This window comes from Bifidobacterium apri, from assembly GCF_009299485.1.
GTDB classification, from domain to species: Bacteria; Actinomycetota; Actinomycetes; order Actinomycetales; family Bifidobacteriaceae; genus Bifidobacterium; species Bifidobacterium apri.
Genome location: NZ_WBSO01000001.1, coordinates 115,343 through 173,013, shown reverse-complemented (window position 1 = coordinate 173,013; position 57,671 = coordinate 115,343). Strand labels below are relative to the sequence as shown.

Sequence of the window (57,671 nt, the reverse complement as noted above, 5' to 3'; positions counted from 1 at the left end):
CACCCCGCCAATCAAGATGAGCCTCGAGGAATCGCTTGATTTCGCGAACGAGGACGAATGCGTCGAGGTGACGCCGGAAGCCATCCGTGTGCGCAAGATCATCCTCAGCCGTGACGAATGGTACAAGTGGCGCGCCAAGCAGCGTCGCCAGAACAATGCGGCAGCCAAGTGAGGCATGATGCCGTCGCTGCGCCGATGATTTGCACAGGCGTGTGACGGTTCAACGCCGTCTGTACCCAGCTGGTGTGGGTGCAGGCGGCGTTGTCATATGTGGCGAGGAGCCGAATCCCCACCCTTCTGCCGACGTTGAGTTTCCCGTGAGTGTCGGTGGAAGTTGGTGCCGACGCTGAGTGGCTGGTGAGTGTCGGTAGAAGCAGGTTCGTAGCCTTCTGTCGACACTGAGCGGCTGGTGAGTGTCGGTAGAAGCAGGGACGCACCCTTCTGTCGACGCTGGGAGTCCCGTAAGTGTCGGTAGAAGCAGGGGCAGAGGGGAATGAACGTGGACGATGTGAAGCGTTTTTCTCGATGGGAAGGCATACTGGAAGCATGACTTCTTCACCAGCTTCAGGACGTGACCTGCCGTGGTCGCATCGCCAGTCGTATCCGACGCGCATGACCATTTCGTTGCTCGCCGGTGCGGCGGTCGGCATGGTCGGTACGCTTGCGCATCGTCTCGGGGCATCGTCGAATATTCCGTATGGACTGGTTCTTGCCTTGCTCATCATCATGCTGTCGGCATGGTGTGCGCGCTCCCGGGCGGGCGCGTTGGGCATGGGGGTCCATGTGGCGGCGTCCTCGATTGTCGCGTGGGGTCTCGCGGTGGCTCCCCGCGGTTCAGGGGCCTTGGCGCCGGTAGGGTTCGGGGATCCTTCTGCAGTGCCGTTCTGGAGTGAGCATGTCGGCATGATTTGGTTGTACGGCATGATTGCGGTACAGGTCATCCTGCTGGTCATGCCCAGACGTTGGTTCCAAATCACCGTGGATGATGACGTTCAGCCGGCGGTGCATCGGGCGGCTGATTATCCTGAAACCGCTGATCATGCTGATGCCGGCAATCATCCTGAAACCGCCGATATCGTGCAAAACGAGGATGCCGCATGAATCACAACATCACTGCCGGGAATATGCCGAACGGCAATCCTGCGTCGTCTCAGGCGGCGCCCAAGTCTGGCTCGCTGCCGTTGTACTATCTTGGCCCGCAAGGCTCATTCACCCATCAGGCGGCGGTGTCCGCAAGCCGTGCGCTCGCGCCGTTGTCGGATCGTATCATTCCGATGCCGGAGGACACCATCCCGAAGGTCATGGCGCATGTGCGCGACGGCGAGGGATGGGGCGTCATCGCGTGGGAAAACAATGTCGAAGGCTATGTTGTGCCGAATCTCGACATGATGATTGATGCGGATGACGTTGTCGGTTTCGCCCATGTCGGCGTCGATGTCGCCTTCGATGCGTTCGTACCTCATGCCAGCCGGGAACGCGGCGCGGCGCTCCGTGAAGCGACCGCGCACCCGCACGGACTGGCGCAATGCCAACGGTTCATCGCCCGGCATCATCTCACGCTTAGGCCTGCCACATCGAATGCGGCGGCATGCCGTGACGTGCGTGACGGACAGGTGGCGCTCGGCCCATCGATATGCGGCGAACTGTACCATTTGGACACGCTGGAACGCAATGTGCAGGATTATCATGGCGCGCGCACCGAGTTTCTGGTTCTTGCGCGCCGGGATGACGCGCCTGAGCTGATGGCACATGCGAAGTCAGACGGAAACACTGAGTTTGAGACGATTATCGCGTTCATTCCGTTGAGTACGGGACCTGGGGTACTTGCCGATCTGTTGGATGTCTTGCGTGACGCTGGACTGAATATGACGAGCTTTATTTCGCGGCCGATCAAGGGCCATGCGGGAACCTACAGTTTCGTCGCCACAGTGGACGCGGCGCCCTGGCAGCCGCATTTCCGCAGCGTGTTGTCTGAAGTCGTGGAACATGGCGATTGGGTGAAAACCTTGGCGGTCTACCCCCGTCGGGAACGTCCGAACCCACCGGTCAACGAGTGGATGCTGCCCCAGGGCGGTGTGTGCTTCGACCCGCATGCCATTCCTGAGGCGTGGGATCGTGGAGCCGCTGCGGCAAGGGAGTTGCTGTGGTAGGGGATAGAGATTCCGTGCGGTGCATCATCGCCGATTTTCCGCAGTCTGCAAGCCGCGCAGATACAGCGGTGGGGGCGAGGAGTGCTACGGGCATCACGGGTGCGACGGACATAGCAGACGAAACAGACGAAATAGACACGACAGGACAAGGGCGGGGAACAGATACGATGACGGGCATGACGGTCGGTATTGTCGGATTGGGGCTGATCGGCGGCTCCCTGGCACGGCATCTGGTGGCTAACGGATACCGAGTGATGGCGTGGAACCATCGTCCACACCCGTATGAGCAAGCCCGGCGGGATGGCATCGTGTGCGTGGATACGCTTGAGGATCTTGCGGGGCATCCCGGCGCGCGCCCGGATCTCATTGTGCTGTGCAACCCGCTCAAAGCCATGCCGGACATGCTCTCCCGGCTCGCCCCGGTGATCGACCGCACGGCGACCACGTTGACGGATGTCGGCAGTGTGAAGGCTCTAGTGCGGCAGCAGGTTGTCGCCGCAGGTCTCGGCGAATGCTATGTGGGCGCCCATCCGATGACCGGCACCGAACGCTCCGGCTTCGAGGCTTCTGATCCCAGCTTGTTCGACTATGCCTTGTGGGCGATTACCGTGGATGAGTCAACGGATTACCGGCGTTTTCTCGTGGTTGCGCGCATGATCGCCGAGGGGTGTGCGAACCGGTGTATTGTCATTGACGATGGGACGCATGATCGTGCGGCGGCGCTCATTTCCCACATGCCGCATGTGGTGGCCACGGCGTTGATCAATGAGCTGACTGACAATCCCGACCGCAATATCGCCGCCGCCCTTGCCGCAGGGTCGTGGCGTGATATGACGCGTGTGGCGTTGACTGACCCCCAGCGCACGCGGGCGATGGTTGATGAGGATGCTCAGAATGTGGAGGCGTTGTTGCGCCATATGGCAGGTCGTCTGGTTGCGGTCGCTGATGCGTTGCATGACGGTGATGACCGAATCATCGGCGAGTTTTTTGCGCACGGCAACCCGTTCCGCGACTACAAGGCGGCATGCGCACATAATCAGGGGGAAACACCCTCGACTGCGCAGATACCGCTGGATATTGCGCACTGGCGAGAGCAGCTGCTTGAATCCGCACGCCGCGGTGAACAGGTGGTGGCGTGGCCCTCAGACCTTGTGGCGGTCGTGGAGCGCCGTCCCGCGGTCGCTTCCGCTGCCCGGTAGCGTGGGGTATACGAATCGGCGGCGGTGTGCCTGAATATCGGTGTGTCTGGATTGTGGGTGATTGGGCATCAGGAACCGGGATTCGCAACGGGACATGGGCGCCCGGGGCATCCGGCAGCGTTCCGGTCGCCCATCATCGGGCGAAGTGCCGCCGAGTGCCGGTGATCATCGGCGGCACGCAAGAATCGTCGCTAGTAGACCATCGGATGTGCCGTAAGGCGTGTCGTCAAGGGTATCATCAAGCGAACCGATCCATTCTCGGCACGGCGATAGGCATACCGTCAGGCATGCAGGCGAGAATTTCAGTGTGCAGGCATCCTTTCATGCATGATGCGCGTCGGATTCCCCATGGCGAGCAGCCGCGCGGGGACGCTCAGGAACGGGCTTGAGCCTCACGATGCTCTCAGCCTCGATGCTGACCTGTTCCTGCGGACGGGACCCGTTGGCTGCTGCATCGCGGATCATGGTGAGGGTGGATCCGTCCCAATGTTCGACATGCCCGACATAATCCCGATATGTCATTCTTCCGGTGCGCGAGTCTGTGCCCGCTGTTGTGCGGACGACGATACGGGCGCCGCGCGGTATTACGCGTGGAAGCGCCGGTATTCCGGCAACCGCCCCTGATGCATCCTGCGGCGTTGGCGCTGTCGGGGAACCGTTGATGTGCCGTGTGTCTTTCTGGGGTTCGGGTTGCGGAACGATGAACATGATCTCCTCGCTTGCTGTATGCCTGCGTGTTCCATGTCGATGGCGTGCCGCCGCAGACATGGCGTCATCCCAATCTTATGGCTGATGATGCGGCTGTGCTTGGAGCATTGCCGCGTACCATGACAGTTACCATGGATTTCAGGAGGTGGGCGGATGGAACGGCGTGACCACGGAGCCCGTCGAGCCGACAGCGGGCCGGACGGTGTGAAGGAATCCTCATCGCAGATGGAGCATCTTGTGGGCGGCCAGATCACTGCGATTATCGACGAGTTCCTTCACGACCTGCGCGTCAACCGCGCCGCCAGCGACAATACGCTCAAAGCGTATCGCATCGATGTACTCGACTGCCTCGCCACCATGCATATCGACAGCATCGAAGCGTTCGATATGGTCAGCGTCGATGATCTACGGGCATGGATGTCCATCGACAACACCCGCGGATATGCACGCTCCAGCATGGCACGCAGAACCGTTGCCGTTCGGGGATTCTTCCGGTGGGCGCAGGATAAGGGGCTGATCGACACTGATCCCGCCGGGATGCTTATGACACCGAAGATTCCCTCGGTGCTTCCTGCGGTGTTGACCGAAACCCAAGCGAAAGCGCTGATGGATGACGCCGATGCGCACGCCGAGCAGGGGAGTGCGGCCGCGACAGAGCAGGGGCACCCGGGACAGGGGCGACCGCAAGGGCAGACGGCTGTGTCGTCATCTGCTGATCGGGCGCTCGCCATACGCGATGCTGCGATGATGGAGCTGCTGTATGCCACGGGCATCCGCGTCGGGGAACTTGTCGGCATCAATATCGTCGATATCGATTTCGCTCAGCGGACCGTCCGGGTCACCGGTAAAGGGGATAAGCAGCGGGTTGTTCCGTTCGGTGCTCCGGCAGCGCGTGCTGTGGACCAGTGGCTGCGTGTCGGCCGTCCTGTGTTGGTGACGGAACAATCCGGTGAAGCGTTGTTCTTGGGACGCCGTGGCGGACGAATCGATCAACGGATCGTCCGGCGGGTTGTGCATGGGCAGGCTCGGGATGCGGGGGTGCCGGATATCAGCCCGCATGCCTTGCGGCACAGCGCCGCGACCCATATGCTCGACGGCGGCGCCGATCTGCGAGAAGTGCAGGAGATGCTTGGCCACGCTTCGTTGCGTACCACTCAGCGCTACACCCATGTTTCGATGGAGCAGCTTAAACAACGGTATCGGCAGGCGTTTCCGCGCGCTTGACGCGTTACTCGGAGAGGCTCGTCCGCCCGTTGGCAACCGCTGGCGTGCTCACCGGGACAGTCCGCCCATGGTGGGTGCCATCAGCACGCACCACGTCCCGCGCACGCGTTCATCCAAACTTCTCCGTCGTGGCCACCCCGGGAACCCATACGTGCTCCCAAATCCGGTCACACCGCGATTCCGTCAGTTCCCGGCTGTGTATGCTCGTGCCAAACAATGTGCTGAGCGAGAAGAAAATTAACCATCTCGTAACAATGGTTGCGAAAACATCGGCGGTTCATGTCCAGCAAGAAATGTCCAGCATATGTTGGCCGCCCGGGGAATTCTTGTCCTGCAAGGGATTCAAGCGAATCCGGACTCGGCACTCCATCAGCGTGGCGTCGCGCATGGTTGCGAAAACATGGATGTTGCACGTTGTCCCACAGAGGGGTAAGAATTGACGGTGTTCAGCAACGAGGTTGGGGCGAAGCCCAGCCTCGTTGTTTTTGGGGATTAGTCCCAAATCAAACACACACAGGAGAAAAACATATGAAGAAGAAAGCAATTGCGCTGATCGCGGCGGCGTGCTCGCTCGCGATGGCGCTCGGCGGCTGCGGCTCGTCGTCATCCTCGACGTCCGGCTCTTCGAACGGCGGCAAGGTCATCATCACCGCGTTCGGTTCCGAACCTGAAAACCCGCTTGTCCCGGGCAACACCAACGAAACCGGTGGCGGCCGTCCGGTCGAACTGCTGTTCGCCCGCCTGGTGAGCTTCGACAACAAGGGCAACGCGAAGAATGAAGTCGCTCAGTCCATCAAGCCGAATTCGGACGCCACCCAGTACACCATCACCTTGAAGAAGGGGTGGAAGTTCACCGATGGCACTCCGGTGACCGCAGAATCCTTCACCAAGGCTTGGAGCTACACCGCCAATGCGAAGAACGCCCAGAAGTGCGCGTCCTTCTTCTCGACCATCAAGGGCTACGACGATTTGCAGAAGGACGGCCTGAAGGGCGACGAACAGCTCTCCGGCCTCAAGGTCGAGGACGATTACACCTTCACCGTCACGATGAACCAGCCTGACGCCACCTTCCCGATCAAGGTCGGCTATGAAGGATTCTCCCCGCTGCCTGAGTCCTTCTACAAGGATCCGAAGGCCTTCGGCGAAAAGCCGGTCGGCAACGGTCCGTACAAGTTCTCCAGCTGGGACCACAACAAGCAGATCGTGCTTGTGAAGAACCCTGATTACAAGGGCAACGTCAAGGTCAACAACGACGGCGTGACCTTCAAGATCTACACCTCCACCGACTCCGCCTATGCCGACGTGCAGTCCGGCAACCTCGACGTGATGGATTCCGTCCCGGCGACCGCGACCAAGACCTTCCAGTCCGACCCCAACGTCGTGGCATACAACAAGGCCGGTTCTGTGAGCCAGACCTTCACCATCCCGTCCAACCTCGAGCACTTCCAGACCAATACTGAGGAAGGCGTCCTGCGTCGCCAGGCCATCTCCATGGCCATCAACCGCAAGACCATCGTCGACAAGGTGCTCGGCGGCGTCGGCACCCCGGCCAAGGAATTCACCTCCCCGATGACCCCGGGCTATTCTGACTCCCTCAAGGGCGAAAGCAACCTGGAGTACAACCCGAAGAAGGCCAAGGAACTGTGGGCCAAGGCCGATGCCATCTCCAAGTATGACGGCACCTTCACTTTCTCCTACAACGCCGATGGCGGCGCCAAGCCGATCTACGACGCTATAGTCAACCAGCTGAAGAACAACTTGGGCATCAAGGCCGCCACCAACCCGGTCCCGACCTTCCAGGAGTTCCGCACCGACGTGTCCAACCGCTCGATCAAGGGCGCGTTCCGCACCGGTTGGCAGCCTGACTACCCGTCCCCGGAGAACTACCTGTACCAGCTGTATGATTCGGCTGCCGCCGACAACCAGGGCTCCAACGACGGTGACTACAAGAACGCCGCCTTCGACAAGCTCATGGATCAGGCATACGCTGCGACCAGCACGGCTGCGGCGAACAAGATCTACCAGCAGGCTCAGGAAATCCTGCTCAACGATCTGCCGGCCATCCCGCTGTACTACGGCAACGCGTACGGCGTGGCTGCGAAGGGCGTGAAGAACTTCACGATGAACTGGCAGAACCAGCCGGTCTATTCGGAGCTGTCCAAGTGACGGCACGCCGATAGACGCTGATCCGTCTGAACGAGGGCGCATGGCATGGATTCATGTCATGCGCCCTTTCATATGTGACGATGAAACCTTCTATTATCCGGGAAATCAATGTTTCCTTGCGGTTAACGTCCGACATGCGGAAGTCATCGGCATATGCCCGCAAACCCTTGATGCCAGAGGGATTGCACGTCTCTTGCCCCCTTGCAGATGACGCTGGGGCAGACGTGGGGTAGACTAACGTAAGTATTTTATGGCCGCAGTGCCGCCGTACCTGACAGGTTCCGGCGCGAACGGCCGAAGAGCAATAAGGAGCAACCCAATGGGCAAATATCTTCTGCGACGCATTCTGCAGATGATTCCCGTGGTTCTTGGCACGACCCTCCTGGTTTATGCTCTTGTCTTCGCGCTGCCGGGCGACCCGGTCAAAGCCATGTTCGGGGACAAGCCGGTCAACCAGGCGGTCGCGGCCCAGATCCGCGCCGAATACAACCTCGACAAGCCGTTCATCATCCAGTACCTGCTGTTCCTCAAGAACGCGCTGACCCTTGACTTCGGCAACACCTTCTCCGGGCAACCGGTCATCGATGAAATCGGTCGCGCATTCCCCGTGACCATTCGCCTGGCGCTTATGGCATTCGTGTTCGAAGCCGTGTTCGGCGTCCTTTTCGGTATCATCTCGGGAATCAACAAGGGACGTTGGGGTGACACCGTCATCCTGGTCATCTCCCTGCTGCTGATCTCCGTACCGACCTTCGTCACCGGTTTCATCATGCAGTATCTCATCGGCGTCAAATGGAGACTGCTACCCGTTACCGCCGGCAACGATCCCGGCTTCCTTGATTTGCTCATGCCGGCCATCGTGCTCGGCTCAGTATCCATGGCCTACATCATCAGACTCACCCGCGGTGAAATCTCCTCGAATATGAACGAGGACTACGTGCGCACCGCCCGCGCCAAGGGCATGGGCCGCCGTCAGGTCTTCGTCCGCCACGTTCTGCGCAATTCGTTGATCCCCGTGGTCACCTATCTCGGTCAGGATCTCGGTGCGCTCATGGGCGGCGCGATGATCTCCGAAACCATCTTCAACGTGCACGGCATCGGATATCTCACCTACCAAAGCATCCTCAAAGGCGAAAGCAACATGGTGGTTTCCATCGTCACCCTGCTGACCCTGATCTTCGTCGTGACCAACCTGATCGTCGATCTGCTCTATGCGGCGCTCGATCCGCGCATCCGGTACGCGTGAGAGGAAGGAAGGGATAATCATGGCAGAACCAACACGAAACGAATCCACCGCCGCCACCGCCACTTTGCCCGGACAGGAACGCTATGTGGCACCGATCGACGAAACCCCGCTGCAAGCTGTCGACTCCATCGACGAATCCGCTCCTGCGGCCAGCATGTGGGCAGACGCGTGGCGCACGTTGCGGCGCAACCCGATGTTCATCATCTCCGCGATCCTCATTGTGCTCGTCGTATTCGTCGCCCTGTTCCCAGGCGTGTTCACCAAGCAGAACCCGAACTACTGCAACCTGGACAATTCGCTGGAGCCGGCGAAGGCAGGGCACCCCTTCGGCTTTGATCTGCAAGGCTGCGACGTGTACACCCGTACCATCTATGGAACCCGCACCTCCCTGAGCGTCGGTCTGCTGTCCACGATTCTTGTCGTGGTCATCGGCGCGTTCATCGGTGCGCTCGCCGGCTTCTTCGGCGGATGGGTCGATGCGGTGCTCAGCCGTCTGACCGATATCTTCCTTGCGTTGCCGATTCTGCTTGGCGCCATCGTCGTCCTGCAGATGTTCAAGACCAGCACCTCCATTTGGAAGCTGGTGCTCGTCATCACGCTCTTCGGCTGGGTATCGACCGCACGAATCGCCCGTGGCGCGGTCATGGAAGCGAAAAACCTGGAGTTCAACACCGCGTCCACGGCTTTGGGTTCAACGCCGTGGCGCAATCTCATCAGGCATATCATCCCCAACTCGTTGGCTCCGATCATCGTTATCGGCACCACGTCCCTCGGCTCGTACATCGTGCTTGAGGCGACGCTGAGCTTCCTTGGTGTCGGTCTGCCGACCACCACGGTCAGCTGGGGCGGGGATATTTCGAGCGCGCAATCCGTGCTGCGAACCAACCCCTCCGTCCTGTTCTATCCGTCGGCCGCGCTGGCGATCACCGTGCTGGCCTTCATCATGATGGGCGACGCCGTCAAGGACGCGCTCGATCCGAAGAGCCGTACGGCCTGACAAGGAGCATGTGATGACTGAGAACACCAATACCAATGCAAAAGCCGAGGCTGCACAACGTCTCGAGGCAATGCAGCGCGAACAAGGCCCGCTGCTGGAAGTCCAGCATTTGAAGGTCGATTTCACTGACGACAACGGGCATGATGTCCACGCGGTGCGTGACGCATCTTTCAACGTGTACCCCGGCCAGTGGGTGGCGATTGTGGGCGAATCCGGCTCCGGAAAGTCCACCTCCGCCATGGCTGTGCTGGGATTGCTGCCCGGCACCGGCCATGTGGTCGGCGGGTCCATCAAGCTTGAAGGCCAGGAGATCTCCGAGCTCAAAGGCAAGGACTATGACCAGCTGCGCGGCAGCAAGATGGGCTTGGTCCCGCAAGATCCGATGAGCAACCTCAACCCGGTGTGGCGTATCGGCACGCAGGTCAAGGAAGCGCTTGTCGCCAACCATATGGATATTTCGCATGAGAAGCGGTCCAAGCTGGCGAAAGCGCTGGCCGGCGACGAAGTCAACGTGAAAAGCGAAGACGATGAGACCTTCATCGGTTCCGAGGAACGGCCTGCTCTGCTCGCTGCTGCAAAGGAGGCGCTGACCGGCATCGGCATGAGCGGCAAGAAGCTCGACAACGCGATGGAGTTCTTCTCTCAGGAGTGGACCCCGGGCTCCGAGACCAGGTGGCGTGTCGCCGATGACCTCATCAAGGCGGGTGTGAACGATGACAAGGCTTGGCAGATCGCCAAGGAGCATGTCACTGGCTCGAATATGAACGACCGTATCGCCGGTCTGCTTGATGAGGCAGGTCTGCCGGACGCCGCCACGCGTGCGCGTCAGTATCCGCACGAATTCTCTGGCGGTATGCGTCAGCGTGCGCTGATCGCCATCGGCTTGGCTTGCCGTCCTGATCTGCTGATCGCCGACGAGCCGACGTCAGCGCTTGATGTGACTGTCCAGAAGCGTATTCTCGACCATCTGCAGACACTCACCGATTCGCTGGGCACTGCGGTGCTGTTCATCACGCATGATTTGGGCTTGGCGGCGGAACGTGCACAGCATATCGTCGTGATGTACAAGGGGCAGGTCGTTGAATCCGGTCCGTCGCTCGACGTGTTGCAGCATCCGATGCACCCGTACACGAAGCGTCTGGTCGCTGCGGCGCCTTCGCTTGCATCGCAGCGCATCATCTCCGCGAAAGAACACGGCGAGGATGCGGACGCTCTGCTTGAACATCAGGTCAAGGGCGAGCAGACGCTGGAGAAAAGCGAACACATCATTACGGTCGAACATCTGACGAAGGAGTTCAAGCTCCCGCGTAAGAAGGAGATGTTCAAGGCTGTCGATGACGTGTCCTTCTCCGTCAAACGTGGCACTACACTGGCGATTGTGGGCGAGTCCGGATCCGGTAAGTCCACCGTGGCGAATATGGTGCTTCGCCTGCTCGAGCCGACCGCAGGCAAGGTGTTCTATGAGGGCAAGAACATCGCCGATTTCGGTAAAGCCGAGCTGCTCGACTTCCGTCGGCATGTCCAGCCGGTCTTTCAGAACCCTTATGGTTCGCTCGATCCGATGTATTCCATCTTCCGTTCCATTGAAGAGCCGCTGCGCATCCACCATATCGGCGACAAGAAGAGCCGCGCGAAGCGCGTGCGCGAGCTGCTCGACATGGTCGAACTGCCTGAATCCGTCATGACCCGGTATCCGAACGAACTGTCAGGCGGTCAGCGGCAGCGTATCGCGATTGCGCGTGCTATGGCGCTCGACCCGGATGTCATTATCTGTGACGAGGCTGTGTCCGCGCTCGACGTGCTGGTTCAGGATCAGGTGCTTCATCTGCTCAACGATTTGCAGGCGGAACGCGGGCTGAGCTACCTGTTCATCACGCATGATCTCGCGGTTGTCCGCCAGATTGCCGATGAAGTGGTCGTGATGCAGCATGGCAGGCTGGTCGAGCACGCCACAACCGATGAGGTGTTTGACCATCCGAAGCAGCAGTACACGCGTGACCTGCTTGACGCGATTCCTGGAGGCAAGCTCAAGCTCGGTCTCGACTGATTCGCAGCTGCTTCCAAGACGCCGCCACCTTCTGCCGACGCTGAGCACCTCCTCAGTGTCGGCAGAAGGTGGCGTTTCTGTTTCTGCCGACGTTGCGGGGCGTCATAGCGTCGGTAGAAGGTTGTGTGGGGCTGCCGCCTTGGAGTCTACCTCTTTTGCGGGTGGTCTTTCTCGCAAACTGGTTGCGTTGGGGTGGTTGTAAGCGTAGCTGGTTTGTGCGGGTGGTTTTTCTCGCAAACTGGTTGCGCTGGGATGGTTGTAAGCGTAGCCGGTTTGTGCGGGTGGTTTTTCTCGCAAACTGGTTGCGCTGGGACGGTCGTAAGCGTAGCCGGTTTGTGTAGGTGGGTGGTACGGATGAGCGATACAGATGGGCGTACGGATGAACGCATCGCCGGCGCGGATGAACGCATACCGGTACAGGAACGATGGAAACGGACGTTGAAGTGCACATGACCGCTCGTAGGGGAGCGCTGCTAGGCTCGAAACTATGAGCATTGTGATCACGACATCGAATGTCAACGGCTTGCGCGCGGCGAACCGCAAGGGCATTATGCATTGGGCGGGCGAGCATACGCCGGATGTGTGGTGCATGCAGGAGGTTCGCGCCCCGCAGTCGGAAATCGACCCGATTTTCAACAACATCGCCGATACCTACGTGGATTCCGGCAAAGTCGCCGACCCAACCGGGCTGCACACCATGAATGAAATCTGCCGTATCAAAGGCCGTGCCGGTGTCGGCTTGCTGTCCACGCTGCCGGTGGTCGCCAAGCGGTACGGTTTGCCGGGACTTGAAGAGGATGTGGATTCGGGTCGCTGGATTGAAGCCGATGTGCGCACCCCGCAAGGGTATGAGATCACGGTCGTATGCGTGTACGTGCATTCTGGCGATGTGGATGACCCGAACAAGATGCACCAGAAGTTCCGTTTCCTCGATACCATGCTCACCCGCATGGGTCAGCTGCGCGATGAGGCTGCGCACGGTGGGCGGCAAGCGGTGTTGTGCGGCGATTTCAATATTGCGCACACGCCGCTTGACATCAAGAACGCGAAGTCGAATGTGACGCATTCCGGCTTCCTGCCTGAGGAGCGTGCGTATATCGACAAGTGGCTTGACGAGTATGAGTTCGTCGATGTGATGCGTGAGCTCGCCGGCGACATCCAGGGGCCGTACACCTGGTGGAGCCAGCGCGGGCGGGCGTTCGACAACAACACCGGCTGGCGTCTGGACTATCAGTTCGCCACTCCGGAGCTCGCGCAGACGGCTCGCGGCTTCACGATTGACAAGGCGCCCACCTATGATGCCCGTTGGTCTGACCATGCGCCGTTGAGCATCACGTACGACGTGTGATGCGACGAAATCTGTGGTCCTGAATGCCGCTATGACGGCTGTGCTGATACGCGACATCACGCTTTCAGCTGGCTCTCATTTGCGGTGTTATTCTTGGGACTGTCATATCCGTGGAAATGAGGAGCTATGGGATTGTTCGGATTCGGCAAGAAGAAGCATCATGATGATGACGCCGCGCGCGAAAAGGACGCGAAGAAGGCACGCCAGAATGCGGCGGATGCCGACGACGTGAACGATGCAGCTGCGGACGGCCAGGAAACGCAGCAGCCGGAACCCGCCGCACAGGCCAAGGAGCAGGACGTATCCCAGGACGTCGAGGTTGCTGCGGAATCGGAGCAGTCGCAGGGCGACGAGCAGCCGGATTATCCTACCGAGCCGAGCGAAGAGTATGAGGGGCGCGGCGAGGATTGGGGTCCGTGGGATGTGAACGACGAATATGTGCCTGATTATGACGATTATCTTGATCTTGGCGCCTACTATATCCCGTTCATGAAGGGTATCGAGCTGCGTATCAAAGCCGCTCGGGCGAACAAGGCGGTGCTGGGTGCCACCATCACATACGGCACGTCAAGCTTGGAGGTCGAAGCGTTCGCAGCACCGAAGACGCTGGGATTGTGGGACGACGTTCGTGCTGACCTGCTGGATTCCAAGAGCGATGTCGCCAAGGAGGTGCCGGGCGTATTCGGCACGGAGCTTATTTTGCCGGTTCCGATCAAGGAAGGCAAGATGGTGACCACCCGCATCGTGGGTGTGGACGGTCCGCGTTGGATGCTGCGTGGCATTTTCTCAGGCAAGGCCGCCACAGATCCAGATGATGAGGAAACCCGCGCACTGAATCGGTTCTTCTCGCAAATCGTCGTGGAACGCGGTGAGGAACCGCTTGCCCCGCGCGACCTTATTCCGATGCACGCGCCGGTCACTCCGGGCGAACGCAGGGCGGCCCAGGAACAGGCACAGCAAGATGCCGCGCAGATTCCGGATCGTCCGAAGGGACCGTTCGATTCCGACCAGCAGGTAGAGCAGAAGACGACGCTGTCGCGTGGCCCGATGTTCTCTGAAGTGCGTTGAGCGGCACCATGCCGGATTCGGCCTCGAACCGCAAACCGCGTACCGGCGTCGCCGCGCTCACCCAAGCCGGGGATGGTGATTTTTCCGTCATTGATGCTATTGGCGGTCCGCGTGGCGTCGTGGAATCGATGCTGCCGGGTTTCGTATTCGTCGTGATGTTCGTGATTACGTCCGATCTTCGCGCGACGGTGTTGGTGTCCGCGGTGTTGGCTGCGGTGCAAGTGGTGGCACGGCTCATCCAACGCCAGTCTGTGATGGGCGCGTTGAGCGGATTGGTGTCGGTCGCCATCTGTCTGGTGTGGGCGTGGCATAGCCATGAGGCGCGTAATTACTACATGTTCGGGTTCATTACGAATGCGGTGTATATCGTGCTGTTGGGCATCTCGCTGATTGCGCGGGTGCCGGGGCTTGGACTGGTGGTCGAGTTCATCCGGTCGTTGCCGACCGAGCGTTTCGGCGATTGGTTCCATGGCTGGATGAACGACAAGCCGCTCAAACGGGCGTATATGGCGATCACCGCGCTGTGGGTGGGCGTGTTCGCGCTCCGGCTGCTCGTCCAAGTCCCGCTGTACTTGTCTGACCGGGTGGCATGGCTGGGTACGGCTCGTCTGCTGATGGGCATTCCGTTCTGGGCTTTGGCGATTTGGGTATCGTATTTGATTGTCGCCACGCCGATGCATCGACATCGTGAACTTGAGCGTGCGGTACAACGGCAATCAGCGGACAGTGGGGATCTGACAGCGGAACGCGGCTGATGATGTCATGTGGCGGATGGTGTGCAGGGTGTGCGCATCATCCGCCATTGTCGTTTCTCGGCAACGGGTTGTGCTAGGTTGTTGCACCAGTAAGTTGCGGTCGGCATGCCGATGTCCGGGCCGCTTGATTGGCCGGCGCGTGCACCGCCCGGCTGTTGGCAGGTAGGAAAGTGATAGGAAACATGCAGGTAGAAGTGCGTATCGAACGGTATGCCGATCAGGGTCGCTGCGTCGGCCATATCGATGGCCGCGTGGTGTTCGTCAGGTTCGCGCTTCCGGGGGAGTTGGTGCGCGTCGAACTTGACGAGCCGCATGACCGTGATGACCGGTTCTGGACCGGCGAAGTGGTGGAGGTGCTTGAAGCAAGCCCGGATCGTGTCGAACCTGTCTGGCAGTTGGCAGGGCCGCTGGCGCAGGGTGGTGGCGTCGGGGGAGCGGACTTGGTGCATGTGAGTCTGCCGGGACAGCTTGCTTGGAAGTCCGCGGTGATCACCGACCAGATGCATCGCATGGGGCATGTCGAGTGTGATCCTGTGCCGGTTGAACGTGCCGATCACGATGTTGAACTCGGCGGGCTGAATTGGCGTACACGCATTGAGATGATCGCCGATGAGCATGGTATGCCGTCCATGCGCCGGCGAGGCTCGCATGTGCGGGTCCCGATTGACACCATGCCGCTTGCATCTCGTGCGCTGCTTGCAGTGGCGGACGAGGAACACATCTGGGATGGCGGTTTTGAGCCTGGTTCTCAGATCAGACTATCTGTGCCGGAACCACGTGGCATCGACACCACGTATGCTGATTCTCGAGCGTTGTTGAAAGCGGTCGGCAACAATTACGCCGTACTGGTTGATGGCGAGTTGCGGTCGGGATCGAAGCATGTGCGCGAATCTGTGACGGTAGCCGGCGGAACCTTCGATTATCGTGTGGATGCGAACGGTTTCTGGCAGGTGCATCGCATGGCTCCGGTGATGCTTGCCAATCATGTGGTGGACTTGGTTCGGCAGACGCTTGATGGCCGTAAGCAGGCTGTGTTGTGGGATTTGTATTCCGGCTCCGGGTTGTTCACGCTGCCGCTGAGTATGCTTGCCGCGGAGCGCACCCGCATGCTCAGTATCGAGGGCGGACGCACCGCGGTGCGCAACGCCCAGTATAATCTGCGACATTGCCAGATCAGTTCCGTGGACGCCCGCGTCGGCGATGTTCGCCGCACGTTGCAGCGTGTCCCCAGCGACTTGGCTCATCCTGATGTTGTTGTGCTTGACCCGCCGCGTGCCGGTGCGAAGGCGGCGGTGTGCCGTCAGATCGCCGAAAGCGGTGCGAAAGCGGTCATCTACATCGCTTGCGATCCGACGAGCCTCGCCCGCGATACCGCTACGCTTGTCGGCGAGCTTGGTTATCGTCTGACCGATATCCGCGCCTACGACATCTACCCGATGACCCACCATGTTGAGACGGTATGTTTGATGTCAAGGGTCGAAGGAAAATAGGCGCGAAAGCCCAATAATACTGCGGTTTTCGAGCAATCGGGCAATTTGGCATCGGACAGACAAAACGCTTCTCGGTAACTTATCCAAGGGCAAAAAGGCTCGAAAAGTGTGAGAGTTGAGTTGCCACGATAGATGTCACTATGTTGAGTTGCCGAGTTAGATGTTGGGAAGTTGTGGCTGCGAGATAGATGTCGGAAAAAGGCTCCCACACTGCCATCAGAGGTGAAAAGATTGTTAAGCAATATTTCATTCACACATTGACAACTATAAATGTGTGTGATATGATATGTACATCTCTTGGAGGTGAAAATCATGGGATTCAGAGAAGACGTTAAAAAAATAAAGGCGCTCGCAGATGAGAACCGTCTTGCGATCATGCTTGCTCTCCAGCATGGGGAGAAGTGTGGATGTGATCTGCTGGAGGAACTGAATATCACACAGCCGACTCTTTCGCATCACATGAAGATCCTTGCGGACAGCGGACTTGTAGATTACTACAAAGAGGGAAAATGGATGCATTACTCCATCTCCGCAGACGGGGTCAGGGAGTTCCGGGACATGATCGGTTCCTACGCAAGATGTGACTGCAAAACGGACGAGAGCGTATCCTGCGGATGCAAGGAAAAGAAGTAATCGATATCTATCATTCATAGGCAGTCCTTTGGGATTGCCTATATAAAGCACTTAAGCATAGATATATTTCAATGTATCAAACTAACGGAGGCGAAGTCATGAGCAATCAAAGCAAAGGCATAAATACATTTCAGCGTTATCTTTCTGTGTGGGTACTGCTCTGCATGGCCATAGGAGTACTGATTGGGCACTTTATCCCGGCTATTCCTGATACGCTCGGTCAATTTCAGATTTCCGGCATTTCGATTCCTATCGCTGTTCTCATCTGGGTCATGATCTACCCTATGATGATGAAAGTGGATTTTCAGAGCATAAAACAGATTGGAAAGAATCCGAAGGGACTTCTGGTCACATGGGTTACAAACTGGCTGATCAAGCCGTTCACCATGTATGGAATAGCTTATCTGTTTTTATTTGTCGTATTCAAATCCATCATATCTCCCGGATTGGCAACGGAGTACCTTGCCGGAGCTGTGCTTTTAGGAGCTGCTCCGTGTACGGCGATGGTGTTTGTGTGGAGTACGCTTACAAAAGGAAATCCTGCTTATACGGTCGTACAGGTGGCGACAAATGACCTCATCATCCTTGTGGCTTTTGTTCCAATCGTAAAATTCCTTTTAGGCGTTTCCAATGTGGCTGTTCCCTATAGCACCCTGTTCGTCAGCATCTTTCTGTTTGTAGTGATTCCGCTTGTGGGCGGCATCCTCACGAGGATAACAGTCACGAAGCAAAGAGGCGCGGATTACTTTGAGAGCACGTTTATCCACAAGTTCGACAATGCCACAACGATAGGTCTGCTGTTAACGCTGATTATTATCTTCAGTTCACAGGCAGAGGTGATTCTGTCTAATCCGCTTCATATTGTGCTGATAGCGATCCCGCTAACCATTCAGACGTTTCTGATCTTCTTTATCGCTTACGGAGCAAGCAAGTTACTTAAATTACCACATGATATTGCGGCTCCTGCTGGAATGATCGGTGCATCGAATTTCTTTGAACTCGCGGTGGCTGTGGCTATTGCACTTTTCGGAACGACAAGCCCAGCAGCACTCGCCACCACAGTAGGCGTTCTGACGGAGGTTCCGGTAATGCTGATGCTTGTGCGAATTGCTAATAAAACAAAAGCGAGGTTTGCGTAATGTGGACTTTTATTCAGGATCAAATACTTGGGATGGAGTGGTTGAATGCCCTTATTGGGAAAGTATTGCTCATGGTCGGACTCGATGTGAATAGCCGGATTGGCGGCAGCATTCAGTTCTTCAGTTATGACACAATTAAAATAACAGTATTGCTTTGTGTGTTGATCTTCCTGATTTCCTATATCCAGAGTTTCTTCCCTCCGGAGCGCAGTCGGAAGATCTTGGGAAGATTCCACGGGATCGGAGCGAATATTATCGGTGCCTTGCTTGGGACGGTAACGCCATTCTGTTCCTGCTCGTCCATTCCGATTTTTATTGGCTTTACGAGTGCGGGGCTTCCGCTTGGCGTGACATTTTCCTTCCTGATTTCATCACCGATGGTGGACTTGGGAAGTCTTGTGCTTCTCGTCAGTATCTTTGGCGTGAAGATTGCCGTGGCGTACGTGGTGCTGGGGCTTGTCATCGCCGTCATTGGCGGCACTTTGATAGAACACCTGCACATGGAAGACCAGATTGCTGATTTTATCCGCAATAACAACAGCAAGGTGGATATCGAGTCTCCGAATCTCACTGTTAAAGACCGGCTGATTTATTCCAGAGATCAGGTTGCAGCCACCTTTAAGAAAGTGTTCCCTTATATCCTTGTCGGCGTGGCTATCGGCGCGGTGATCCATAACTGGATTCCCGAAGGCTGGGTGGAAACCGTTCTCGGCAGCAATAATCCGTTCGGTGTGATACTCGCCACGCTTGTCGGCATACCCATGTACGCAGACATTTTCGGCACGATTCCGATTGCCGAGGCACTTTTTGCAAAGGGAGCATTGCTCGGTACGATTCTCAGCTTTATGATGGCGGTTACCACGCTCAGCCTTCCGTCCCTCATAATGCTGAAAAAGGCTATCAAGCCAAAACTCTTAGCGACATTTATAGCCATCTGCACAGTGGGTATCATCATTGTCGGATACGGCTTTAATGTATTTCAAAGTTTATTCATCTGAAGGAGGATATGATCATGGCACTGTTTGGTAAGAAAAAAGAAGTAGTCAAGGCGGAGCCCACATGTTGCTGCGGAGGGACGGAAGAAGTTAAGGCTGAATCTACTCCCTGCTGCGGAGAAAAGATTGATGGCGTTTGCTGCATCAAAGTTCTTGGTGCGGGTTGCAAGTCATGTCACGAACAGTATGAGAATGCCAAGAAAGCTGTTGAGAATCTTGGATTGAATGTTGAGGTAGAGTACATCACCGATATGGAGAAGGTAATGAGCTATGGTGTTATGAGTATGCCTGCACTCCTTGTTAATGATAAAATCGTATCTGTCGGTAAAGTGCTAAAGCCGGGAGAAGTTGAAAAGTTGTTAGGCTGATCATTCAGAAGAGATAAAGGCTCCTCACTACCGGCAAATGCGTCGGCGGCGAGGAGTCTTTTTATGCTTCGATATCGATTGTAACCCCGGACTTGAATTCCACGGTGAAGTGGTCGGCAAAGAGGTAAGGAACAAGATAAGGAACAAGTCACGATACAAGATCTTATTCAATTTTGCTCCATACCTCGCAGCAGGAAAGAAATGCAGGAGTTTATGGGGCTGGCCGGCAGAAGAAACTTTTCGGAAAGATATATTAAGCCTTTGCTTAATGCAGGAAAAATCGAAATGACGATATCTGATAAGCCGAATAGTAAGAACCAAAAATATAAAAAAGTGAACTTTGAAGTCAAAAATTGAAAATTGACATAAAAAAACGGACAATGAAGAATCGCCGACAATACGGCATATTTTCATTATGAAGGAAGATGCTCAAATCAAGTCAGAAAAGAGGTGGCCGCTCGCTCCGCATCGCGGCCGTTTAGCTCCGCAAAGCCGGCCGTTGGCTGGCGCTCCATGCAATTAGCACAAGGAGTTATCGAAATGACAATTCCCGACAAACCTAACAGTCGAAATCAGAGGTACAGGAGAAAGCAACTTGATCGCTGACCGACCAAGATACCGACCAAGTTAACAGCATGCTGGGTTGAGACCTTGATCATAAACCGACTGAGCAGAGGAGAGCAGGTCGAGACGATGGCCTCCCTCCAGCCCGCCATATTATAGGTAGAAAAAGCACGTGGACCAGTTCCCGCAAACTAAGAGCACCTGTAAAAACGCCGATTTTCGGCTTAGAGCAGTTCCCACGAACGGGCGGAAATGTGCCCGGAATCCAGACAATCAGGTGCTTGTCTCGTGCCACATTGAGACGGTTACGCTGTTTTCCTGAGAACAAGACTGTTTTGCTACAATGACCGCAATAACAAACGCAAGGAGGTGCGAGCATATGAAAACAGGTTATGAACTTCTCAATGATCCGTTTTTGAACAAGGGGACTGCGTTTACGCAGGAGGAGAGGAAGAAATTCGGGCTGGTCGGCATTCTGCCGCCGGTGGTGCAGACGATTGAACTGCAGGCGGCACGGGCATATGAAAACGTGCAGCGCAGGGAGAGCGTCACAGAAAAGCGCCACTATCTGATGAATCTCTTCAGCCGAAACCGGACCCTGTTTTTCTACCTCTTCTCGCAGCATGTGCAGGAACTCATGCCAATCGTCTATGATCCGGGCATCGCCGAGAGCATCCGCAATTACAGTGAGTTCTTTATGACGCCGCAGAACGCGGCTTATCTTACGGCAGATCATCCGGAAGAGATGGAGGAGGCCATCCGCAATGCGGCGGGAGACCGGGACATTGAGCTGATCGTGGTCACCGATGCGCAGGCCATTCTGGGAATCGGCGATTGGGGAACCAATGGCGTCAGCATTTCCACTGGAAAGCTGATGGTGTATACCGCTGCGGCCGGCATTGACCCGGCGAAGGTGCTGCCCGTCGTCATCGATGCGGGCACGGACCGCCAGAGCCTTCTGGACGATCCACTGTATCTGGGCTTGCATCACCATCGGATCGGGGACGAGCAGTACTACGCCTACATCGACCAGTTCGTGGAGCTTGTGGAGAGGATGTTCCCGCACCTGTACCTCCACTTCGAGGATTTCGGAAGAGGCCATGCGGCAGTGCTCCTGAACCGGTATGTCAACCGGTATCCAGTATTCAATGACGACATCGAGGGAACCGGCATCATCTCTCTGGCGGGAATACTCGGGGCGCTGCGCATCTCCGGCGAGAAACTCGCCGACCAGAAGTACCTGTGCTTTGGTGCGGGAACGGCGGGCTGCGGCATTGTGAAGAGGATCTGCCAGGAAATGGTTGACCAAGGCATGGATGTCAAGGAAGCCCAAAAGCACTTCTATCTTGTCGACAAGCAGGGTCTTCTCTTTGACGACATGCAGGATCTGACCCCGGAGCAGGCCGTCTTTGCACGAAGCAGAGAGGAGTTCGCTGACGTGGATGCGTTGACCACGCTGGCGGCAGCGGTGAAGGCGATCCATCCCACTATCCTGGTTGGAACATCCACGCAGGGCGGTGCCTTCACAGAGGAGATCGTGAAGGAGATGGCGGCCCACACGGCGAGCCCCATTATCTTCCCGCTGAGCAACCCGACGGAACTGGCGGAGGCAAAGGCGGAGGACCTCATTCGCTGGACCGAGGGACGGGCGCTCGTGGCAACGGGAATTCCGTCTGCGCCGGTCTCATATAAGGGCGTCACGTATGAAATCGGGCAGGCGAACAACGCCCTGATCTATCCGGGACTGGGGCTTGGCGTGATCAGTGCAGATGCAAAGCTTGTCACCGACCGGATGATTTCCGTCGCGGCACACTCGATCAGCGACATTGTCGATGCTTCCCGTGCCGGTGCTGCAGTCCTTCCGCCGGTATCGGAACTCCCTGAGTTTTCGAGAACCGTGGCGATTGCCGTCGCCGGTGAGGCGGTCAGGGAAGGGCTGAACCGCAGGGCGGTGGATAACGTTGCCGATGCCGTGGATGCACAAAGGTGGAGCCCTACATACACCGAGCTGGCGTAACGTCACCATGCCTTCAGGTCATCATTGGCTTGGAGACATTTCTTGTGGTCATCTGCCCCGTATGCAGGGCATGGATCGCTGGTTCAATATGCGAATCCCTTCTTAGGGACGGTACGACAATGTCTGTCATCAACCCTTTCGAGGAGTCCCTAGGAGTCCCAAAAGGATCCAGGGCCTACTGCTACCGGGTTTGAGCAGTTGGCAGCAATGTGCAGAGGCTCTGCTATGTTCCGCAAGGCGGCCAAGGCAAACGATGTTGCAAAGGGCGGCATACGCGCTATGGCACGAGGCAAAGTCCTTAGCGATATGGCTGATACACGAAGTGTATGGGTTTTCTCAGCAGGTTGTTCCAAGATCTGCGGTAAGAACATATGTCGAAACAATGAACAGATGAAACATATCCGTATCAGCGAATGATGACGCGAGGTATGGGTTTCCATGTCAAGATTCTGCGTGGCCGATAGTCGCAGATTTGTACTTGACATGCTTGTAGTGGTCTGCTGTTGTGTCGTAATCTCCCCGATGGCCATGCATGGTGGGTCGGCTGATTGCATGCGTTGAGCCCGACCGGTGAGGCGGAATCCCGCTGTTTTGTGAAGGCGGCTGCGGGATTCTGGAAACCGTTATATAATGAGCACATAGTCATCAGTAATGATGCTGATGAAGAACACGCATCGGAGCGTGCAAGCAAGTACTTGACTCCGATGGCTTATTCCACAGACCCAATGGCGGGTTTGCAGGAAGAAAGAGAGGTGAAGCCATGTGTGGCGTGTATCAGTCCCTGAGGCGGCGTGCCTCGGGACAATCGGGTTTTACTCTCATTGAGTTGCTTGTTGTCGTGATCATCATTGGCATTCTTGCATCGATCAGCGTGCCGATTTATCAGCAAGTGCGCGTGGCGGCATGGAACAGTGCGGCCGAGTCCGATTTGAAGCACGCAACAGACTCCATTGAGAATGCAAGCGTTGAACTCGGCGGTACGCTGCCTCCGAATTTCATGGTTGCAGCAAGCCCCGGGGGGGGGCTTACCCGATAGCGGGCAACGTCAAATATGGCTACAGTACCAAAGTAACCAATACTCAAACGCAGGTTACGCTTTCCCCAGGCGTGTCGCTGTGCTACACAACAACTGGCGACACCTACCGGGTATATACGACCAATAGCAACAATCTGAGTGTCTACTACGTGTATGATTCGGCGATTGGTCAAATACAAAAGAAGGACAACCCCGACAAGATTGCTGCTGCCTCGTCTACCCAAGGGAAGATCCAGTGGAATCCTGCTGGTAGCGGGCACAGGAGACCGTGGAAGAAAACACTTGGTAAATGTGAAATCGAACAGCGCTACGGCGCGCCCAGCGCATGATTCTGGATGCCGAGCAGGTGTCGGAGGCTCGCGCCGGGGCGGCGGGAGTATATCGGTGGACGATCCGCGACGCATGTCCCGATTGACGAGAGTGTCCACGCGCTCGGCGGGTGCGGATGCCGGTAGTGTGTTGTGTGGAGGTCATGTGCCGTTGGCCGAATGGCCTCCACGCCAGGCAAGGTCATGGTCGGACGAATAGCTGGTTGAGGTTGGAGAGCACGTCGTCAACATAGCGTCTCAGTGATTCGTTCAGCTCGCCGGGTGTTTCTGGCATGCCTCGTTCGATCCATTCCTCGATCCATCCGCTGATTCCGTCGGCGAAAAACGCTTTCCGGTAGGCTTCCTCGTTCGCGAGTTCTTGCGTCAACCCGTTTTTTCTCGCGCAACGATGTTCGCAGGACGTTGTCCCCGCCCTGTCGCGTGGAGGACTTCGTAAAACGCCTGGTGCTTCTTCATGTGGCAAAACAGGCTTTCAAACACGGTCCACGGTTGCGGATGGGGTCGGATTCGAATTCATGCGTCCACGTCTTGATCAGAAAATCGGGCGTGTCGTGCGCTGGGCCAAGCCGGAGTGGTGAATGAACTCGTCGATCCTCTGAAGGAGGAGGGGCGCAAGATGCCGCATTGTTTTGTCGTGGAAGAAAGGAACGACCCCACCGCGCGTAAGGCGTTCGACAGGCTGACTGACTTCTTGGACAGCCATAGCGTCTGAACCGTTGACGCTTGTCTTGCAGTCTGTTAAAGTATCAGTATCAGATACAATTACAGATAATCGCCGGCGGTGATGATTGCGGACGTTTGCATATCTGGCGAATGAAGCGAACCGCGACATCTGAACCGCGTAATACTGAACTCCGCACAACGGGATGATGCAAAGGAAGGGGTTGTGATGGATACCAGATTCTCGTCCGCGATCCATGCGCTGATCCTGATCTCGCAATCCGCAACTCCGGTCAATTCCGAGCAGATCGCCGTGAGCGTAGGCACCAACCCCAGCTACATCCGCAAACTGACCGCGCGCCTGAACAAGGCAGGCATCATCGAAGGCAGACGTGGCATCAGCGGATTCCGGCTGCTCAAACAACCCGGCGACATCACACTGCTCGACATCTACCGGGCAGTGATGGACGCGGATTCCGTGCATCTGTTCGACCTGCACCACAATCCCAACGACATGTGCATCGTCGGGCACAACATTCGTCCGGTGCTGGGAGGCATGTTCCAGCAGATGGACGATGACGTGAACCACCGGCTCCAAGGCATGACCCTCGCCGACTGCATCAGCGACATGCGCGCCTACATGGCACGGACCGGCCAAGCCGATCCTCGTCAGGGCGCGGCAAACCATTCAAGCCGAACTGGCGCCGCCGACGCGCGAGAATAACCATCAACCGTCTGCACGCCCCATTCAACCCATGACAACCACAGCGAACGGCACAACGCCGACAAACGAACGGAGAGCATCATGAAAGCAGCCATCCTCACGCATTACGCCAAACACGGCACCGACCTTGAGATCCGCGACATCCCCGTTCCGCAGCCCGGTGAGACGGAAGTGCTGGTCAAAATCATGGCCGCGGCGGTCAACCCGCTCGACAACATGATCATCCGCGGTGAAGTCAAACTCATCACCCCCTACACGATGCCGCTGGTCATGGGCAACGAATTCGCCGGAATCGTCGAGAAAACCGGCACAAACGTCACCCGGTTCACAACAGGCGACCGGGTCTACGGCAGAATGCCCCTCAAGAAGATCGGCGCCTTCGCACAATACGCGGCAGTGGAGGAATCCGCGCTCGCGACGATTCCCGAATACCTCTCATACGAGCAGGCCGCCACGGTTCCGCTCACAGCGCTCACCGCCATGCAAGCCTTCGATGTCATGCACGTCAAGGCGGGGGAATCCGTGTTCATCTCCGGTGGCACCGGCAGCCTCGGCGCCATGGCGATTCCGGTGGCCAAAAGCCTCGGCCTGCACGTCTACACCAACGGCAGCGGCAGCAACGAGGAGCGGGTGCGCCAGCTTGGCGCCGAACGGTTCATCGACTACAAGAAAGAGAACTACGTCGACGTGCTCTCCGACGTCGACCATGTGCTCGACACCTTGGGCGACCGCGAGCTGCCGAACGAATTCAAGGTGCTCAAAGAAGGCGGCAGCCTGGTCTCCCTGCGCGGCATGCCCAACGGCCGGTTCGCCAAGCGCAGCGGCATGCCCGCCTGGAAGCGCCTGCTGTTCTCCATCGCCGGCCGCAAATACGACCGCATGGCGGCGGCGAAAGGCCAGACCTACGACTTCCTGTTCGTGCATGAGGACGGTCGCCAGCTCGAGCAAATCGGCAGGCTGTTCGACAAAGACCATCCGCTGGAAACCTCCATCGACACGGTCTACACGCTCGAACAGGTCAACGAGGCACTCGCCAAAGTGAAACAAGGCAAATCCAAAGGTAAAACCATCATCGCCATCGGACAGTAGGCGCCGCCCACCCTTGTTGCCGCCGACCGCACCCACAGTCGGCGGCGGGGGCGACCCCTCGTGACCACCGTTGATTAGGATGAGATGCATGACTCACCTTCTGCGACACCAGCGATCTGTGCGACGGAACACGGCTGCATGCGTCCTGGCGGTTGTCCTGTGCATGACCGGTGCGCTCGCAGGTTGCACTCCGCGCGGCGTGGCCGTAGGCAATTCGCATGATTCGTCGAGCAATGTCGCCCATGACAGCGTGGACAGGCAAGATATCGTCATCGGTGTGATCGGGGCATTGGGCAATCCGCCGGTCGCCGATACCACGGTGCTCAATGATCTTGCCAAGGCAAAGCTCGACGCCCGGTTCGCTTCCACAACCGGCAACGCCGATGCGACGCAAGCCGCCCAGCAGGCTGTACGCGACTGGGCGTCCCAACGCGTGTCGGTGATCCTCATCAATGCGCTCGATGTCACGGATGCGACAGCGTCATCGTGGCATGATGCCTTAAACGAAGCGCGCAATGCAGGCATTCCGGTCGCACTGCTCGACCCCTCCAATCCGCCGCAGGACACCACGTTGTACGCGGCGGTGCTGCGCATGGGGACGAAGCCAGCAGACAGTGATGCGGATGTCGGCTCGTCCACGGTTGGCTTGGATGCCGCGCTGTCCGCTATCATCAATGACAACCCGCACCCTGCGACCATACGGATTGGCTGAAGTGACGCTGGCGGTCTCCTGCAACCGCTGAAATCGCGGGTATGAGGGAATGGGGGAGCCCTAGGCGTCTCGCGCCCGCGAGAGCAGACGGGACAATGGCGGAATCCGACGATTGGTCGCAGCGCCTCGGTTGCCTGTGAGTCTGGCCGTCACAGTGGCCTTGCCATACATGCGTTTCACCTATCCGATACGTGATGTATGGAATCCAAGCATCGTCCACGCCCCTCGCCCTTGTCCATGCCCTCGATGCCCCGCCGATAGTATCGAGAAACCCGATACCAGTCATTGAAGACACGCATTTGATTGATACTTTGGCATCGACGAAGATGGCAACATGACAAGAATCACGACCACACTCACATCATTACGCTCTCGCATATGCACCCGAGAGATGCTGCTAGTCGCACTCGTAACCTGCGCTGCGTCCATTATCGGGTCCCTGATGGCCGGCCTGCCGGTGTTCAGCCTGTTCGGCGCGCTCATCATCGCACTGATCATCGGTATGCTTGTGCAGATCCCGATGCGCGCATGGCTCGCCCACGCCGCCGCCAAGCGTGCGGAAGGCATCGGTAACGCCGCGGCACTGATTTCCAACAAACTGCTGCGGCTGGGCATCATCCTGCTCGGTTTCAAACTCAATCTCGACGTGCTGTTCGCCACCGGGGTCAAAACCATTGCGGTGGCGGCGATCATCGTCACACTCACCATCACCGTCACGTATCTCATCGCCAGAACACTCGGTGTTGACGAGCATCTCGCCATCCTCACCGCGGGTGGCACAGGTATTTGCGGTGCCGCGGCCGTCATGGGACTGTCTGGTTCCATCACCATGCCGAAAACTGAAGAGAAACGCGGACGCGATGACGAAGTCATGGCGGTGGCGACTGTAGCTGTTATGGGTACGGTATTCGCGCTCGCGGAAATCGCGTTGCGCCCGTTCCTGGGGTTGTCTGATGCGCAATTCGGCACGATGGGCGGCGCCTCGCTCCACGAAATCGCCCATGCGGTCGCGGTCGGAGGTTCTGCGGGGGACGCGGGCATGGACGCGGCGATCATCATGAAGCTCTCCCGGGTGCTGATGCTCGCCCCGACAGCCATGATTATCGGCGCATGGTGGGCCCGCAGACACACCCAGCCCGGTGACGGCCCGCGCAAGGTGCCGATCCCGTGGTTCATGCTTGGCTTCCTCGTTGCATCGGTCGCCGGTACGTACCTGCCCGTCGTCGCACAGTTCACGGACATCTTGGTCAAAGCGGCCTATCTGGTGCTGGGCATGGCGATGGCGGCCCTAGGCATGAACGTCGATTTCAAGGCGATCGCAAGCCGCGGCCGCATGGCGGTGCTCGCCAGCTTCTTTGCCTCGATCCTGCTGGCGGGCGGCGCGTTCCTGGCGGTGACGCTGCTGTTCTGATTGATTCTGTGTGGGATGCGTGGCACGGCTACGCATCCTACACTCGTGTCGGTGCCAGCCGTGTACCTGCCTGACGGTCCCTCATCGGTTTGCAAAATCGACATTTACCATTAGAGTGTCGATGGCATGATTCTCCGGCCACTCCTATAATGGTGCCCGCCTCGACGTTGAGGCCCGGCTTCATCAAGACGGAAATGCCTTCAATGAAACCGGCGAACAATGACGGCAAAGGAGTCATCATGTACTACTCGGCTGGAAACTATGAAGCCTTCGCAACCCCGGAGAAGCCTGAAGGCATCGACGACAAGTACGCGTATATCGTCGGGTCCGGTCTTGCCGGCCTGTCGGCGGCATGCTACCTGATCCGCGACGCCCAGATGCCCGGCGACCATATCACGGTCTTCGAATTCCTGCCGGTGGCCGGCGGCTCCTGCGACGGCATCTACGATGCGACACGCGGCTACATCATGCGCGGCGGTCGTGAGATGGACAACCATTTCGAAGTCATGTGGGACCTGTTCCGTTCCATCCCGTCCATCCAGAACCCCGGGGAGACGATCTTCTCCGAATACTACAAGCTCAACAAGCACGACCCGAACTTCTCCCTGTGTCGCGTCACCGAAAAGCAAGGCCAGGATGCGCACACCGACAAGAAGTACGGGATGAACCCGAAGGCCACGCAGGAACTGCTGCACCTGTTCATGGCCACGGACGAGGAGCTCGCCGACAAGACCATCGATGACGTGTTCGACGACGATTTTTACAAGACGAACTTCTGGGTGTACTGGCAGACGATGTTCGCGTTCGAGAAATGGCACAGCGCCATCGAGATGAAACGCTACATGCAGCGTTACATCCATCACATCGACGGCTTGCCCGATTTGTCTGCCCTGCGTTTCACGCGCTACAACCAGTATGATTCCATGATCCGCCCGATGGTCAAGTACATCACGGACGCCGGGGCGAAGGTGCTGTACGACACCAATGTGACCAACGTGGTGTGCGAGGTGACGCGCAGCCGCAAAGCGGCCCGCCGCATCGAATACACGCAGGGCGGTGAGGCCAAGAGCATCGACTTGACCGACAACGACCTCGTGTTCATCACCAACGGCTCGCAAGGCGATTGCACCGCCTACGGCGACCAGACACACGCGCCGGTCGTGTCCATCAAGAACGGCGAAGGCCCATCGGTTGAACTGTGGAAGCGGATCGCCGCCCAATCCTCGGACTTCGGGCACCCTGAGAAGTTCTTCAAGGACATCGAGGAAACCAGCTGGGAATCGTGGACGGTCGACACGTCCAACAAGGAGGTGCTCGACGCAATCGAGGCGATCTGCCACCGCGACCCGCTGTCCGGCAAGATCGTGACCGGCGGCATCGTGACCGCCAGGGATTCGAGCTGGCTGCTGTCGTGGACCATCAACAGGCAAGGCCAGTTCCCTGACCAGCCGTCCGACCATTGCCTGATCTGGGTGTACGGCCTCAACTGCTGGCATGACAACGGCGATTTCGTCAAGAAGCCGATGGCACAATGCACCGGTGAGGAATTGTGCGAGGAATGGTTGTACCACATCGGCATCCCGCAGGACAGGATCAAGCAGCTGGCGAGCGAAGTATGCAACACGACCGCCGCGATGATGCCGTATGTGACGAGTTTCTTCGAACCGCGCCGCGACGGGGACCGGCCGAAGGTCGTGCCCGACGGCTCTGTGAACCTCGCCTTCGTCGGCCAGTACGCCGAAACGCCGCGCGACACCGTGTTCACCACGGAGTATTCAATCCGCACTGGCATGGAAGCGGTGTACACGCTGTGCAATGTCGACCGTGGCGTGCCGGAGGTATGGGGTAGCGTCTTCGACGTGCGCGACCTGCTGACCGCGACGGTCAAACTCGCCGACGGCAAGAAACTCACAGAAATGGACCTGCCGCTCAAAGACCGTCTCGCTCTGCATGAACTGCTCAAGAAAGTACAGGGCACCGAGATCGAGAAGCTGCTCAAGGCGTGCGGGGTGTTGTGAGCCATCGGCAGGATGTGCTTGCCCGCCATGGTGTGAATTAGACGTCATTGATTGATATTGGAGCCGTGTTCCGGATTTTCCGGGATACGGCTCCTTTATCCAACGGGATAGTATTCAATGGGGTAGCGCTCAGTGGGATAATACCTGTGTGTTCCCTTTGCTTGAAACGTTTGTGGCGGTGTATGAGACCGGGCAGTTCTCGATTGCGGCCGACGAGTTGCGTGTCTCGCAGTCGACGGTTTCGGCTCGGATTGCGCAGCTGGAGCAACGGTTGGGAACGCCATTGTTTGAACGTCATGCACGTGCCGATGTGACTGCAACGCGCGCGGGGGAGACACTCTACCGTTCCGCTGTGAAGCTTCTTGCGCAATGGCGGCAGACACAGGAGGATGTCAATCGGGCGAGGCAGGCGCACGACCCGTTCCTGCTCATGATGTCCAACACCGCCGCGGTGGCGCTGCTGCCGCGTATTCTCGAGGGCTTGCAGGCACAGGGCGCGCTGGAGCATGTGGATCTGCGTGTGATGACTGCGAATTCTGATGAGATTGTCGAAGCGGTGGAATTGCATCGGGCACAGATGGGTATCGTGGAGAAGCCGGTGTCAGCGGAGGGTGTTGTCCGTGCCGCGTTGTGTGATGACCGGCTGGTGTTGGCGGGGGAGCATGCGCATGATCCAGAGAACCCGGCTACGGTGTGGCTGTTGCGCGAGCATGGGTCGGGCGTGCGCTACTACACGGATCTGTTCTTTTCCCAGCGCTCGATCCAGCCGACACATCGTGTCGAGATTGCTGGCAACGCGTCGATTTGCGCGTGTCTCGCCGCGGGTATCGGTACGTCTCTGGTTTCGCAAGGCGTGGTGCCGGCTGGCGTGCCGACCGCGGATCTCGGCATGGATTTCTCCAGACGGTTTTCGAGTGTGACTCCGCGTTCCGGTCTGACCGGTATGCAACGCGGAATCTGCAGGCAGATTACTTCACTGTTTGCTGCGCGGCTCCATCCCGGCAGCTGAACGTGCCGGATGTGGCGTGTTGCGCTGCTATCGTGGGATGAATGCGGTGGTGCCGGGTCGCTGGGAGCGGATTCGGCGGACATGAAGGAGGCCGGTATGACGGTGACTCAGGGGACGGTGGCCGGCACGACCATGCCGCAGGTGGACGAGCGTGGTCTCGACCGTGACGCGGTGCGGATCCGCGTGGAACAAGGCCAGACGAATCATACAGACGATAGTACGTCACGCTCGGTGGCTTCGATCATTCGTGCAAACGTATTCACCCTGTTCAACGGCATCATTCTCACCGCGATGATCGTCGTGTTGCTGACCGGATCATGGAAAGACGCGGTGTTCGGACTGGTCATCATCATCAACACCGCCATCGGCATCGTCACTGAATTGCGGGCGAAGGTCACCCTCGACCGTCTGTCGATTCTGGTGGCTTCTCCGGTGCTGGTGCGCCGCAACGGCGACGATGTCGAGATTGCGCCCTCCGAGATTGTGCTCGGAGATCTGGTGTGGATCCGGGCAGGGGAGCAGGTGCCGGCTGATGCGACAATCCTGCATACCTGGGGACTGGAACTTGACGAGTCCATGCTCACCGGTGAATCCCGGACCGTGCGCAAACAGGAAGGCGAATCCGTCTATTCAGGGTCGACGGCGGTTTCCGGCATGGCGCTGGTGCACGTGGATGCGGTCGGTGAGCACAGCTATGCGGCGGGGCTGACCGCACAAGCGAAAGTCTACAAACGCAACCTGTCCGACCTGAGCCGTGGCATCAACACGATTCTTCGCGTGATGTCCTTCGTCGTGGTGCCGCTGTGCATGCTGCTGATCTGGTCGCAGCTGCACACGGTCGGCGGGCTGGGCAACGCCATCGCGACCGGTGCGTGGCGGCAAGCGGTCGTCTCCGCCGTGGCGGGCGTCGTCGGCATGATTCCCGAAGGCCTGGTACTGCTCACGTCGCTCAATTTCGCCATCGCCGCCATGCGCTTGGCACGGCATCATACGCTTGTGCAGGATTTGGAATCGGTGGAAACGCTTGCTCGCGTGGATTGCTTGAATTTGGATAAAACCGGCACCATCACCGACGGGGGCATCGTCGCCGACGCGCTGGTTCCCGCGACGGCAGACGATTGGCGGGCCGCTGAAACCAGTCGTGACGAAGCCGTGCAAGCCACCTACGACCTGTGCAATGAGGAGAATCCAAACGCCACAGGACGTGCCGCCATGGAACTGTTCGCCGCCGAACATGTGCGTCCGGGCGAACTTGCGGCACGCATCCCCTTCTCATCGTCGCGCAAGTGGAGCGCCATCGTGCGTGCGGACGGCACGGTGTGGGTGATGGGTGCCCCAGAAGTCCTGGCGCGGGGATTCGCCGACGCGGCCCGGAACGTCGGCTCAGACGCGTCGGCTGCGGACACGGCGTTCGCTCCGGTGCTTGAGCGCGTCCAGACCAAGGCGGCTGAAGGCCATCGCGTACTGCTGATCGCCCGAGCGCATCTGGCGCAAGGGCAGACGGCGGCATCGTTCGCAGACAGCCCCGCTTTGCCTGCTCATGCTCGTCCCGCGGCATTGCTGCTGTGCAGCGAACGGATCCGATCGGACGCCGAGGCCACGTTGCGCTGGTTCCGCGACCAAGGAGTACGATGCCGTGTCATTTCCGGCGACAACCCGACCACCGTGCGCGCGATCGCTGCGAACGTCAAACTGACCGGTGACCGTGAACCGGTCGCCATCGACGCCCATGATCTTCCCGAAGATATCGACGAACTCTCGCGCGCCCTGGAACGCATCGACGTGGTGGGCCGCGTGCTGCCCGAACAGAAGCAAGCCATCGTCAAAGCCTTGCACGCCTCACATCATGTGGTGGCGATGACCGGAGACGGCGTCAACGACACGTTGGCGCTCAAAGAGGCGGATTTGGGAGTGGCGATGGGCAACGCGGCGCCGGCTACGAAGGCGGTCGCCGAGCTGGTGCTCGTCGATTCGAAATTCTCCCACCTGCCTGATGTCGTCGCCAGAGGCCGCCAAGTCATGGCCAATATGGAGCGTGTGGCGAGCCTGTTCCTGACCAAAACCGTCTATTCCGCGCTGATATCCCTCGGCGTGGTGCTACTGGCGATGCCGTTCCCATACCTGCCCCGGCATATTTCCTATATCGGCGCGCTGACGATAGGCATGCCCGCGTTCATTCTCGCGTTGGCGCCCAATACCAGGCGTTATATCCCCGGTTTTCTTGGGCGTGTCGTGCGATTCGCGTTGCCGGGCGGCATTGCGGTGGGATTGTCGGTGCTGATTGCGGAGGCGTCCATGCCGGGCGTGCTTGGATGGGATTTGTCTGTTCCGGCGGATCTCGCATGGCAGCGGTCGTGCTGCGCGATGATCGTGTTTGCGCTCGGCGTGTTGGTGCTTGCCTTGGTGGCCCGGCCGCTGGCGTCTTGGCGTGGCATACTCGTGGCGGTATTCGCTGCGGCCGGTGTCATCGGCCTGTTCATCCCGCCGGTGGCAGACTTCTTCGCGCTGCACATGCCGCAAGGTGGTACGCTCGTCGCACTGATGGTCGCGCTGCTCGCATCCGTTGCGATATTCGTGCTCTGCCAACTGGCGAGCCGCGTGTTCGCGCGTATTTTCTCACATAACAGGCAGACACGCCAGAGTTGAAACCGTGTCACGATACAATACAGGGGAAAGCACTAATCGGCATCCATACCGAATTCAACCATCTGGCATTCGCCGGCTCGGAGGTAGCATGTCATTCAAAGACAGTCAACTGTCCACACTGACCGTGGGCGACACCGCATTCGACTACGTCAACATCGCAGATTTGCCCGGCATCGAGCATCTGCCGTACTCGCTCAAGGTGCTCGTCGAGAATCTCGTCCGCAACATCGACGGCAAGAACATCACCGACGAGCATGTCAAGGCGTTGCTCGACTGGGATCCGCAGGCGGAACCGAGCCACGAAATCCAATTCACGCCGTCGCGTGTTGTCATGCAGGATTTCACCGGTGTGCCCTGCATCGTCGATCTGGCCACCATGCGTGACGCGGTCAAGGAGCTGGGCGGCGACCCCGAGGTCATCAACCCGCAGGTGCCCGCCGACATGATCATCGACCACTCCGTGCAGATTGACAAGTACGGCGTTGCCGACGCGCTGCAGCAGAACATGGATATCGAATACCAGCGCAACGGGGAACGCTATCAGTTCCTGCGCTGGGGACAGCAGGCGTTCAGGAACTTCCGCGTGGTGCCGCCGGGGACCGGCATCATCCACCAGGTGAACATCGAATACCTCGCCAAAGTCGTCATGAGCAAGGATTCCGGTCTTGGCGACGGCCGCAAGCTCGCCTATCTCGACTCCTGCGTAGGCACGGATTCGCACACCACCACCGTCAACGGCCTCGGCGTGCTCGGCTGGGGTGTCGGCGGCATCGAAGCTGAGGCCGCGATGCTCGGCCAGCCGATTTCCATGCTCGTGCCGCGGGTCGTCGGGTTCAAACTCACCGGTTCCATCCCGGAAGGGGTCACTGCAACCGACGTGGTCCTCACCATCACGGATATGCTCCGCCAGCATGGTGTGGTCGGCAAGTTCGTCGAATTCTATGGTGAAGGCGTCGCATCCGTCCCGCTCGCCAACCGTGCGACCATCGGCAATATGAGCCCTGAATTCGGTTCCACCTGCGGCATCTTCCCGATTGACGACGTGACCCTCGACTACCTGCGCCTGACCGGCCGCAGCGAAGAGCAGGTCGCGCTCGTCAAAGCCTACGCCAAGGCGAACCGCCTGTGGGGCGACACCAAGGATCCGCAGTATGTCGAGCCGCAGTACTCGGAGTACATGGAGCTCGACCTGGGTTCTGTCGTGCCGAGCATCGCCGGTCCGAAACGTCCGCAGGACCGCATCACCCTCGCCACGGCGAAGCAAACCTTCGAAGACACGCTGCCGGCGTACGAAACCGACAAGACCGCCCAGCAGCCGGTGCCGGTGAGCACCGATTTCCGTGGCGATTTCGATGTGAAGAACGGTGATGTCGCCATCGCCTCGATCACCAGCTGCACCAACACGTCGAACCCGTCGGTCATGATTGCCGCCGGCCTGATCGCCCGCAACGCCCATGCCAAGGGGCTCAAACCCAAGCCGTGGGTCAAGACCTCGCTAGCCCCCGGTTCGCAGGTCGTCGCCGACTATCTGAAGAAAGCCGGCCTGCAAGACGATCTCGACGCACTCGGCTACCAGCTGGTCGGCTTCGGCTGCGCCACCTGCATCGGCAACTCCGGCCCGCTGCTGCCTGAAATCTCCCAAGCCATCAACGACAACGACCTGACCGTCACCGCGGTGCTTTCCGGCAACCGCAACTTCGAAGGCCGCATCAGCCCGGATGTCAAGATGAACTATCTCGCATCCCCGCCGCTGGTGATCGCCTACGCACTCGCCGGCACGATGGACTTCGACTTCGCCACCCAGCCGCTGGGCAAGGACACGGACGGCAACGACGTGTTCCTGCGCGACATCTGGCCGAGCAACGAAGACGTGCAACGCGTGGTCGATGAGACGGTTTCGCGCGAGATGTTCGTCAAGGACTATGCGAGTGTCTTCGACGGCGACTCCCGTTGGCAGGGGCTCGACGTGCCCAAGGGCGAACTGTTCTCTTGGGATCCGGATTCCACGTATGTGCGCCGGCAGACCTTCTTCGACGGCATGGGCGCCACGCCCGCCCCGGTGGAGGATATTCACGGCGCCCGCGTGCTTGCGCTGCTCGGCGATTCGGTGACCACCGACCACATCTCCCCGGCCGGCGCGTTCAAGGCCTCCAGCCCGGCGGGCAAGTATCTTGTCGAGCACGGCGTCGAACCGAAGAATTTCAATTCGTATGGTTCCCGTCGCGGCAATCATGAGGTCATGGTGCGCGGCACCTTCGGCAACATCCGTCTGCGCAACCAGCTGCTCGCCTCGGTCGGTGAAGAGGTGACTCCGGGCGGGTATACCTACGATTTCCTGACCGGCAAGCCGTCCACGATCTTCGAGGCTTCGCTGGACTACCGCAAGGCGGGCGTGCCTCTGGTCGTGCTCGCGGGCAAGGAATACGGCACCGGCTCGTCCCGCGACTGGGCTGCCAAGGGTACGGTCATGCTCGGCGTGCGTGCGGTCATCACCCGCAGTTTCGAACGCATCCACCGTTCCAACTTGATCGGCATGGGCGTGCTCCCGCTGCAATTCCCCGACGGCGAATCCGCGGAATCGCTCGGCTTGAACGGCACCGAAACCTTCGACATCGAAGGCATCGACCAACTCAACAACGGTGAAATCCCGCAAACCGTCCATGTGACCGCCACCAAGAGCGACGGCACCAAGATCGAATTCGACGCGACCGTGCGCATCGATACCCCCGGTGAAGCGGATTACTACCGCGACGGCGGCATCCTGCAATACGTGTTGCGCAACCTCATGGCTGGCAAGCGGGCTTAACCGCACCCATCCTGTGACGGGCCGCGCCTGCCGCCTTATGGTGGCGTGCGCGGCCCGTCGTGGTTTCCCACCGCGGGGGAGTGTGTCGTAGAATCGCAACAGAGAGATCACGCCGGATATTCGCGGCGAGGGGAGGCATCATGGCAATCAGCGCGTCGGAAGTGCCGCTGGGTCGAGTGTTCACATCGGATTATCGTCTGTCGATCCCATCATTCCAGCGGGCGTATTCATGGCGTCCGGGCAATGTGCGGCAGTTGCTGGACGACATCCGTTCAGCAACCCAGACACCGCAAACCCCGTATTTTCTTGGCTCGATCATCTTGGTGCACGATAAAGGCAACAAGTATGAAGTCATCGACGGGCAGCAACGTCTCGTATCCCTGACCATCATCATCGCGGCGTTGCGCGAGCTTGAAGACGACCCGGGTGTGTCCCGCGATTTGACGAACCTTCTGGTTGACCCAGGCGACAGACTGCGTCATATCGATGTGGCGCCCAGACTTACGCTGCGTGAACGGGACGCCGCGTTCTTCGCCTCCTACGTGCAGGAAGGCAACCTCGAATCCCTGTTCGATCTGCGCGACATGGACATGGAGACCAACGCACAACGCAACATCCACGACAACGCGCAAGCCGCCTATGACACGTTCGCCGCGATGAATGACGATGAACGGCATGCGTTCGCCTCGTACATGGTCAACAAGGTGACGTTGGTCATTGTCTCCACGGATGACTTGCAAGGCGCCCACCGGGTGTTCGACGTGATGAACATGCGTGGCATGCCGTTGACGGTGTCAGACGTGTTCAAGGCCAAAGCGGTTTCCGCCATTGCTGAAACGCAGCGCGACCTGTATGCCATGCGCTGGGATGAGATCATGGATCCGCTCGGGGACGACCCGGCATCCTGTGAGGGCTTCTTCAGGGATCTCCATCTGATCGTCTCTCGGAAAGTGGATTGCCCGCGTCTGATCGACCAGTTCTTGGATGACGTGCTCGCCCCATGCATCGACGACAAGTCGGTCCCGCGTTTCATTGACGAGATCCTGTCGCCGTACATGCGCGCATGGCGTGTGCTGGAACGTCCGACGGACACCAATCTGCCTCCGGAGGTCATTTCGATGCTCGTCGCGTTGCGCGATTATCCGAATGATGATTGGAAGCCGATTGCGATGTGGGCGTTGGTCCATTCAATCCGCAACCTTGGTGACGGTGACGCCGTCATATTCCGCCCGTCCTCTGCACATGCGAAACCGCGGGGCGGCGCTGATGGCGAGACTGCGCCTGACTTGCATGATGTGGATCGCCTGTTGCAGATCCTGCGGGCGACAGAACGCGCATGGGGAGTGGATTGCCTCAACCGCGCTACATCCATCGACCGTCGCCGGCGTGCTGCGATCACCGTTCGCGATCTGGACAAAGGCATGTCGCCTTCCACGGTACCGGGTCTGACCATCGACCAGACCTCCGCCCGGCGTGCGCTGATCCGATTGCGAGGCGAAATGCCGAACGACCCCTCGCTTCCGCGGCTTCTGCTCATTCGCGCGAACGAGCAGAGCAGCGGGTTCGCCATCGCCCGTCCACGCAGTCTGCAAGCCGTGCGTATCATGCCCGAACCCACCGGCAAAGACAAGCTGGAGGACGGCTGGACCCAAGCGGACTTGGAATACTGGTCGGATCGCCTGGGCAATATGGCGTTGAGTCAAACGAACAACACGAAATTGGGGCAAGTGACGTCGTTCGGCGACCGACGCGACCGGATGCTCACGATGAGTGCATCCAAACGCTTCCCGCTGACCCGACAGTTGGAGGATATCGTCACATGCACGCCGCAGACGCTTGCAAGTCGTCAGCAGGAGACGGTCGAACTGATCGCGCAGTACTGGAAGATCCCATACGACCATCAGGATATCCAATCCGCGCTTGCATCGCACAACCAGCATGACGCCGATGAATCCGATGCAACGCAGACGAAGACCTCGCGTCGTGTGACCATCGCAGCGGTATTGCGTTCCGGCTTGTTGACCCCCGGCGAGCAGCTGGAATGGAAGCGTCCGCGCAAAGGCGAACTGTGGAAAGCAGAAATCACCTCGCAAGGCACGATGCGTTTGGAAAACGGCACGGAGTACACCACGCCTACGGCGGCTGCACGTGCGGTGGGCGGAGGCAGCCAAGGGCTCAACGTGTGGAAACGCAGCGATGGCACCAGTCTGGCCGATATCTGGAAACAGTATCGTATGCGCGGCTGATGCGCGGATCATGGCTTCTTTTGGCCTGTGCGCGTGATGACCGGTGATGACCTGTGGTGGCATGCTGCGTGCCGAATCCCGCTGGGCGTGCCCGGATGACGGCGTGCGGCGAATCTGTGCCGACTTGGGGAGCGGCAGCCGGACAAGGCATGGCATGGGTTAGGGTAGAAACGATTGATGATGATGGTCGCGAAGGGACGTTAAGCAGATGAGCGCCATACGATATTGCCCGCATTGCGGTTCGGAAGTCTTCTACGACGGGGATATCTGCATGAATTGCGGCGGTTCGCTCGAAGGGCCGGATCTTCGCGGGTCCGACACGCCAACCCAGGCGATTCCACGTCGCACGCAACCCGTGCCTTCGGCATATGGCGCTCAAGAACAGCCCACACGCCCCATATCGCGACGCGAATACATCCAGCAGGCGCAAATGGCTGCCATCAACGGGTCCTCTGATCTCGCCGCGCTCGCAGCGTCAACCCATTCGGTTATTCCACGGGCAAAAATGCGGCCGGGTGCCGCCCACAACACCGTCGGAACAGTCGATGGGGTACAGCCGAACGCCGATGGCGATACTCGTGATGATGCGCAGAACACGGAACAATCACCCAACCGTGCGGGGCAGACAGACGCAGGGCAGGCTGGCGCACAGAGCGACGATGCCGATTCCAGGCAGGAGCGCAAGAACTACAATTTCGCGCTTGACTGGGCGTCGGATACGTGGGGGATTCCGCCGCTTCCGGAAGGAATCTGGAGTCTGAACGCCGATGATGCCGAGGGCAGGTCCGCGGCTCCGTCGGAACAACAGCCCGACCATCAGCCGGGGACACAAACCCAAGCCGAAGCTGAGAACGTGCCGGATGGCGAATCAGACGCCGATAACGCCAATCAAACCGAGAACGCCGGTACCGTTGCCGGGAACGCCGGTACCGTTGCCGGGAACGCCGATGCCGTTGCCGACAGCGAACCTGATACAGGTGATGTCGCGGATGCCGATGCTGCTCACTTCGATACCGCCGAACACGGGGAGGAGCCGACTGCGCAGGACGCGGATATGATCTCGCCCCAAAAGGAGACTTCGCCGTCTTCGCCGGTGTCGCCGAATCAAGAACCCTCGGATCGTACCGAAATCCCACAGACACCAAGGGTTTTGAACACCAAGCACACTCCGGACATCGAGGAAACCGGACAGGCCGAGGAAGCTTCGCAGCGATCGGAAGAATCGGAACAGTCGGAAACAATCGAAGCATCGCAGGTTTCCGCGACTTCCGAACAATCCCAATCCACGCAGACCCCGCAAGCCGCGGCAACCGTGGAAGCCCCGCAAGCTGCTGACGCCTCAGCGCAAAGCGGCCATACACCGAACGACGAGGCATCGTCTTCGCCCGTGTCGGCGCAGCATCCGCCGATTGAGCAGACGCCGGCGACGGAACCCGCAGAAGCAGAAGATGCCCGGCGAGGGGACGGACGAGTTGAAATCCCGTCTGATGCCCCATCCGCAAGCATGATGCCCTCCGACATGCAAGAATCCGGCAATGACGAGCCGACCGAGGTCATCGACCGCGATGCCATCGGCACGGAAACCGGCCCATTGCCGTACAACATCCCTCCTGCCGAAATGACGGGACGTACTGCGGCGATATACGAGTCCACGAACGAATTCCCATTCTCATTCGGACAGCCCGGCAACCAGCCGAATACACGCGAGGAAGAGCCGTTTGCGTCTGACGAAACCGAAACCACCGGACAGCTTCCCGCCACTGACGGGATCACCGGCAACGACGACGAAGCGACCGTCGCCATCCCCGCCGACGCGAAGCAGCCAGCCTACCAGCCAGCCGGCGCAGCATCGCAAGCACCACGGAACGCTTCAGGCGCTCGCGTCCAGACCCCTCGTCCGGCAGCATCGTCTGCGGCTGGGCGTACCGCGTCTCCGGCGCGCAACACGCTGATCATCGTGGTCGTTATCGCACTGCTGGTGTGTGCCGGCATCGCATTCGTGGCGACCCGTCACCGTGCCGCATCCCCGGCCCAGCCGTCTGCAAACGCCACAACCAGTGCGTCTGCGACGGCAACCCCATCGGATGGGGCGTCGGCGTCATCCTCGCCGTCGCCATCTGCTTCCTTGACGCCATCGCCGGCAGGCGTGTACACGAATGACACGATGGGATACCGGGTTTCCATACCCGATGGCTACGTATGGCATGACGAAACCGATAATGGTGCGACACGAAGCTTCACCGACGATTCGATCGGCATGACCATCACCGTGACCGGAGCGTCGAATACGACCGGCGCCACGGTCGCATCCGAATACTCTGCATGCGCTTCCGGCCATAGCGTCTCCTACCATCTGCTGTCCGGGGACATCATGGTGTGCAGCTACGCGGAGAATGGCACCATCACGTATGTGAAGGAGATCGTCACCCAGCAGTCGATTCTCAGCCTGCGTTTCGATTATGCGCAGTCCGCAAAAGACCAGGGGTCGGCGGTGATCGACGAGGTATTCCCGACTTTCGTATCGACGCGCTGACACATGACGCATCATGCATTCGGGCCCGGCTCCCTGATGGGGAATCGGGCCCGAATGCGGTTATCGTAAATCTCAGTGCGGTATGCATACCGCAAATGGTGGGAATCCGTTCAGTCGCGGCTGCCGAACAGACGCAGCAGATACAGGAACATATTCACGAAATCAAGATACAGATTCAACGCGCACACAATCGACAGGCTCTTGATCGCTTCGGGCTGACCGGCATACTGCGCGAACAGGACACGCGTCTTCTGCGCGTCATACATGGTCAATCCGGCGAAGATAAGCACGCCGATCGCGGAAATCACCATGATACCGGTCGAACCAGGCGCCACGAGCATGATGATGAGCTCGCCGACAATCAAGGCGATAAGCGCGGCGAGAAGGATGGGGCCGGCTTTCAACAGACTGGAACGCATGGTCAGCGACAGCATGGTCAACACGAAGAAGAATCCGGTGCACAGCGCAAGTACCGTCCCGATTGAGCCGAGGTCGTAGACCATGAAAATCGAGCTCAAGGTGAAGCCCATCAACGCGGCATACAGGTAGAACAGGACGCGTGCGGCACCTGCTTTCAGGCTCATCGCCTGATTGCCGATGGCGATGGCCATGATGATCTGCACGAGCATCAGGCCGATCCACCCCAGGCTGCCGGTGGCCGCCAGGAAGCTATTGAGCAGTCCGAAGGTCTGCGTGAGCACCGCAACGACGGCGGTGATTGCAAGGCCGGCGGTCATTTCGGCATAGGCGCGTGTTATTGACGTCCGTTCCGCGCGTTCGGTGGCCGATGCGACCTGTGCGGGAATGGCCGAAGCCGGGGCTGCATATGCGGTTCCGGCACCTGCGCCCGCGGGGGACTGATAGTAGGGGTAAGCGACCTGTGGCTGTGCGGTCGGCTGGCCGTATTGGGGCTGGCTGTACTCAGATTGCGCCTGCCCGTTGTACTGGTACTGGGGGCTTTGAGATGAAGGATTCTGATGTTGCTGATCGTAGGTCATAATCGCTCCTTTCTTGTTCATCACTCTATGGTCTTTTGCTGGGAATCATCTTGGAATAGGCGTCCGAGTAGTCGTTCCGGGTCAATCTGCGCGAGGATCGTCCCGAGGAAAATCATCGCGCAGCCCGCATAACCGCGCCCGGACATCGTCTCATGCAAAATCAGCGCTCCGCCCACAGCAGAGAAGAACGATTCCAGCGACATAATCATCGACGCCTGCGAAGGCGGAACATATCGTTGCCCGACCACCTGGAGCGTATAGGCGACACCCACCGACATGACGCCCGCATACGCCAGAGCGCCCGCACACGCCAACGCACCCCGCCAGTCCACCTGATGCAACGCCAAGGTCGCCACCCAGCTGAGCAAGGACACCACCAGATACTGGCCCAACGACAACATGATCGGGTTGAACCTGCTTCCCACCCGATCGATGACGAGAATATGCGTGGCATACAGCAGTGCGCTCGCCAGCAGCACCAGATCGCCCACCCCGATGCCGTGGATCGTGTCCGTGACACACAACAGATAGAACCCGACAATCGACACGATGATTGCCAGCACGGTGAGCAGATGAATCCGCCGATGCAGGAACAGGAAGCCGAGCACCGGAACCAACACGATATACAAAGCGGTCACGAACCCGGAATGCCCGGCGGACATGCTCAATTGGATCCCATACTGCTGAGATGTGGCGCCCGCCCACAAAATCAGCCCACAGACCGCGGACCACCATGCCAACGTGCCCGGACCGGCATGGCGATCCTCGGTCTGCGATTGCACCGTGCGCCCCACCCCAAGCCGGGACAGCACCACAAGCACGGGTATCAGCGACACCGCGCCTAAGGTGAACCGGACCGCATTGAAGAACATGGGGGATACCGATTGCATGCCTTGCACTTGACTGACGAAGGCGAAACCCCAAATCAGGGACGTCAGCAACAGCAATACACTGCCGACGATCCGACGCCGTTTCTCATTCTCTCGCATATTCCCAGCATATCCGACACCGTTGGCTACGCGCGGGCGGCGATTGCAATACAGCACAAGCATTGACCGTGGGGGAGTCTACAGTGGACTGACGGTGACACGGGGTGCCGACAGGCTGAGAACACACCCGTTGAACCTGATCTAGTCAGCACTAGCGAAGGGATGTCCGGCATGAGCGAGCCGCAATACCAGCAATCGAACGACAATCCGCATACCACCCCCGCCATGATGGCGCTTTCGCGATTGGAAGCCGAGGCGGAGCGCGCAGCGGACGCGCCCTCGCGGCTGCGGGTCTTGTCCATCGAAGGCTCCGACCCCATCGGCGGCGCCGGCACCATGGCTGATATGAAGGCATTCACCGCACAAGGCGTATTCGGATATGCGGCCATGACCAGCGTCCTCGCCCAAAACACCCAGGGCGTGACCAGCATCGTGAACATGGAACCTGATTTCCTTGTCGCCCAGCTGAACGCGGTCAGCGACGACGCGGTCATCGACTCGATGAAAATCGGCATGCTCGGCACCCCGGAACTCGTCGAAGCCGTCAAAGGGTGGCTGTCCGCGCTTGAAGAACGCTATCGCACCGAAGGCCTGCCCAAGCCGGTCGTCGTGCTCGATCCGGTTATGTACGCCAAATCCGGCGACGCACTGCTCACCCCACAAGCCGAACACGCCTTGCGCAGCATCATCGCCATGGCAGACATCATCACCCCGAATGTACCGGAACTCGCCGCACTCGCCGATGCCGACCAGAACGCATCGGATATCGACACGCTGGAATCCATGGCAAGCGAAGTATGCACGCGGTACGGTGTCGCCGTCTACGCCAAAGGCGGTGCGCTCGCGCTCGCCGGCAGTGCATCGAGTACGGATATTCTCGCGGAGCCCTCCGATGACGATGCCGGTGTGCGCGTCACACGTATTGAAGGCCGGGCGGTGCATACGCACAATGTGCACGGCACGGGGGACACCTTGTCGAGCACGCTCGCAGCCTTGCGTCCGCAATGCGACACGTGGGAGCAGACGGCTCGCCGCGCGAAGACATGGATGAACGGGGCGATTGCCGCCGCCGACAGGTTGCACGTCGGCAAAGGGCATGGCCCGGTCGATTTCACGTGGCGACATGCGCCGACCGGCATGCGGTTCAGCGCCGACTACTGGAATCGCGTCCGGCCGATCCGTGAGCGGATCCACGGCATGCGCTTCATCACTAGCATGGTGGACGCCACGCTGTCGCTGGAGGATTTCGCGTTCTACCTGCATCAGGATGATATTTATCTGACGGATTACACGTCGCTGCTCGCCCTTGCCTCCTCGCGCGCCGACCGGCTGGACGAGCGCGTGTTCTTTGCACAGGCGGCGTCCGGCGGCGTGGATTCCGAAGTGATGTTCCACCACGATTGGTTCGTCAAGCATGGATTCGACCCGTCGCCGGTTTCCCGCTCCGAAGTGACTGCCGCCTATATCGGTCACGAGCATCGGGTCGCTGACAGCGGCTCATATGCGCGGCTCGCCGCCGTGGTCATGCCGTGTTTCTGGCTGTACGCCGCGATGGGCAAGGAAATGCGCGAACAGGTGCGCGAGAAGCATATCGACGTTGAGACGCATCCCTTCGGCGAGTGGATTCGCATGTATTCGGATCCCGAATTCACGGAAAGCACATTGCGCGAGGTGCAAATCTGCGACCGGCTGGCAGCTGAAGCGTCCATCGACGAATATGAGCATATGATGCATGCGGCGCTCGTCTCATCTGAGCATGAGTTCCGCTTCTTCGAGCAGGGGTTGACCAGGCCGGCGCTTGGATTCTAGGATTTCGCCCGTCCCGGCGGTGTTGCCGCCGCCGGGGATGGGGGGGGGAATCGCGACAGGCTTTCCTGCCGGACTACCGTTCGGCCTCATGAACGCCGGATGGTAGCCGGGGGGCGGGCGGGCTGCCGTGACCGTCCGGAAGCGCGAATCATGCCTGCGGAGCCTCGTCCACGCGCGGAGCGCCGGTGATATCGCGGTGGATGCCCTGCATCTGTGCTTCGATGTTCTGCAGGCTGCGGGCGCAGTCGAGCAATGTCTGCGAATGCTCGGCGAGCTTGGAATCAGGCAGATCGGACTTATACCGCAGCTGATGCTCCAGACTCGCCCAATAGTCCATCGCGATGGTGCGGAACTGGACTTCGACCGGCGTGTAATGCGCACCGGACGACAGGAACACCGGGACGGCGTAAATCACATGGAGGCTGCGGTAGCCGTTTGGTTTGGGGCTTTTGATGTAATCCTTGACGCGCAGCACTTGGATATCCGATTGCGCGGACAGATAGTTCGACACCGAATACACGTCGTCGCGATAATTGCAGATGACACGGATGCCTGCGACATCGAACAGATTGTCTTTGATCGACCGTGTGTTGATCGGCAGCGACTTGCGCTGCAGCTTGCCCAGAATGGAATCCACCGATTTCAGTCGCCGTTCCATATGATGGATCGGATTGTGGGCGAATCGCACTTGGAACTCGCTGTCGAGAATTTCCAGCTTCGTGCTGATTTCATACATCGCGCCTTCATACACCTGCATAAGGTCGATGAACTCGGTGATTTCCTCCGCGGGGAAATGCTCTCCGAGCTTGATATTGCCCAGTCGGGCTTCCATCTCTCCGATATTGATGCGGTTATGTCGGTCAAGTATCACGATTGACCATGATAGCGTGACACGCACGGATATGTCGGTGATCGGGGCGACATGCCGTTCATGGGGGTATGCCGGCGGTGTGCCGACCGGACGTTACAATCGGCGGTTATGGATGAAGCGATGATGACCGAGGCGGAGCGCGCCTCGAGACCGGCTGCCGGGCAGTCAGACATGCGGCCGGACGGCCGGGGCAAGGGCGTGTTCTATATCCATACGCTCGGCTGCCAGATGAATGTGCACGACTCCGAGCGTATCGCCGGCGTGCTTGAACAGAGCGGATATGTGCCGGCGACCGAGCGTCAGATCGATCAGCATGATTTCGATCTTGTGGTGATGAACACCTGCGCTGTGCGGGAAAACGCGGCGGAGCGTATGTATGGCACCATCGGCCGGTGGGCGCGCTACAAGCATGCGAATCCGCGCGTGCAAATCGCGATCGGCGGGTGCATGGCCCAGCTTGACCGTGAACGCATCGCCAAACGAACCCCGTGGGTTGATGCGGTGTTTGGCACGAAAAGCATCGCCTCACTGCCACGACTGCTTGATCAGGCGCGTGCGACCGGCGAGCCGCAGATCGATGTCGCCAACGACCTGACGTATTTCCCCAGCCAGCTGCCTGCCGCCCGCTCGTCGCGTATCTCCTCATGGGTGTCGATTTCCGTGGGCTGCAACAACACGTGCACGTTCTGCATTGTGCCCACCACCCGAGGCCGCGAACATGACCGTCGTCCCGGTGACGTGCTCGCCGAAGTGCGCGAATGTGTCGCGAACGGTGCCAAAGAGGTGACGCTGCTCGGGCAGAACGTCAACTCCTACGGGTACGGGATGGGCGATCGCTATGCGTTTTCCAAACTGCTGCGCGCCTGCGGGCAGATTGACGGGCTGGAACGCGTGCGGTTCACTTCGCCTCACCCTGCCGCGTTCACCGACGATGTGATCGACGCGATGGCACAGACGCCGAATATCATGCACCAGCTGCATATGCCGTTGCAATCGGGGTCCGATCGCGTGTTGCGCTCCATGCGGCGTTCGTACCGCACGGAACGCTTCCTCACCATCCTGTCCAAAGTGCGTGAAGCCATGCCTGACGCCCGTATTTCCACCGACATCATCGTCGGATTCCCCGGAGAGACCGAGGAGGATTTCCAACGCACCCTCGACGTGGTTGAACAGGCGCGATTCTCAACGGCCTTCACCTTCGAGTATTCGCCGCGTCCGGGGACTCCTGCCGCCGCGATGGAGCAAATCCCCAAGCAGGTCGTCCAGGAGCGTTTCGATCGCCTGCTGGCGCTCCAGCAGCGCATCACCCAGGAGGAGCTTGACAAGTTCGAAGGGCGTGATGTCGAGGTCATGGTTACCGGCACCCATGGCAAGAAAGATGACGAAACGCATCGTGTCACCGGTCGTGAACGGACCGGCGCGCTGGTGCATATCGGCGTGCCTGAAGGCTGTCCGCAACCGCATATCGGTGATTTCGTGACGGCGACGGTCACCCATGCCGGCGAGCACAACCTGATCGCCGACCCCGATCCGCAGGCGGGGCAGACGTATCGGGTCCGTCGCGGCTGAACGCGTGCAACCGGCGCCTGTGCAACGCCCGGGTGAGTACAGTGGTGGGGAGAAGACAAGCAGAATGGAGGCTCGAATGCGGCAGACGGATGGCGAAAGTGAACCGATAAACGAACGGAAGGATCCCGCGCAGCACACCGGCGCAGGGCAACCGCAGGTTTCTGCCCGTGTCGTGTCGATTGTCGGGCCCACTGCTTCAGGCAAGACCGGATTGGGCATCGCCATCGCCAAAGCCCTCGCGGATCGCGGCGAACGCGCGGAAATCGTGAACGCTGACGCCTACCAGATGTATCGGGGGATGGATATCGGCACCGCGAAGCCGACCGCCGAGGAGCAGGCCGAGGTCCCTCATCATCTGCTGGACATCATCGACCCGGATGACACGATGAGTGTCGCCCGGTTCCAGACGCTTGCCCGCGAGTGCATCCATGATTTGCAGGCGCAAGGCATCCGACCGATTCTGGTCGGCGGCTCGGGCCTGTACGCGCGAGCGGCGATCGACGATATCTCTTTCCCCGGTACGGATCCCGAGGTCCGTGCCCGCCTGGAACAGCGCGAACATGAGGAAGGTGCCGCCGCACTGTTCGAGGAATTGAAAGCCAAGGATCCCGATGCCGCAGCGCGCATGGACCCGCATAATCCGCGTCGGACCATCCGTGCCCTTGAGGTCATCGAGGTGACCGGACGCCCGTATTCGGCGAGTCTGCCGCGCTACCGGTATGTGATTCCCAGCGTGCAGATCGGACTTGATTTGCCGCGGCGTGAGCTTGACGACCGGATTATGCAACGCACGCAGTCGATGAGGGAGCATGGATTCGTTGACGAGGTGCGGCGGTTGCGGCCGCATCTGGGGTTCACCGCCGGTCGCGCGCTCGGCTACCAGCAGATCATCGACTATCTGGACGGCATCTGGGATGAAGATGACGCGTTCTTTGACATCGCGCAGAAGACCCGTCGTCTGGCCCGCAAGCAGATGGGATGGTTTGGCCGCGACCCGCGGATTCATTGGCTGGAGGCGTTGAACCCTCAGCTGCTGGACAATGCGATGGCGATCATCGACCATGCGGACGCGGGGGAGTACGATGCGATTGACGCGCATGCCGATGAATATGTCCAGCATCATCTCGGCGATATTCAGGCTTAGTGTGTCAGGCGTCGGCGATGTGACCGCCGGTCGCTAGAATCGGAGTCGCTATGGCACGAACCACATCCTCATCCTCATCGCAAGAGCGGAAGACATCAACCCGTCGCAGGTCGAGCGGGTCCTCGAAACGTACCGGTACCGAAGACGCTGACCGCACGCGGGTGCTGTCTGAAGACGAGCGTCTCGCCGGCGAGGAACCGTTGTGGAAGAAACTGCTGCTCGCCATCCCGCGAGGCTTCGGCGCAGCGGTCAGGGCGCTTACGGGCGTCGGTGAGTATGATCCCACATACCGGCGTGACGGCCTGTGTTTCGTGATGGTGATTCTTTCCATCCTGTTCTGCGCTTCGGAATGGTTCCGGGTCAACGGCGCGTTGAGCCGGATGCTGCATACGCTTGCAGCCGGCGCGTTCGGCGTGATGAGCGTCGTGCTGCCGGTATTCCTCGCGATTGTGGCGTTCCGGCTGATGCGCAATGCCGGCAAGGATTCCGACAATCCTCGTGTGGTGACGGGGTGGGTGTTGCTGTTGTGGTCGATATGCTCGATCATCGATGCCGTCGCGGCATCCGATACCCATGGTTTCGATCTGTCGGTGCTTGAGAATGCCGGTGGCGTGTTCGGCTTCCTGCTGGGCTCTCCGCTCACATGGGGACTGTCGAAGGTGTTTGCGGTCATCGTGTTCGTGGTCGTCGCCTTGTTCTCGCTGTTGTTGATCACGCGCACCCACGTCCAGGATCTGCCTGACCGATTCCACGCATTGGCTGATCGTCTTGGAATCGGCGCGAATCGCGACGACGAGCAGGAGCGGGGCGAAGACGATGACGAACAATTCCCCAATGAGGTGCGTGTCGGCGACGGTGTGATGCAGATGGCCGAAGGCGTTCCTGCGCACGACGGCTCCGATGATGACGAGGATGTACAGCCTGAACGCAAACCGGGATTCTTCGCCAGGCTGTTCCACCGCAAACCCAGACAGGACAGCGACGACCGTCTCGACGAATACGCGGGGGACGAGGCATTCTCCCATGCCGCCAAGCAGCATGGCGAAGCAGCTGAAACCCGTCTGGGCGGCCCGCGGACCGTGTCTTCGGATGCATCCCCGATGCTCTCCGACGGCTCCGATGGTTCGGATGCCACACGTGGCCTCGGGCAGACTGCTGCCGCTGTTCCTGCCATTGTTCCTGCTGCGCACGCGTCCGGGACGGGCAACGATCCGTGGGCGGCGATCGCCGCGAGCCAGGTGCCGGGCGGCGGGATCCATGCTGCGGATGCCTCCGATACCGCCGGTGCCGTGGATCCGGAAGGCACCGGCGCCTACGGGTCGTCCGAAGGGCATCCTGACAGCGGTGACGGGCAGGTTGGCGGTCCGACCCTTGCGGACCCTGATGAAAACCAGCCGTATCAGCTTCCTGACCTCGGCATGCTTGTCAAAGGCAAGCCTCATGCGATGCGCACCCCGGCGAATGACAATGTCATCCGTGCGTTGACCAACACGTTTGAGCAATTCAAGGTCGACGCGAAGGTCGTCGGATTCCTGCGCGGGCCGTCCGTCACCCAGTACGAGGTCGAGCTCGGTCCTGGTGTCAAGGTCGAAAAAGTCACCAATCTGCAACGCAATATCGCGTATGCGGTAGCCAGTTCGGACGTGCGTATCCTGTCGCCGATCCCGGGCAAGTCGGCGATCGGCATCGAAATTCCGAATATCGACCGTGAAATCGTGCATTTGGGTGACGTGCTGCGTTCGGACAAGGCCCGGAACGACCCCAATCCGATGCTTGCCGGTGTAGGCAAGGACGTCGAAGGGCATTTCGTCACCGCAGACCTGACGAAAATGCCGCATCTGCTTGTCGCCGGCGCCACCGGTTCAGGCAAGTCGAGCTTCATCAACTCGATGCTGATGTCGATTATCATGCGTGCCACGCCCGAGCAGGTGCGTCTGATTCTCGTCGACCCCAAACGTGTCGAATTGTCTGCGTATGCGGGCATTCCGCATCTGCTCACCCCGATCATCACCGATCCGAAACATGCGGCGCAGGCGCTCGAATGGGTGGTCAAGGAGATGGACGCGCGCTATGACGACCTGCAGTTCTTCGGTTTCCGCAATATGAAGGATTTCAACAAAGCGGTGATGGAAGGCAAAGTGCATGCCCCGGCAGGGTCGAAGCGCAAGGTGGCACCGTACCCGTACCTGCTGGTGGTCGTCGATGAGATGGCCGACCTGATGATGGTCGCGAAGAACGATGTCGAAAGTTCGATCCAGCGCATCACCCAGCTGGCACGTGCGGCTGGCGTGCATCTCGTGCTCGCCACTCAGCGCCCGTCGGTCGATGTGGTGACCGGTCTGATCAAGGCGAATATTCCGTCACGTTTGGCGTTCGCGACCTCTTCAGCCACGGATTCGCGCGTGATTCTCGACACGACCGGCGCCGAGACCCTTATCGGGCAGGGCGATGCGTTGTTCTTGCCGATGGGACAGGCACGGCCGATCCGCGTGCAGGGCTCGTGGGTCGGGGAGTCCGAAATCCGCAAGGCGGTCGAATTCGTGCGCACCCAGCGCAAGCCGCATTATCGCGAGGATATCGAGCAGATGGCCAAGGAGGCGGACAAGCATACGGTCGATCCGACCGAAGACATCGGCGATGACATGGATGTGCTGTTGCAAGCCGCCCAGCTGGTGGTTTCCACCCAGTTCGGCTCGACCTCCATGTTGCAGCGCAAGCTGCGTGTCGGTTTCGCCAAGGCGGGTCGCTTGATGGATTTGCTGGAATCGCGGGGTGTCGTCGGTCCGTCTGAGGGCTCCAAAGCCCGAGAGGTGCTGGTCCAGCCTCAGGATCTGCCGCAGGTGCTCGCGTTCATCGAGGGCAAAACCGATTCAATTACCTCCGACGGGCAGTCAGATGCGGATGGAGCTGTGCCGGAGCAGTAATCGGGGGAAGGGATCTGGCGCGATATTCGGTGTGCGATTTCGGGCGCTGACATCTCGCGTGCCTGGAGTCTCTGAGCCGTTTGTGGCGTGTCCTGGTCCGGCCTAGGTCAGGCGCCATGAGCCATCCACCGTCTGACACGGCGGGGTCTGTTCGTGCGATGCCGGTGGCACTATTGAAGTGTCAGCGGGATGGTACATTCGTGGGATGCGTTCTGGGATGTACGATGCCGTCAGTGAATTCACAGCTTGTTGTCATCGACCGGTAGTGCAGTAAGGGTAAGGTGAACGGTATGCAGACTGAACATGAACATAAACCATCGCTTCTGGACGGATGGAACAGCCCTCCGAACATCGTTACGTACACGCGCATTGTGCTGGTGCTGGTCTTCCTCGGCATCGACATCGCCGCCGGCCCGTGGGGCTCCCACAACACCGGTCTTCGATGGGCTGCCGCGATTCTGTTCATCATCGCCGCTTCGACCGATAAGCTCGACGGGTGGATGGCCCGCACATACAATCAGGTCACCGAATTGGGCAAGCTTATGGATCCGATCGCCGACAAGCTGCTGACCTGCTCGACGCTCATCGTCGCTTCCGCATTCGGCGAGGTGTTCTGGTGGGTGACCATCCTGTTCCTGATTCGTGAGATCGGTATCACGGTCATGCGGTTCTTCGTCATCGACACCGGCGGCAAGGTCATCGCGGCAGACAAGGCAGGCAAGTACAAGACACTGTGCCAGTGCATCGGCTTGGGCATGCTGCTGGTTCCTGCGTACACGTTCATCACGAACGGCACCGCGCTGAATGTCTACACGTTCATCACGAACTTCCTGATTTACGTGGCACTCTTCCTGTGCCTGTATTCCGGAGCGTTGTACGTGTACCGTGTCGTCAAGGCGCGTCGGACGCCCGCACAGACTGCGGAGCAGTGAATGCCGCAAGACAGCTACGACGTATCCCAGCGTGACCTACTCGCCGCGCAAGTGTTGGAGTATTGCAAGCAGCATGGCGTCAAAATCGCCGCCGCCGAGTCATTGACCGGCGGACTGCTCGCAGATGCTTTCGTGCGTATCCCGGGGGCGTCCGAGGTGTTTCTCGGGTCCGCTGTCACGTACGACATTCGGGCGAAAGCGAAGATCCTTGGCGTCGACGCCGCTCTGCTGGCGCGCGAGGGAGCTGTGCATCCGCAGGTCGCTCGACAGATGGCCGCCGCGACGGCTCGCCTGTACAACCAGCCGGAGTATGACGACCGTGTGATTGGCCTGTCAACCACAGGCGTGGCGGGCCCCGGGCCTGACGCAGACAAACCCGCCGGGCTGGTGTATATCGGATGTTCTCTTCCCGCTGTCGTAACGGGAGAGGGGCGCGTTGAATCTGCGGTGGAACTGCATCTGCACGGTGACCGTGAGCAGGTGCGTGAGCAGACCGTATGGCATGTGCTGCGCAATGTGAGGCAGCTCACAGTTGGGCTACAGGAATAATTTCGAGGCACTTGCGGTTGTTCATGATGTAGTGAAAACGACACGAAGCCGAAAGGGGTTGCGCAGATGGAAACGATGACCCAGACCGAACAGATGACTGAAACCAAGACCGTTCAGAGCACGCAGATGCATTCGGGGCAGGCGGCGCGTATGCGCGATTTGACGCCTGCACAACGCCGAGCCGTGATGTTCGCGCAGCAGCAGGTGCTGCGTGCACGTGCCGCGAAGAAGGCGAAGGACGAGCGCCAGTCCGCGCTCACCCGCATGTGGCAGGAGGAAGACGCCGAGCATACCAAGCCGCATGCGACGCTTCGGAAGCGTGAGGACGCCTCGCAGATGAAGGATGTTTCGCTGCGCGAAGCCATCGGTCATGTTCTGCGTGATTTGCGTACTCGTGACCACAAGACATTGCGTGAGGTCAGCGAGAAGGCCGGCGTCTCCTTGGGATATCTTTCCGAGGTGGAGCGTGGCCAGAAGGAAGCCAGCTCCGAGCTGCTCAGCTCCATCGCCGCCTCCCTTGGATTGAGCACGGCGCAGATGCTGCGCATGGTGGCGGACTATCTCGATTCGGTCCACGCCTGAGGGTGATTGACTGACTGAAGAGTATGGGCGTCTTCTGCCGGTATCGGCGGGAGGCGCCCATTGTTATACCTGGTGGACGCCTGGGGCCATGCGCGATGGTGCTGCGTGGGATGGGGGTAGTTACGCGCAGCGATGCCATGGAACGGTGTTGGCCGGCTTGTAGCCCGGTCGTGCGAGACTTGCTGCGTGCGTGAACGAGAATTCTGGCAGCTGTTGGAGGAGGTATTCGGCCGTGTATATGGTCGAAGCCTGTCCAGGGACCAGCGGTTGCCGAAGCTGGGCGATATGACGGTGGTCGAGGCGCTTGCCGCGGGGGAGGAACCCCGGGTCGTGTGGAATGTACTGTGCGACCAGATGGATATCCCTGATTCCAAGCGTTGGGGGAAGGATCATAACGCGCCGCCGCTCCCGGCTGGCCGGTGAATCGGTGATGGTTGTCGTCTGGCCTATGGATGGTATTCGAACATTTGTTCGCATGGTGCGGTATAGTGGTCAACGTACGACACGATTGCGTGGCGGCGCCACTCGCAGGCCGGTCCGCGGACGGCAATGCATCCTTTGACCACATTGCCAGTGCGGGGTGGAACCATCCGGATGGTTCACATAGCGTGGAATTCGTCGCTGAAATCGTGAAGATAAGGAGAACACATGGCACAGCAGACAAAATCGGCGAAGGCGTCGGGCGCCAAAGCAGGCGGAGCCGGCCAGGAATCCGGGGCACATGAAATCGACCCCCGGCGCAAAGCCGCATTGGACACTGCGCTTGCGCAGGTCGAGAAGAGCTTCGGTAAAGGTTCGGCTATGCGTCTGGGCGATCGTCCGGAGCAGAACGTCGAAGTGATTCCCACCGGTTCACTTGCACTTGACATGGCTCTCGGCATCGGCGGGTTGCCGCGCGGCCGTATCGTGGAGATTTTCGGTCCGGAATCTTCCGGCAAAACCACGCTTGCGTTGCATGTGGTTGCCAATGCCCAGAAAGCCGGCGGTGTCGCTGCCTTCATTGATGCGGAGCATGCCCTTGATCCGGTGTACGCTCGCCATCTCGGCGTGGACACCGATTCACTGATTGTCTCCCAACCAGACAATGGCGAACAAGCACTGGAAATCGCGGATATGCTTATCCGGTCCGGCGCGTTGGATGTGATTGTCATCGATTCCGTTGCTGCGCTGGTGCCGAAGGCCGAAATCGAAGGTGAGATGGGCGACAGCCATGTCGGTCTCCAGGCGCGTTTGATGAGCCAGGCACTGCGCAAGATGACCGGTGCCCTCGCACAAGCCAATACCACGGCGATTTTCATCAACCAGTTGCGTGAGAAGATCGGTGTGTTCTTCGGGAATCCGGAAACCACCACAGGCGGTAAAGCGTTGAAGTTCTATTCGTCGGTGCGCATGGACATCCGTCGTATCCAAACCCTGAAAAATGGCGATGAAGCCGTCGGAAGCCGTACCAGGGTCAAGGTCGTCAAGAACAAGATGGCCCCGCCGTTCAAGTCCGCTGAATTCGACGTGCTCTACGGCGAAGGCATATCCAAAGAAGGTTCGATTATCGATATGGCGTTGCAGAGCAATGTCATCAAGAAATCGGGTTCATGGTTCACCTATAACGGTGATCAGTTGGGCCAAGGCCGTGAGAATGTGCGCAAATATCTCAAAGACAACCCTGAGCTGTCGGAGGAGATTGAAACCAAAGTCAAAGAGGCGTTCGGGCTGATCAAACCAACTGACCAGTTCGCAGAAGGCGATGAGACCGCTGCGCCCGCCGCGTCGGCGGGCGATGCCGCAGCCAAGGCATCGGCTTCCGGTTCAGCGTCGTCGGCGTCGAATAAAGCCTGATCGATGATTGACGCCGAAGCGTTCATTGCGCAGCACGGTACACCCATCGTCGCGGCTGATGTTGAGCACAGCACGACGATGGGCGTACCTTCTCAGTCAAACGCGCATGATGACACGGGCAACGTGAGTGCGGAAGAACGAGACAAGTCGGGCAGTCGGGGGCCTGCGCGTGGGTGGAAGCGCCACGGGAAGCGGGAAGCCGCACGCTCATCATGGGCAGGTGGTAGTGGAGCCAAAGCAGTGGCTCGGTCCAAGGAATGCCCGTGCGATTCCAGCGATGAGGATGCTTGCCGAGAAGCAGCATTGCGTCTGCTGGACTGTGCGGATCGTTCCAGCGGCGCCTTGCTGGAGCGTCTTGTCCTCAAAGGGTATGACGAAACCGTTGCCGATGCTGTCGTATCGAGACTGCGTGAGGTTGGTCTCGTCAACGACGAAGAATACGCCAGATCAGTGGTTCGGTATTGCGCGGGGAGAATGCTGGGAGAGCGCGGCACGTTGCTTGAGCTGTCGCGGAAGCATGTCGACCGTGCACTCGCACAGCAAGTGGTCGGCGAAGCGCGTGATGCCGGTGTATTCGTCGATGCGGCTTGGGAGCTGGGGCGCAGCGTCGCCGCGCGAACCGCGGGACTTGATCTGCAAGTCAGACGCAGACGGTTCTGGGCTGCCGGCGGGCGTAAAGGCCATAGTACCGACATCTTGCGCGAAGTGTTCTATAGCCTGTTTGACAACGAAGCATGATCTTCATACCGTCGAATATCCGGTTTGGCTGTGTCCAATCGCAGACGTGCCGAAGCTGGGCTGACCATGTATCGTGCCGGGCAGCGAGCCCATCCGGCTGAGCCCGCCCGGCATCGATTCGAAGTCGTGGATCATCGGCCTTGGGTTTTGAACAATAACCGTGTGGGTGGGGGTGCAGGGCTGATGAGCGACCGTTGGCAGTGTCGGTGTGTCGCAGACATGGCGCTGCCACTGCCGCAAGCGCATCATCGCACGGATCACCAATCAGCTTCTGCCGACTCTGGTGGTGTGCTCAGTGTCGGCAGTGGGTTGCACCCCTGTTTCTGCCGACGTTGATGGAACGCTCAGTGTCGGTAGTAGGTTGCAGCTCTGTTTCTGTCGACGCTGAGATGCCTGTGAGGGTCGGTGGTGGGTTGCACCTCTGTTTTTCTGCCGACGTTGACGGTGTGCTCAGCGTCGGCAGAATGTTGCAACTCTGTTTCTGCCGACGCCGGAGGTGTGCTCAGCGTCGGTAGTGGGTTGCGGTTCAGCTTCTGCCGACGTTGAGATGCTCGTGAGCGTCGGTGGAGGGTTAGGCTGCACACGTGTTGTGGGGTATCGCCGCCGGGCTTGTTTGCAGCCTATGAAAACCCATGAGAATCGCAATATATGCAAAGGGTCCGCCGCAGTGGCGGACCCATGCGAAGTGGATGAGACCCCATATACCCCGGGTTCTGTCGTGTGCATGCACACGGATGGCCATCCATCTCGACCTGACGTTGCCGTCAGGCTCTAGCAGCCTACCCGAAGACATGGGCGAGCAACCCTTGACGTCTTCTGCTTGGCCTTGCTCCCGATGAGGCTTGCCGTGCGGCCGCTGTTACCAGTGGCCCGGTGGTCTCTTGCACCGCCGTTTCACCCTTGCTCGGCCGAAGCCGGGCGGTCTGTTCTCTGTTGCGCTGTCTCTCAGGTCACCCTGGGCGGATGTTATCCGCCATCGTGCTCTGTGGAGCCCGGAAGTTCCTCAGTCATATCGACCGCGGCCATCATGGGGTCTCAGAATCACTATTATAAGCACAAGTCCGATACAGCATGATGACAGGAAAAATTACGACACCCGAGAGCGAATTGTCTTCACATTGCGAAGTATTCGGCTACAATGAAACATACCCGGACGGCGAAGACGCGGTTCGGGACAACCCACACACAGCGGGTAACACCGCTTGAGGCTAGGAGGTCCACATGGAAATCGTCATCACCGGACGTCATACGCAGGTCAGTCAGAAATTCCGTGACGTCGTTGAAAGCAAGATGAATCGTGTGACCGCAATCGCGCCGGATGCCCAGCGCGCTCAGATTGTCGTGACCCACGAGGGTAACCCGCGCCAGGCGGATACCGCCAAGCGCGTGGAGATCACCGT

The 57,671-nt window shown here is 59.2% G+C and carries 46 protein-coding genes, 1 other RNA gene, 1 pseudogene and 1 riboswitch (2 of these 49 running past the window's edge); of the genes and pseudogenes, 42 read left to right on the top strand and 6 right to left on the bottom strand.

Features of this window, described 5'->3' with window-relative positions:
• The 4 genes and pseudogenes from typA to DSM100238_RS00640 all read left to right on the top strand — a co-directional run.
• A protein-coding gene (gene typA / locus DSM100238_RS00655) for a translational GTPase TypA (RefSeq protein ID WP_015450206.1) crosses the window boundary here: on the top strand, positions 1 to 172 show its final stretch. The gene continues 1,757 nt to the left of window position 1, outside the view; the window shows 172 of its 1,929 coding nt (coding positions 1,758-1,929); the start codon falls outside the window, past its left edge; it ends in the stop codon at positions 170 to 172.
• A 374-nt stretch (positions 173 to 546) separates the two neighbouring features.
• Positions 547 to 975 (top strand): annotated as a pseudogene (locus tag DSM100238_RS00650) (alcohol dehydrogenase); the annotation flags it as partial.
• A gap of 149 nt (positions 976 to 1,124) precedes the next feature.
• The gene (locus DSM100238_RS00645; RefSeq protein WP_167510972.1) at positions 1,125 to 2,150 is read left to right on the top strand and encodes a prephenate dehydratase; all 1,026 of its coding nucleotides are present in this window, start codon (positions 1,125 to 1,127) and stop codon (positions 2,148 to 2,150) included.
• Positions 2,151 to 2,317: 167 nt separating this feature from the next.
• Entirely contained in the window at positions 2,318 to 3,349 is a 1,032-nt protein-coding gene (locus tag DSM100238_RS00640; protein ID WP_152354822.1) for a prephenate dehydrogenase, read from the top strand.
• 321 nt (positions 3,350 to 3,670) lie between these two features.
• On the opposite strand, the gene DSM100238_RS00635 is transcribed toward DSM100238_RS00640, so the two are convergent.
• Positions 3,671 to 3,955 (bottom strand): DUF6725 family protein, encoded by a 285-nt coding sequence (locus DSM100238_RS00635; RefSeq protein ID WP_152354957.1) that lies wholly within the window; start codon positions 3,953 to 3,955, stop codon positions 3,671 to 3,673.
• A gap of 327 nt (positions 3,956 to 4,282) precedes the next feature.
• On the opposite strand from DSM100238_RS00635, the gene DSM100238_RS00630 reads away from it, so the two are divergent.
• The 17 genes from DSM100238_RS00630 to DSM100238_RS09645 all read left to right on the top strand — a co-directional run bounded on the left by DSM100238_RS00630 (position 4,283) and on the right by DSM100238_RS09645 (position 23,150).
• Positions 4,283 to 5,281, top strand: a complete 999-nt coding sequence (locus DSM100238_RS00630; protein ID WP_152354956.1) for a tyrosine recombinase XerC — start codon at positions 4,283 to 4,285, stop codon at positions 5,279 to 5,281.
• Positions 5,282 to 5,809: 528 nt separating this feature from the next.
• Positions 5,810 to 7,447, top strand: a complete 1,638-nt coding sequence (locus DSM100238_RS00625) for a peptide ABC transporter substrate-binding protein (RefSeq protein WP_152354821.1) — start codon at positions 5,810 to 5,812, stop codon at positions 7,445 to 7,447.
• A 319-nt stretch (positions 7,448 to 7,766) separates the two neighbouring features.
• Positions 7,767 to 8,693 (top strand): ABC transporter permease, encoded by a 927-nt coding sequence (locus DSM100238_RS00620; protein ID WP_015450213.1) that lies wholly within the window; start codon positions 7,767 to 7,769, stop codon positions 8,691 to 8,693.
• 19 nt (positions 8,694 to 8,712) lie between these two features.
• Entirely contained in the window at positions 8,713 to 9,690 is a 978-nt protein-coding gene (locus DSM100238_RS00615) for an ABC transporter permease (RefSeq protein WP_152354820.1), read from the top strand.
• 13 nt (positions 9,691 to 9,703) lie between these two features.
• The gene (locus tag DSM100238_RS00610) at positions 9,704 to 11,737 is read left to right on the top strand and encodes a dipeptide ABC transporter ATP-binding protein (RefSeq protein WP_152354819.1); all 2,034 of its coding nucleotides are present in this window, start codon (positions 9,704 to 9,706) and stop codon (positions 11,735 to 11,737) included.
• A gap of 487 nt (positions 11,738 to 12,224) precedes the next feature.
• A complete protein-coding gene (locus DSM100238_RS00605) occupies positions 12,225 to 13,085 on the top strand; it encodes an exodeoxyribonuclease III (protein ID WP_152354818.1) in 861 nt (286 codons plus the stop codon).
• Between the two features lie 126 nt (positions 13,086 to 13,211).
• Entirely contained in the window at positions 13,212 to 14,153 is a 942-nt protein-coding gene (locus DSM100238_RS00600; RefSeq protein ID WP_152354817.1) for a DUF3710 domain-containing protein, read from the top strand.
• An 8-nt stretch (positions 14,154 to 14,161) separates the two neighbouring features.
• Positions 14,162 to 14,908, top strand: a complete 747-nt coding sequence (locus DSM100238_RS00595) for a DUF3159 domain-containing protein (protein WP_152354816.1) — start codon at positions 14,162 to 14,164, stop codon at positions 14,906 to 14,908.
• 182 nt (positions 14,909 to 15,090) lie between these two features.
• The gene (locus DSM100238_RS00590; protein ID WP_152354815.1) at positions 15,091 to 16,398 is read left to right on the top strand and encodes a class I SAM-dependent RNA methyltransferase; all 1,308 of its coding nucleotides are present in this window, start codon (positions 15,091 to 15,093) and stop codon (positions 16,396 to 16,398) included.
• 312 nt (positions 16,399 to 16,710) lie between these two features.
• Positions 16,711 to 17,031: an ArsR/SmtB family transcription factor gene (locus tag DSM100238_RS00585; RefSeq protein ID WP_152354814.1), complete on the top strand. Its 321-nt coding sequence runs from the start codon at positions 16,711 to 16,713 to the stop codon at positions 17,029 to 17,031.
• Positions 17,032 to 17,129: 98 nt separating this feature from the next.
• On the top strand, positions 17,130 to 18,170 hold the full coding sequence (arsB, locus tag DSM100238_RS00580) for an ACR3 family arsenite efflux transporter (RefSeq protein ID WP_152354813.1): 1,041 nt from the start codon (positions 17,130 to 17,132) through the stop codon (positions 18,168 to 18,170).
• A 32-nt stretch (positions 18,171 to 18,202) separates the two neighbouring features.
• On the top strand, positions 18,203 to 19,168 hold the full coding sequence (locus DSM100238_RS00575) for a permease (protein ID WP_240812256.1): 966 nt from the start codon (positions 18,203 to 18,205) through the stop codon (positions 19,166 to 19,168).
• A gap of 14 nt (positions 19,169 to 19,182) precedes the next feature.
• A complete protein-coding gene (locus DSM100238_RS00570; RefSeq protein WP_152354811.1) occupies positions 19,183 to 19,533 on the top strand; it encodes a thioredoxin family protein in 351 nt (116 codons plus the stop codon).
• 153 nt (positions 19,534 to 19,686) lie between these two features.
• Positions 19,687 to 19,890, top strand: coding sequence for a Fic family protein (locus DSM100238_RS09495; protein WP_338071663.1), 204 nt, complete (start codon positions 19,687 to 19,689; stop codon positions 19,888 to 19,890).
• Positions 19,891 to 20,046: 156 nt separating this feature from the next.
• A complete protein-coding gene (locus DSM100238_RS09660) occupies positions 20,047 to 20,139 on the top strand; it encodes a Fic family protein (protein ID WP_376831189.1) in 93 nt (30 codons plus the stop codon).
• A 301-nt stretch (positions 20,140 to 20,440) separates the two neighbouring features.
• Positions 20,441 to 22,114, top strand: a complete 1,674-nt coding sequence (locus tag DSM100238_RS00565; protein WP_152354810.1) for a malolactic enzyme — start codon at positions 20,441 to 20,443, stop codon at positions 22,112 to 22,114.
• 760 nt (positions 22,115 to 22,874) lie between these two features.
• Positions 22,875 to 23,150, top strand: a complete 276-nt coding sequence (locus tag DSM100238_RS09645; protein WP_152354809.1) for a type IV pilin protein — start codon at positions 22,875 to 22,877, stop codon at positions 23,148 to 23,150.
• Positions 23,151 to 23,660: 510 nt separating this feature from the next.
• On the opposite strand, the gene DSM100238_RS00555 is transcribed toward DSM100238_RS09645, so the two are convergent.
• Entirely contained in the window at positions 23,661 to 23,846 is a 186-nt protein-coding gene (locus DSM100238_RS00555) for a TetR-like C-terminal domain-containing protein (RefSeq protein WP_152354808.1), read from the bottom strand.
• 522 nt (positions 23,847 to 24,368) lie between these two features.
• Here DSM100238_RS00555 and DSM100238_RS00550 point away from each other — a divergent pair.
• The 10 genes from DSM100238_RS00550 to DSM100238_RS00505 all read left to right on the top strand — a co-directional run bounded on the left by DSM100238_RS00550 (position 24,369) and on the right by DSM100238_RS00505 (position 41,333).
• Complete coding sequence (locus DSM100238_RS00550; protein ID WP_152354807.1) at positions 24,369 to 24,863, top strand: Rrf2 family transcriptional regulator; 495 nt, start codon at positions 24,369 to 24,371, stop codon at positions 24,861 to 24,863.
• A gap of 81 nt (positions 24,864 to 24,944) precedes the next feature.
• Positions 24,945 to 25,952 carry an NADP-dependent oxidoreductase gene (locus DSM100238_RS00545; RefSeq protein WP_152354806.1) on the top strand — a complete coding sequence of 336 codons (1,008 nt, stop codon included), beginning with the start codon at positions 24,945 to 24,947 and terminating at the stop codon, positions 25,950 to 25,952.
• 88 nt (positions 25,953 to 26,040) lie between these two features.
• Positions 26,041 to 26,664, top strand: a complete 624-nt coding sequence (locus DSM100238_RS00540; protein ID WP_167510951.1) for a type 1 periplasmic-binding domain-containing protein — start codon at positions 26,041 to 26,043, stop codon at positions 26,662 to 26,664.
• Positions 26,665 to 26,998: 334 nt separating this feature from the next.
• Positions 26,999 to 28,075: a YeiH family protein gene (locus tag DSM100238_RS00535; protein WP_240812254.1), complete on the top strand. Its 1,077-nt coding sequence runs from the start codon at positions 26,999 to 27,001 to the stop codon at positions 28,073 to 28,075.
• A 239-nt stretch (positions 28,076 to 28,314) separates the two neighbouring features.
• Positions 28,315 to 30,093 (top strand): oleate hydratase, encoded by a 1,779-nt coding sequence (locus DSM100238_RS00530; protein ID WP_152354954.1) that lies wholly within the window; start codon positions 28,315 to 28,317, stop codon positions 30,091 to 30,093.
• Positions 30,094 to 30,241: 148 nt separating this feature from the next.
• Complete coding sequence (locus DSM100238_RS00525; protein ID WP_152354804.1) at positions 30,242 to 31,102, top strand: LysR family transcriptional regulator; 861 nt, start codon at positions 30,242 to 30,244, stop codon at positions 31,100 to 31,102.
• A 96-nt stretch (positions 31,103 to 31,198) separates the two neighbouring features.
• Positions 31,199 to 33,748 (top strand): HAD-IC family P-type ATPase, encoded by a 2,550-nt coding sequence (locus DSM100238_RS00520; RefSeq protein WP_152354803.1) that lies wholly within the window; start codon positions 31,199 to 31,201, stop codon positions 33,746 to 33,748.
• 88 nt (positions 33,749 to 33,836) lie between these two features.
• Positions 33,837 to 36,554 carry an aconitate hydratase AcnA gene (acnA, locus tag DSM100238_RS00515; RefSeq protein WP_152354802.1) on the top strand — a complete coding sequence of 906 codons (2,718 nt, stop codon included), beginning with the start codon at positions 33,837 to 33,839 and terminating at the stop codon, positions 36,552 to 36,554.
• Positions 36,555 to 36,694: 140 nt separating this feature from the next.
• Complete coding sequence (locus DSM100238_RS00510) at positions 36,695 to 38,800, top strand: GmrSD restriction endonuclease domain-containing protein (protein ID WP_152354801.1); 2,106 nt, start codon at positions 36,695 to 36,697, stop codon at positions 38,798 to 38,800.
• A gap of 208 nt (positions 38,801 to 39,008) precedes the next feature.
• On the top strand, positions 39,009 to 41,333 hold the full coding sequence (locus DSM100238_RS00505; protein ID WP_152354800.1) for a hypothetical protein: 2,325 nt from the start codon (positions 39,009 to 39,011) through the stop codon (positions 41,331 to 41,333).
• Between the two features lie 110 nt (positions 41,334 to 41,443).
• Here the strand turns inward: DSM100238_RS00505 and DSM100238_RS00500 are convergent, their stop codons facing one another.
• Entirely contained in the window at positions 41,444 to 42,331 is an 888-nt protein-coding gene (locus DSM100238_RS00500; RefSeq protein WP_152354799.1) for a Bax inhibitor-1/YccA family protein, read from the bottom strand.
• 20 nt (positions 42,332 to 42,351) lie between these two features.
• On the bottom strand, positions 42,352 to 43,320 hold the full coding sequence (locus DSM100238_RS00495) for a DMT family transporter (protein ID WP_152354798.1): 969 nt from the start codon (positions 43,318 to 43,320) through the stop codon (positions 42,352 to 42,354).
• 90 nt (positions 43,321 to 43,410) lie between these two features.
• A riboswitch (TPP riboswitch) is annotated at positions 43,411 to 43,500 on the top strand.
• Between DSM100238_RS00495 and DSM100238_RS00490 the strand changes: the two genes are divergently transcribed.
• Positions 43,492 to 45,129, top strand: a complete 1,638-nt coding sequence (locus DSM100238_RS00490; RefSeq protein ID WP_167510950.1) for a bifunctional hydroxymethylpyrimidine kinase/phosphomethylpyrimidine kinase — start codon at positions 43,492 to 43,494, stop codon at positions 45,127 to 45,129. (Overlaps the previous riboswitch by 9 nt.)
• A 148-nt stretch (positions 45,130 to 45,277) precedes the next feature.
• Here the strand turns inward: DSM100238_RS00490 and DSM100238_RS00485 are convergent, their stop codons facing one another.
• The gene (locus DSM100238_RS00485; protein WP_167510968.1) at positions 45,278 to 45,961 is read right to left on the bottom strand and encodes a GTP pyrophosphokinase; all 684 of its coding nucleotides are present in this window, start codon (positions 45,959 to 45,961) and stop codon (positions 45,278 to 45,280) included.
• Between the two features lie 147 nt (positions 45,962 to 46,108).
• On the opposite strand from DSM100238_RS00485, the gene miaB reads away from it, so the two are divergent.
• From miaB to DSM100238_RS00440, 9 genes are all read left to right on the top strand, one after another.
• A complete protein-coding gene (miaB, locus tag DSM100238_RS00480) occupies positions 46,109 to 47,569 on the top strand; it encodes a tRNA (N6-isopentenyl adenosine(37)-C2)-methylthiotransferase MiaB (RefSeq protein WP_167510949.1) in 1,461 nt (486 codons plus the stop codon).
• A gap of 76 nt (positions 47,570 to 47,645) precedes the next feature.
• The gene (miaA, locus tag DSM100238_RS00475; protein ID WP_240812253.1) at positions 47,646 to 48,713 is read left to right on the top strand and encodes a tRNA (adenosine(37)-N6)-dimethylallyltransferase MiaA; all 1,068 of its coding nucleotides are present in this window, start codon (positions 47,646 to 47,648) and stop codon (positions 48,711 to 48,713) included.
• Between the two features lie 50 nt (positions 48,714 to 48,763).
• Positions 48,764 to 51,637, top strand: coding sequence for an FtsK/SpoIIIE family DNA translocase (locus DSM100238_RS00470; RefSeq protein WP_152354795.1), 2,874 nt, complete (start codon positions 48,764 to 48,766; stop codon positions 51,635 to 51,637).
• 290 nt (positions 51,638 to 51,927) lie between these two features.
• Positions 51,928 to 52,569 carry a CDP-diacylglycerol--glycerol-3-phosphate 3-phosphatidyltransferase gene (gene pgsA / locus DSM100238_RS00465; RefSeq protein WP_152354794.1) on the top strand — a complete coding sequence of 214 codons (642 nt, stop codon included), beginning with the start codon at positions 51,928 to 51,930 and terminating at the stop codon, positions 52,567 to 52,569.
• Positions 52,570 to 53,118, top strand: coding sequence for a CinA family protein (locus DSM100238_RS00460; RefSeq protein WP_152354793.1), 549 nt, complete (start codon positions 52,570 to 52,572; stop codon positions 53,116 to 53,118).
• Between the two features lie 66 nt (positions 53,119 to 53,184).
• Positions 53,185 to 53,700 carry a helix-turn-helix domain-containing protein gene (locus tag DSM100238_RS00455; RefSeq protein WP_152354792.1) on the top strand — a complete coding sequence of 172 codons (516 nt, stop codon included), beginning with the start codon at positions 53,185 to 53,187 and terminating at the stop codon, positions 53,698 to 53,700.
• A 186-nt stretch (positions 53,701 to 53,886) separates the two neighbouring features.
• The gene (locus DSM100238_RS00450; RefSeq protein WP_152354791.1) at positions 53,887 to 54,123 is read left to right on the top strand and encodes a DUF3046 domain-containing protein; all 237 of its coding nucleotides are present in this window, start codon (positions 53,887 to 53,889) and stop codon (positions 54,121 to 54,123) included.
• 225 nt (positions 54,124 to 54,348) lie between these two features.
• Positions 54,349 to 55,533, top strand: coding sequence for a recombinase RecA (gene recA, locus DSM100238_RS00445; RefSeq protein WP_240812252.1), 1,185 nt, complete (start codon positions 54,349 to 54,351; stop codon positions 55,531 to 55,533).
• A gap of 3 nt (positions 55,534 to 55,536) precedes the next feature.
• Entirely contained in the window at positions 55,537 to 56,271 is a 735-nt protein-coding gene (locus tag DSM100238_RS00440; RefSeq protein ID WP_152354790.1) for a regulatory protein RecX, read from the top strand.
• Positions 56,272 to 56,957: 686 nt separating this feature from the next.
• On the opposite strand, the gene rnpB is transcribed toward DSM100238_RS00440, so the two are convergent.
• Positions 56,958 to 57,309: RNase P RNA component class A (gene rnpB / locus DSM100238_RS00435), an RNA gene on the bottom strand.
• Positions 57,310 to 57,492: 183 nt separating this feature from the next.
• Between rnpB and hpf the strand changes: the two genes are divergently transcribed.
• On the top strand, positions 57,493 to 57,671 hold the beginning of the coding sequence (gene hpf, locus DSM100238_RS00430; RefSeq protein ID WP_152354789.1) for a ribosome hibernation-promoting factor, HPF/YfiA family. 496 nt of this gene lie beyond the right edge of the window; only the first 179 of its 675 coding nucleotides appear in the window; it begins with the start codon at positions 57,493 to 57,495; its stop codon lies off the right edge, out of view.

Coding starts and splice junctions, on each gene's coding strand:
- miaA (WP_240812253.1), top strand. CDS start 47,646: ATGCGGCAGACGGATGGCGAAAGTGAACCGATAAACGAACGGAAGGAT.
- pgsA (WP_152354794.1), top strand. CDS start 51,928: ATGCAGACTGAACATGAACATAAACCATCGCTTCTGGACGGATGGAAC.
- DSM100238_RS00530 (WP_152354954.1), top strand. CDS start 28,315: ATGTACTACTCGGCTGGAAACTATGAAGCCTTCGCAACCCCGGAGAAG.
- DSM100238_RS00590 (WP_152354815.1), top strand. CDS start 15,091: ATGCAGGTAGAAGTGCGTATCGAACGGTATGCCGATCAGGGTCGCTGC.
- DSM100238_RS00625 (WP_152354821.1), top strand. CDS start 5,810: ATGAAGAAGAAAGCAATTGCGCTGATCGCGGCGGCGTGCTCGCTCGCG.
- DSM100238_RS00605 (WP_152354818.1), top strand. CDS start 12,225: ATGAGCATTGTGATCACGACATCGAATGTCAACGGCTTGCGCGCGGCG.
- DSM100238_RS09645 (WP_152354809.1), top strand. CDS start 22,875: ATGTGTGGCGTGTATCAGTCCCTGAGGCGGCGTGCCTCGGGACAATCG.
- DSM100238_RS00440 (WP_152354790.1), top strand. CDS start 55,537: ATGATTGACGCCGAAGCGTTCATTGCGCAGCACGGTACACCCATCGTC.
- DSM100238_RS00615 (WP_152354820.1), top strand. CDS start 8,713: ATGGCAGAACCAACACGAAACGAATCCACCGCCGCCACCGCCACTTTG.
- DSM100238_RS00620 (WP_015450213.1), top strand. CDS start 7,767: ATGGGCAAATATCTTCTGCGACGCATTCTGCAGATGATTCCCGTGGTT.
- DSM100238_RS00520 (WP_152354803.1), top strand. CDS start 31,199: ATGACGGTGACTCAGGGGACGGTGGCCGGCACGACCATGCCGCAGGTG.
- DSM100238_RS00545 (WP_152354806.1), top strand. CDS start 24,945: ATGAAAGCAGCCATCCTCACGCATTACGCCAAACACGGCACCGACCTT.
- DSM100238_RS00500 (WP_152354799.1), bottom strand. CDS start 42,331: ATGACCTACGATCAGCAACATCAGAATCCTTCATCTCAAAGCCCCCAG.
- DSM100238_RS09660 (WP_376831189.1), top strand. CDS start 20,047: ATGCAATTAGCACAAGGAGTTATCGAAATGACAATTCCCGACAAACCT.
- DSM100238_RS00575 (WP_240812256.1), top strand. CDS start 18,203: ATGGAGTGGTTGAATGCCCTTATTGGGAAAGTATTGCTCATGGTCGGA.
- DSM100238_RS00470 (WP_152354795.1), top strand. CDS start 48,764: ATGGCACGAACCACATCCTCATCCTCATCGCAAGAGCGGAAGACATCA.
- DSM100238_RS00455 (WP_152354792.1), top strand. CDS start 53,185: ATGGAAACGATGACCCAGACCGAACAGATGACTGAAACCAAGACCGTT.
- DSM100238_RS00640 (WP_152354822.1), top strand. CDS start 2,318: ATGACGGGCATGACGGTCGGTATTGTCGGATTGGGGCTGATCGGCGGC.
- DSM100238_RS00570 (WP_152354811.1), top strand. CDS start 19,183: ATGGCACTGTTTGGTAAGAAAAAAGAAGTAGTCAAGGCGGAGCCCACA.
- miaB (WP_167510949.1), top strand. CDS start 46,109: ATGGATGAAGCGATGATGACCGAGGCGGAGCGCGCCTCGAGACCGGCT.
- recA (WP_240812252.1), top strand. CDS start 54,349: ATGGCACAGCAGACAAAATCGGCGAAGGCGTCGGGCGCCAAAGCAGGC.
- DSM100238_RS00630 (WP_152354956.1), top strand. CDS start 4,283: ATGGAGCATCTTGTGGGCGGCCAGATCACTGCGATTATCGACGAGTTC.
- DSM100238_RS00600 (WP_152354817.1), top strand. CDS start 13,212: ATGGGATTGTTCGGATTCGGCAAGAAGAAGCATCATGATGATGACGCC.
- DSM100238_RS00645 (WP_167510972.1), top strand. CDS start 1,125: ATGCCGAACGGCAATCCTGCGTCGTCTCAGGCGGCGCCCAAGTCTGGC.
- DSM100238_RS00490 (WP_167510950.1), top strand. CDS start 43,492: ATGAGCGAGCCGCAATACCAGCAATCGAACGACAATCCGCATACCACC.
- DSM100238_RS00495 (WP_152354798.1), bottom strand. CDS start 43,320: ATGCGAGAGAATGAGAAACGGCGTCGGATCGTCGGCAGTGTATTGCTG.
- acnA (WP_152354802.1), top strand. CDS start 33,837: ATGTCATTCAAAGACAGTCAACTGTCCACACTGACCGTGGGCGACACC.
- DSM100238_RS00595 (WP_152354816.1), top strand. CDS start 14,162: ATGCCGGATTCGGCCTCGAACCGCAAACCGCGTACCGGCGTCGCCGCG.
- arsB (WP_152354813.1), top strand. CDS start 17,130: ATGAGCAATCAAAGCAAAGGCATAAATACATTTCAGCGTTATCTTTCT.
- DSM100238_RS00535 (WP_240812254.1), top strand. CDS start 26,999: ATGACAAGAATCACGACCACACTCACATCATTACGCTCTCGCATATGC.
- DSM100238_RS00510 (WP_152354801.1), top strand. CDS start 36,695: ATGGCAATCAGCGCGTCGGAAGTGCCGCTGGGTCGAGTGTTCACATCG.
- DSM100238_RS00565 (WP_152354810.1), top strand. CDS start 20,441: ATGACCGCAATAACAAACGCAAGGAGGTGCGAGCATATGAAAACAGGT.
- DSM100238_RS00540 (WP_167510951.1), top strand. CDS start 26,041: ATGACTCACCTTCTGCGACACCAGCGATCTGTGCGACGGAACACGGCT.
- DSM100238_RS00585 (WP_152354814.1), top strand. CDS start 16,711: ATGGGATTCAGAGAAGACGTTAAAAAAATAAAGGCGCTCGCAGATGAG.
- DSM100238_RS00550 (WP_152354807.1), top strand. CDS start 24,369: ATGGATACCAGATTCTCGTCCGCGATCCATGCGCTGATCCTGATCTCG.
- DSM100238_RS00505 (WP_152354800.1), top strand. CDS start 39,009: ATGAGCGCCATACGATATTGCCCGCATTGCGGTTCGGAAGTCTTCTAC.
- DSM100238_RS00610 (WP_152354819.1), top strand. CDS start 9,704: ATGACTGAGAACACCAATACCAATGCAAAAGCCGAGGCTGCACAACGT.
- DSM100238_RS00485 (WP_167510968.1), bottom strand. CDS start 45,961: ATGGAAGCCCGACTGGGCAATATCAAGCTCGGAGAGCATTTCCCCGCG.
- DSM100238_RS00460 (WP_152354793.1), top strand. CDS start 52,570: ATGCCGCAAGACAGCTACGACGTATCCCAGCGTGACCTACTCGCCGCG.